Origin of the sequence: Aphanothece sacrum FPU1 (genome assembly GCF_003864295.1) — a bacterium.
Classification (GTDB): domain Bacteria; phylum Cyanobacteriota; class Cyanobacteriia; order Cyanobacteriales; family Microcystaceae; genus Aphanothece_B; species Aphanothece_B sacrum.
The window spans coordinates 690,503-747,821 of the sequence record NZ_BDQK01000001.1; the positions used below are offsets into that span (position 1 = coordinate 690,503).

The window sequence follows — 57,319 nt, forward strand, 5'->3', positions numbered from 1 at the left end:
TTATGGGGTTTAACCGTCAATGAAGGTTCCTCTGTGTTGCCTTGTAGTGTTACCCTAGAAACCCTAGAACCCACTTCTCATCCCTTAAGTCAACGTCAGACTACTCGTTTAGACTTCTTACAAGAACAACCCCCTATTGAAGGAAAGACAACAGATATTTCTGTACCAAACTCAGGGTTAATTCAAGTTTCTCGCGGCAGTCGTCTACAATATCGTTTAGAAAATAAGAGTCAGCAATCGATTTATTATTTAATTGTGGGCATTAATAGTAATGGAGAGGCGATCGCTTATGTTCCCCCAAAAACTGAATTAGAATCAGAAAATATAGGGATAATAGCATCAAGAACTACTTTTATAGTACCATATCCCGACATAGGACTCAATTGGACTGTGGCCGCTACTCCTGGTTGGGAACAGAATTTTGTGATCTTGTCTCAAGCTCCGTTTGAAAAAACATTGAAGGTTTTGCAAGAATCACCCGCTTTTCAAGCTAATAAAGGGCCAATTCTCATCTTAGATAATCCCCGACAAGTAGCTGAATCCGTGTTAAAAGACTTAAATAACGCAAGTGCCATAGGTAGTGAGATCATCGGTTCAGCCATCGATAGCTACGTCCTGGATGTGAAAGTTTGGGCGACCTTAAGCTTTGTTTATCAAGTGGTCTAGTTCGTGGCTTCAAAAATTTGTTAAAATTAAGTGGACTCGTTGAACCAAGAATCCCCGCCGTTATACGGCGAGGTTGACAACTAGCTACCATTTTGCTAACATTAACTAACAAACGCTAACAAATCAGCGAATGTTTGTTCCATTACGAAAAGCTGTTGAAATTTTGGGTTTTCATCCCAATACATTAAGAAAATATGCCGACGAAGGAAAAATCAAAAGCATTAAAAATGAAGCTGGACAACGATTGTACGATGTCCAATCCTACATTAATGGTGCAACTAGAACTTCCCTTGTTTGCTATTGCCGAGTCAGTTCAACAAAGCAACGAGACGACCTTGACCGACAAGTTAACTTCATGTACTCATTCTATCCAGAAGCAGAAATCATCAAAGATATTGGAAGTGGGCTTAACTTCAAACGAAAAGGGCTTAAAACCATACTGGACAGATTATTGCAAGGAGATAAGCTCACACTTGTTGTTGCCCATAGAGACAGATTATGTCGATTCGGATTCGAGCTTATACAATACATGGTTGAGCGAAACGGTGGACAAATCATGGTTCTCGACCAAACTGTACACAGTCCCGAATCTGAGCTTACCGCCGATTTACTCTCAATACTTCACATCTTCTCTTGTCGAATGCACGGACTTAGAAAATACTCTAAGAAAATCAAAGAAGATAAGAATTTACCTCACAACGGAGCAGAAGAAAACCATTAAACACTGGTTTGGGGTTTCTCGTTTTGTTTTCAATAAAACTGTTAAATATTTGCAGGAACCAGAAACAAAGGCTAACTGGAAAGCAATTAAAACAGGTATTATAAACGATCTTCCAGAATGGGCTAAAGAAGTTCCTTATCAAATAAAAAGTATTGCTATCAAAGATGCTTGTACTGCGGTTAAAAATGCAAAGCAAAAGTATATAAAAACAAAAGAAATTCAACGAGTTAAATTTCGTTCCCGCAAAGATAAACAACAATCTTGTTATATCCCTAAATCGGCTATTTCAGATAAAGGAATATACCATACAATATTAGGGGCAATTCGCTACACTGAAATATTGCCTGTTAAGCTTGGGGATAGTCGATTAGTAGCCAGGAATGGTGAATACTATTTAACTGTCCCCTATGAAGTGCAACGATACGAATCCGATAACCAAGGACGTATCGTTGCCTTAGATCCTGGTGTTAGAAGTTTTCTAACATTATTTTCTCCCAATAGTTTCGGTTGGATTGGTAATCGGGACATAGGAAAGATTCAACGTTTATGCTATCAATTAGATAATTTAATTTCCCGTTCTACCAAAGTTAATGCCAAAACCAGAAAACGTTATCGAAAAGCGTGTGATAGGTTAAGAACAAGAATCAGGAATTTGATTGATGAACTTCATCATAAAATTGCCCGTTTTTTGGTCGATAACTATGATGTTATTCTTTTGCCTACTTTTGAAGTATCAGAAATGGTTCTTAAAAATAGCAGAAAAATTCGCACAAAATCAGTTAGACAAATGCTTAGTTGGTCGCATTATCGATTTTCTGAATTTCTTAAGCATAAAGCTTTTGAAACAGGTAAATTGGTAATAGATTGTTGTGAAGCTTATACGTCTAAAACTGTTAGCTGGACTGGTGAATTAATACATAACTTGGGTGGTAGAAAAGTAATTAAATCTAAAATTGACGGGCAAAAAATGGACAGGGATCTAAATGGCGCACGGGGGATTTTCCTTCGTGCTTTGGTAGATACACCCTCAATCAAAGACTCTTTGATTGTGCATTGTTAACCCATTAATAGAAATGTTAGTGAATGTTAGTGAAAAAGTATCGGGAGTGTCAATTTTCTGTGCCAAAGTCTACCCCCCCCATCTACAATAATGGTATGAATAATTTGCCTCAGACAACCAGACGTCGGCTTCAGAAAATCCCTCAAATTCCTAGTGTGTGGGAAGGCGATCGCCGTTCCGTAATCGGTTTTAGAGGCACGTCACCAGACAGAACTCAAGGAGATGAGGAATGTATCATCTGGGTAGATGGTTCAGAAGGTTTTGTTCGGGCCATGGATATTACCCCTTCAGATGTGGGGCCCGAAGCAGTGGTTCGTACACTCTTACGAGCCATGGAAAATCCCCATAGTCCGGCCCAACCCGCCAGACCGCAAAAAATTGTGGTACGCAACCGAGAACTACAATTCTTTCTGCGAGGAGCTTTACAAAGTCTGGATATTACTATTGATTATGTACCGGATTTACCCCTAATTGACCAATTATTTCGCAGTTTTGAGGAAGTAGATCACAGTCGGCCCCCGGCTCTACCTCCCGCTTACGAAGCTTTACTCACACAAGCTTCCCAAGACTTTTGGAAAGCAGAACCTTGGGATTTATTAGCAGATTATGACATTATTGCCATTGAACTCAATCGTTGGGAAATTGGTACAGTTTATGGCTGTGTCATGGGAATGTCGGGTCAAGAATATGGGATTATTTTATATCGTTCCCTAGAGTCCTTAAAACAGTTCCGTCAGGCCGCTTTAAGTGATAAATCGGGTGATCAGTTAGAACAGGCCTTTTTAGGTCAAGATTGTTGGTTTCTCAACTTTGAACCCTTAGATGAGGAAGACCAAGAACTTCATCAAGAGGATGAGTTAGATTTAGAGGAGTTAGAAGCGGATCAAATTCGTCCTTTGTTTGGCAGTATTCACCCCTATGAAGGGATTCGTTCTTTTCTGGATGAAGATGAGGCTCAAGTGGTTTATTTTGCCCTTCAAGGCTTTTTAAAGTTCTTTCGGGGCAATAAACGAGCTTTATCTGAAGATCCCATCGGTAAGTTAGAGAAGTCTTATCGGTTTTCTTCGGTTGCGGAATCTAAGGAAAATCCCTGGATTTCTTTAAAAGTCTTTACTTTGCCGGAACTGGCAGCAGATTTTTTAGAAATGCTAGAAAGTTCGGAGGATGAGGATGAGGATGAGGATGAGTTTAACAGACTACAATTACCCATTCGAGATGATTTGATTCCTGAGAAGGCTTTCTTGAGTTTAGGGATGATTCCTTGGGATCTTGTGGAACAAATACAAAATAATCCTAAAACTTATCATCATTCTTTGGGGGCTGTTCCTAAAGGGGAAGGATTACCAGTTATTTTGGTACAAACTTCTCGCCCTAAAGCTAAAGAAATGATTGAAACTCTTCAAGAAGAGGAAAATTTACTAGGAATTTGTTTTAATCCTGGTGAAGATCCTTGGGAAGATATTAACTATGATTTGGGTATTTTACAAACAGGGAGTGGTGTTTTATATATTTTTGGCGAATTTATGGGCAATGATCCTGATCATATTCAAGCTCGTCGTAAATGGGATCGTCGTTGTCAGCAAACTGACGGATACTGTGGTTTAATTGTGGCTATGGGAGTGACGGGGACTTCTCGTGGTAATCCTCAGTTACCTGATATGTTGGCTTTATTTGAGGCGAAATCTTTTGATCCTGAAGCCTTAGCTATGGGAGTCTTACGTTTAATGCCTCATTTTGAAGAAGAGTAAAAGATTGTAGTGGACTGTTTCATCTAAAATGTTGCAATAGATTGTAGGTTGGGGAGCCACTCCGGTCTTGGGGTTTCCCCAAGTAGAGGAAGTGGCGTTTGAGGCACGAAACCCAACAAACCCGAATCCTAATACACTATTTTAGCTGTGTCAATATAGTAGGGTGGGTTAAACGCGGCAATGATTTTGATGAAAAACTAATCATTTTTTATCCGCGTTGTTACCCACCATTTTTAAGAAGTCAGAAGTATAATATGAAGTTTAAAATATCTAATTTAGGCTATATCAAACAAGCAGAAATTGAGTTAGGAGACTTAACAATTATCTGCGGTAAGAATAATACAGCCCACATTCCGCACTTCAAAAAAGTAGTATTAAATACTACAGTCTTTTCTAATTTGTTCTAAGTATAATTGCTTAAAGAAGATGAGGCAAAAAGATGAGATAATTGTTTGAGTTATCCACCATAAAGAAAAACGAAAAAGTGTCTTATCTAGAAGAAATAGAAGTTAAAAATATAGACCATTTAGGCATAGTAGCCGGATTAATTGATGAAATAGGAATAGTCAAAATAATCAATAATAAATTAGGAATAGATGTCAGAGAAAAAATCTCAGCAGGCACGGTAGTTAAGTCCATTCTCATCAATGGACTAGGATTTGTCTCAAGACCCCTATATTTATTTAGCCAATTTTTTGAAGATAAAGCCGTCGAAAAATTATTAGGAGAAGGAATAGAACCTAATTATATAAATGATGATAAAATTGGGAGAGTCATGGATGAATTATATAAATATGGACTAAATAATCTCTTTATAGAAGTTATCTTAGAAGTTATAAATAAATTTGAAATAGAGATTAAATATTCCCATTTAGATGCCACATCATTCCATCTAGATGGAGAATATAAAAGTGAAGAAAAATACGAGAAAGAGCAAGAAGAAAAGATTATAAAAGAAAGACCAATTTTTATTAAGAAAGGATACTCTCGTGACCATCGACCAGACTTAAAACAATGCGTTTTAGACTTAATAACAACCCAAGATGGAGACTTACCCTTATTTGTCAGAGTTGGAGATGGAAATGAGGCTGACAAAGCCGTATTTGGAAAAATCTTAGTAGAATTTAAAAAACAAATAGAGTTTGACAGTATCATGGTCTGTGATAGTGCTTTATATAGTCAAGAAAATCTCAAACTAATCCAACATTTAAAATGGATAACTAGGGTTCCAATGACCCTCAAAAAAGCGAAAGAATTAATACAAAATGTAGAAATAGAAGAAATAACAGATGACGAAAAAAAGAAAAGAAGTCACCTACATTTAGAAGGTTATACTTGGAAAGAGGAAATAGTAACTTATGGTGGAATCAAGCAAACTTGGTTAATAGTATCAAGTGAAAAAAGACAAAAAAGTGACTTAGAGAAACTAGAAAAACAACTCAAACAAGAAGAAGATAAATGCCAAAAACTTCTTAAACAATTACAATCTGAAGAATTTGAGCATCCCCAATCTGCTAGATATAAATTAAAAGCCATTAACAAAAAACTGAGATTTTTTGAAATAATAGAAGTTGAACTTATTGAAGCTTGCTCTAAGAAAAATGAAACGATTTATAAAATTGTTGGTCTGGCTCAGAAAAATAATGAAGAGATAGCTAAAAGAACTAAAGAATCAGGGAGATTTATTTTAGCGACTAACTTAGTAGAGGAAAATAAATTAGAGCCGACTGAAATTCTCATAACTTATAAAAATCAGCAATCTTCTGAAAGAGGATTTCGATTCTTGAAAGATCCTTTATTTTTTGCCGATAGTTTTTTTGTCGAGAAACCGGAAAGAATAGAGACAATGTTATTTTTGATGTCTTTCTGTTTGCTCCTGTATAACTTGGGACAAAGAGAACTAAGAAAGTGTTTAAAAAGAGCCAAGGTAGGAGTCAAAAATCAAGTTGGTAAATTAACAGAGCGTCCTACATTGAGATGGATGTTTCAATGTTTCCAAGGGATTCATTTTGTAATTTTAAACGAAGTAAAACAGATTGTTAATTTAACGGAAGAAAGACGTTTTATTTTAAGTTGTTTGCCCGCATCTTGTCAAAAATATTATCTATAATTTTAAGCAAATACAACAAAAAGAATAAATCGATAAGAGTTGAATAATATTCACAGAGGAGGGGAAATACTCCTCTGTTTGTGGTGACTTCTTCTAATTTTCAACGAGTTAAAATATTCTAAATTTGATAAGTTCACCCAAACATCTGATGGATTGAGAATTTTTCTTTATTCCATCTGAATTTTTTGCCTTTTCAAAGCTCTGTATTTTTTAATACTACATTTTGAAGTGCGGAATCTAAGATAATAGACAATAGAAAAATCCTAACCATTACTTCGACTACTATAATCAAAAAAACCTTTCCCATTAGACATCTCCAAAAACAAAGATTTCACTGCGATGCTACAAGGGTTTGAGGTTAATTTCTGGAGATGTCTATTATAGGAAAGGCTGAAGGAGATGAAAAATTAAGCTAATTTACAACTTAGTCCCACATTCAGGACAAAAATGATTCGTTGTGGCATTTTTCGCCCCACAATGGCTACAATATAATTCTGTTGTTTCCCCTGTCCCTTGACGCTCTGGTAAACCAATCATCTGAGCATTACTCTTACCAGGAGCCACCATCGGATAACAATTCTCGTCTTTGGTGACATGGACATCCATTAATACTGGGCCATCATGTGCTAACATTTCGGCAATAGCCCCTGAAAGTTCAGCCCTTTCTCGTACAATCATGCCTTTAACCCCAAATGCTTGAGCTAACAGTTCAAAATTAGGCATTCCAGGCTGCATATTCGAGGAAGAATACCTTTCCCCATAAAAGGTTTGTTGCCATTGACGCACCATCCCCTGCCAACCATTATTAATAATAATAGTCTTGACATTAATACCATATTGTGCTAGGGTCGCCAATTCCTGTAAATTCATTTGGAAACTGGCATCCCCACTAATACAGATCACTTCTTCATCAGGGAGAGCGACTTTTGCCCCTAAAGCGGCAGGCATTCCATAACCCATTGTTCCTAAGCCACCACTAGAAATCCAACGACGGGGGCCATTTTTCAAGAACTGGGCGGCCCACATTTGATGTTGTCCGACATCAGTAGTGTAATAAGCATGGGGAGATTGACGGCCTACTTCCACAATAACTTCTTGAGGTGCAATACTATCATCATAATGGGGAACAGTCAAAGGATAATCTTCGCGCCAACGGTCAATGCGTTCCAACCAAGATTGAGTTGTTTGAGAAGACACAGGTAAATCTAATTCCCTGCTTCCTTGTAGAAGTTGTTCTAATACCTGACGCACATCCCCCACAATAGGGACTTCAGGACTCCGATTTTTGCCCACTTCTGCGGGATCAATATCAATATGAATGACTTTAGCATGGTTTGCAAATTCATCTAATTTGCCCGTTACGCGATCATCAAATCTTGCCCCTACAGCAATCAATAAATCACATTCACTGACGGCAAAATTGGCGTAAGCGGTTCCGTGCATCCCCAACATTCCCACTGACAGGGGATGATGTTCGTCAAAAGCTCCAATTCCCATTAGAGTAGTAGTAACAGGAAATTGGAAACGTTCGGCCAGTTCCTTAATTTGATTATGAGCATTAGCGGCGATCGCACCTCCTCCTACATATAATAAAGGACGTTCAGCACTTGCCATCAAGTGTAAAGCTGCATTAATCTGACGGGAGTTACCTTTGAAGGTGGGCCGATAACCAGGTAACTTAACTTGTCCGGGTTCAACGGGAATATAATCACATTCTTCTAGTCCCACATCTTTAGGGATATCTATTAAAACCGGCCCTGGCCGTCCCGTACTGGCAATATGAAAAGCTTCTGCTACAATTCTAGCCATATCTTGGGCTTGACGTACCACATAAGAATGTTTAACTAGAGGTAAGGTAATGCCAAAAATATCTGTTTCCTGAAACGCATCACTACCAATAGAGGCCCGTCCCACTTGACCTGTAATGATCACCATGGGGATAGAATCCATATGAGCAGTAGCAATACCCGTGACTAGGTTTGTGGCCCCTGGTCCTGATGTAGCAAAGCAGACCCCCACTTTACCAGTAGCGCGGGCGTAACCATCAGCCGCATGAGCGGCCCCTTGTTCGTGTCTGACTAAAAAGTGTTGAAGTTCTCCCCTAGCTTCCGAGCGATATAATTCGTCATAAATAGGTAAAATGGCTCCTCCTGGATAACCAAAGATGTGTTTAACACCATGACGTACCAGACTATCCATTAACACGAAAGCACCTGTCCGGCGTTGGGGAGTTGCGACTGAAGGTGAAATTATTTTTTCGATTGAAGAAACCACAGGGCGCACCGTCTCAATTTGTCTATTGTTTATATTCTAGTTTTGTTTTTTGTTGTCTGTGATACGACACAAAAATTATCAACATGGCTAAGCTATCTGACCTTATAGCTTACGATAATTAGGTGAGAGTTGTCGAGACAAGAACTCAATTAATTAGTAGTTATTTCTATATTATGGTCAGATTAATGGGTTTGAATTCTAAATCAACGATTAAGATTCGTTAATTTCTTGTTCTAAGTTCTTGACTCGTTGCAACAACCAATCAAACCTTATTTGAGCTAAAGGAAGGTTATCTAGGAAACTGGAGGGAAAATCTTCTTTATGGACGGTTTGCGGGGCTAAATATTCTTTTTCCACCTCCCATTCTTTGAGCAATGTTCGTAAGCGAGTAGAAAGAAATAAGGCGATCGCACGATAAAAACGGGAAGAAAAGCCAATATCTTGATAAAGTCGATTAGCTAATTTTTGACGAGGAATCGACAAAACTAGGGAATCGTCAATGGTTTCTACGGTTGCGGAGGGGAGACTATTATCAATAAAGGACATTTCGCCAAATACCTCCCCACTTCCCAAGATAGCAATTTCTTGGGTGGTGTCAAACACAGAAACGGAAACTGTCATCGTCCCTTCTAATAGAAGATAAAGGTAGTCTAGCGGTTCTCCTTCTTGAATCAAAACTGTTCCCGTAGGAATTTGTTCGATTTTTCCCGTACCAATGATCCAATCGAGATCATCATCGTTTAATTCTCCAAAGAGAAATAAAATTTTCTTCATACACAAATTCTTTACTATAGCAATGGCGAAACCTAAGATAATCTTAGATTATCTTAGATATCTTAGAAAGTCAGAGCGTCAGCTTGAACGACTTCAAAAGCGAGTATCTAAGAAATTCAAGAAAGCTAAACCTTTTAAGTGTTTGAGGATTGGTCGTCACCCTCTACTTGAAAAGGATTTTCCCCGATTTGAAGTTCATTTTTACTTTTTTTGAGTTGTTTCCAGAGGGCTTTAATTTGATGATAAGCTTGATCTGGGGGGATTTTACCCCCCGTTTCTAAGTTACACAGATAGCTAACTCGTTGAGCAAACTCTTGTAAATTAGCATTGAAAACCAAGTTTTCGGGTTTGATTTCTCCATAGTAGGAACTACGGGGATAAAAAAATTGCTCGTGATTGGGATTAGTCGTCATAGTGATACTTTATTGGCCAAGGTTGACTATTTTTCTGGTTGCTTGATGATGAATAACGTAAGTTTCTATAGCGGTTCTATTTAATTTGTGAGAAAATAGCATCTCACCGACCTTCGGTCGAGGCAAATTGGGTTAATAAATGTTCACTGTTACAATTGTAAATAACTAATGGAAAAACTCTACGAAGGAAAAGCCAAAATTCTCTATCCGACCGATGATCCGGAGGTTTTGTTGACACAATTCAAAGATGATGCAACGGCATTTAACGCTTTAAAAAAGGGGACAATTGTCGGCAAAGGAGAAATTAATTGTACAATTTCTACCGCCTTATTTCAATGGCTAGAATCCGTCGGCATTTCCACCCATTTTATCGCCCAACCAGCCCCCACACAAATGTTAGTCCGTCGAGTCAAAATAATCCCCCTTGAGGTAGTGGTCAGGAATATTGCGGCTGGAAGTCTGTGCCGGCAAACCGGATTAGTCGAAGGTCAGATTTTACCTTTTCCCCTAGTAGAATTTTACCTAAAAAATGACGAATTAGGAGATCCATTATTAACAAGCGATCGCTTATTAATTTTAGACTTAAGTACCCCCGATCAAGTAGAAGAACTAAAAAGCTTAGCTTTAAAAATTAATCAGCATTTGAGCAATTTTTTCAACAGTTGTCAAATTACCCTAGTAGATTTCAAATTAGAATTTGGCTTAGATAGTCAAGGAAAACTATTATTAGCCGATGAAATTAGCCCTGATACTTGTCGGTTGTGGGATCACACAGAAAATGATCCACGAGAAAAAGTGCTAGATAAAGACCGATTTCGGCGAGATTTAGGTCAAGTTGAGGCTGCTTATCAAGAGGTTCAACAAAGGGTTTTAGAGAAAATTGCTTCCGAAAAACCCTAAAGAACTTGGAACATTCTACTGTAGTGACAGTCAGGATTCTGGGTACTTTGGCTCAGCTTTTAGGCACTCTATTGACTATGATGGAGTCAATAATAGGCAATGGATTATATTAAGAACGTTATAGCTTGATTGGGTGTGTGGAAGTGTCAAACCAGATTAAAAGGTTACGTTTATCTCCTTTGTTGGGAATTGTATTGATTACAACAACTCTGTTCCATGAGGGAAAATCCGTTAGGGCCGAAAATGCCCCTTTAACGACGGCGGCCGCCCAAAGCGACTTGGAAGCTATCCCTAAAGCTGTTACCGAGTCAGAATTGCCAAATTGGAACGAGGAGAACCCTTTAGCTGATGCTGAGTCTGAGGTTGAAGTTCCTGTTTTCTCCTTAGAAAAAGAGATCGCGGCGGAATCGAATTCTAGCCCTGCTGTTGTTCCTTCTGAGGTACCCCCAACCCCCCAACCTGAAGGAGAAGGGAGTCCCCCCCCCGCGACTGAAACACCTCCACCAGACACCTCTCAACCAAAACCCCCCTCAGGAGAAATTCCTAGTCCAGTTGAAAAACCTATATTACCGACAGGAGAAACCCCATCAGGTACAGAACCACGAGTCTTAGTGGTGGAAGTATTAGTTGATGGTGTGGACAAAGAATTAGAAAATTTAGTTTATAACACCATTCAAACCAAACCAGGACGAACGGCCACCCGTTCCCAACTGCAACAGGATGTTAATGCGATTTATGCCACCGGATATTTCGCCAATGTTAAAGTCACACCGGCCGATACACCATTAGGGGTACGCATTACTTTTGCCGTTGCTTCTAACCCTATTTTGCAAAAAGTGGTTATCGATACGGTTCCAGCGACAGAAACCCCACGAGTTTTACCAGCAGAAGAGGTTGAAAAGATTTTTGGTAAACAATACGGCAAAGTTCTCAACCTCAGAGACTTACAAAGTGGGATTAAAGCCATTACTACATGGTACTCAGAACAAGGCTATGATTTAGCGCAAGTGATTGGTTCCCCGAAAGTAGGGGAAGATGGGGTTGTAACCCTAGAGATTTCTGAAGGGGTTATTGAAAATATTCAAGTAAGATTTTTTGACGCAGAAGATGAACCAGTTAACGGTAGAACCCGTGATTTTATTGTCACCCGTGAGATGAAGTTAAAACCCAGTAATGTCTTTAACCGAAAAACGGCCCAAACAGATTTACAACGTATTTTCAGCTTAGGATTATTTGAAGATGTCAGGATTTCCTTTAGTCCAGGAGAAGACCCCAGGGAAGTTATTGTTAATATCGATGTGGTAGAAGGTAATACGGGATCACTGGCCACTGGGGCCGGGGTTAGTTCCACTAGCGGATTATTTGGGACAATTAGTTATCAAGAACAAAACCTGGGAGGAAATAATCAAACTATTGGGGGAGAAGTTCAAGTTGGGGAACGGGAATTACTATTTGATGTCAATTTTACTGATCCTTGGATTGCTGGTGATCCCTTCCGTACTGCTTATACGGTTAACGGATTTCGGCGACAAACCATTTCTCTAGTATTTGATGGGGATGACTCATCTATTAGAACCTTAAATAATTTTGATAGTCCCAGGGTTGTGCGTACTGGGGGAGGGGTTACTTTTGCTCGTCCCTTGGCCGATGACCCCTTTAGTATACCTGATTGGCGATTATCGGCTGGTATTGGTTATCAACGAGTGGTCATAGAAAATGATGATGGTGATGTTGCTCCTTTATCCGCTCCCCTTAATGGTTTTCCAGAACAACCTTTATCCTTTAGTGATTCGGGGAAAGATGACCTCTTAACCGTTAGTTTTGCTGCTTCTCAAGATTTTCGTAATAATTCTCTACGTCCTACCAGTGGTTATGTAGTACGTCTTGGTCTAGAACAAACTGTTCCGGTAGGGTCGGGTAGTATTGCTTTTACTCGTGTAAGAGGTAATTACAGTCATTATATTCCGGTAGATTTGGTTGATTTCGGGTTTATTGAGGAAAATCAGCCTAAACCTCAAACTTTAGCTTTTAATGTTCAATTAGGAACGGTACTTAATGATTTACCCCCTTATGAGGCCTTTGTCTTGGGGGGTAGTAACTCAGTTCGGGGCTATAATGAAGGGGAACTCGGAAGTGGTCGTAGTTATTTCCAAGCAACGGCAGAATATCGATTTCCCGTTATTCCCTCTGTAGGGGCAGTCTTCTTTTTTGATTATGGCAGTACGATTAAGTCTCAACGCTCGGTTAGAGGTATTCCTGGAGTAGTTCGTGGTTTACCGAGTGATGGTTATGGATATGGTATTGGATTGAGAATTCAATCCCCTGTTGGCCCCATTCGGGTAGATTATGGGTTTAGTAATGATGGGGATTCTCGTCTCAATTTTGGTATTGGAGAACGATTCTAATCAGTTAATAGTTAATAGTTATCAGGGAAGCTATGAAATCAACAATTGACAAAGAATTTACTTTATCCGGTATTGGTTTACATTCTGGGGTTAATACTCAGGTTAAAGTATTACCCGCAAATTCTGGAGAGGGGCGTTATTTTGTGCGGGTCGATTTACCGGATCAACCTATTATTCCTGCTCATGTTTCTGCTGTTAATCAAACTACTTTATCTACTCAATTAGGGGTAGGAAATGCTCAAGTTTGTACCGTAGAACATTTATTAGCTGCTTTGGTGGCCTCTGGTATAGAAAATGCTCGTATTGAAATTGATGGACCGGAAGTTCCTTTATTAGATGGATCGGCTAAAATTTGGCTAGAAGCTTTGGTTAAATCTGGCTTTATTCCCTCAAAATTAGAGTCAGCAAACCCTATATTAGAACCCATATGGGTGCGGGATGGCGACACTTTTGTAGCAGCTATTCCTGCTTCAGAAATACGTTTTAGTTATGGGATTGATTTTGCTTATGAAGCAATTGGAAATCAGTGGTATAGTTGGTGTCCTAAACAAGAATCTTTTGCTGAAATGATTGCCCCGGCCAGAACGTTTGGTTTTGCTGATCAAATTGAACAATTGAAGCAAGCAGGGTTAATTAAAGGGGGCAGTTTAGATAATGCTTTAGTCTGCGATCGCCAAGGTTGGTTAAATCCTCCCTTACGGTTTGATAATGAACCTGTACGTCATAAATTATTAGATTTAATCGGAGATTTAAGTTTATTAGGAACTATTCCTCAAGCTCATTTTTTAGCCTATAAAGCTAGTCATAAACTTCATGTTCAGTTAGCTCAAGAAATTTCAGAAAAATATCATACAATTAGTCATTAATTAATAATTTTTTAAACTTGAAGACATTTATCAAACAAAGTATTGCTAAGATTAAACAATAAAAAATTAGATAATTATGTTATAATGACAAGCAAAAAAAAACTTCAGTATTATGAGAATCATACAGATAAAAGGAATTGTTAAAGATGGTGAAGTTAAAGCAAAAGTTCCTCAAGAATTTAGTGAAGGTGAAGTAAATATAGTTATCGTCGCAGAAAATGAACCCGATGAACTAGAAAAAATGGGTCAAATAGCAAAAAATAAAGGTTATAATTCTAAAGAGAAAATATTAGAATTAATCAAAGAAGTAAAATTAGAGATGTTAGAAAAAAAAACTAACACAACGTATTTTTTAATTTTCTTGGACATTTGGGAAAATATCCTTAGTCTTTTACCATCTGAAGAAGAAGAAATAGAAGACAGTAAAGAAGAAATATTAGCTGATTTAAAACAAAGCATTTTAGATGGAAAGAGAGGAAAAACCTTTCCTATTGAAGAACTTTGGGAAGGTATAGAAAGTTAAAAATATGGTTGAGATTAAATTTACAGAACCCTTTAATTCGTCAACCCAACTTACAATACTACTTAAAATGTAATGCGACAAATACGCCAATCAGGCAATATATCTGCACCGATTTTCCGATAAAACGCGATTGCCGGATCATTCCAATCCAATACCGTCCATTCTAACCGTCCCACCCCTCGCTGGCCGGCTAACTGTGTAACATAACTTAACAGTGCTTTACCAATACCTCGACGACGATATTCAGGCAAAACAAAAATATCCTCTAGATAAAGACCCGGTTTAGTCAAAAAAGTCGAATAGTTAGGAAAAAATAAAGCAAACCCGACGGACGTTCCTTCCCAATCTGCTAAGATAGATTCGGCATAGGTTCGCTCCCCAAACAAATGATCGGTTAACGCTTGGGGACTTCCTGTAACCTGATGAGAAAGTTTCTCATACTCAGCTAATGCCGTAATCAAAGAAAATAGGGTAGAAACGTCCGAAAGTTGAACAGGACGTATCTTAAGATTTCCTTCCATGAATTAATGTAACCATCCTTTAAGACGACGGGCCACCTGGGGACGACGTAATTTTCTCATGGCCTTACTCTGAATCTGACGGACTCGTTCCCGTGACAAATTAAACATTCCTCCTACTTCTTCTAAAGTATGGGGTTGACTGGTACATAAACCATAACGCAAGGAAATGACATCTTTTTCCCGTTCTGTGAGAACATCGCTTAAAACTGCAGAGATTTCTTGCCGTAGCATCCCCTCATTCATCCGTTCTTCAGGCAGTTGTAACTCTTGATCTTCGAGTAAATCTACTAATTCTGTATCTTCTCCTTTACCTACCCGATGATTTAAAGATAAAGATTGTCGTCTTAATTGAAGTAACTGACGTAGTTGAGGGGGAGTCACTTCTAATTCGTCAGCGAGTTCTTTTTCACTGGGGTTACGCTGTAATTGTTGTTTTAAGATACGTTGCGCTTTTTTGAGTTTATTAAGCTTTTCTACAATATGAATGGGTAAACGAATCGTACGGGCATCATTGGCAATAGTACGGGTGATTGCCTGACGAATCCACCAATAAGCATAGGTAGAAAACTTATAACCTTTATTGGGATCAAATTTTTCTGCGGCCCGATTAAGTCCGATGGCCCCTTCTTGAATTAAATCTAGGAAAGGCACTCCTCGATTGAGATATCGTTTAGCAATGGAGACAACTAAGCGCAAATTTGAGCGAATCATCTTGCGTTTGGCGGTACGACCCCGATAAAGGCGAGTTTCAAATTGTCGTGCAGTCTCAAAACCCAGTGCATTAGACCATTCGTCTTTTGTGGGGGGACGGTTGAGTTCTTCTTGTAGTTCTCGGCGTTTTTCGTCAGCTTCTACCAAAAATTGAACACTACAAGCCAGTTCAATCTCTTCTTCTGCTTTCAGCAGGGGATAACGAGCCATTTCTTTGAAAAATGCTCCTACCGTATCATCAGACATGGTCTTGCGATATCCAGCCGGATATTTATTGCCCAATTCATCGGCTAATTCAGAAAATTCAACTTGAATCGATTGAAGATCATTCTCACTGTGATCGAAATCTAAGGTTTCTAATACTTCAGGAGTAAAGGAGTCAGTTAATTCAGGATTTTTTAGCATATTATTCATGTTCATCAACGGGGACAAAAAGCGACAAGAAAGTAAAACGGGCCAGGGAACAATTAGCAGCTAACAAGGTTCATAATTTCTGTAGTGCTGACTGTTACACTCCATTAACTTGTTTGAACAAACTTAAGATTCTCTTAAGTAATGATTCACCTATTTAAGACAACAAGGAATCAAAAATCTCAAACAAACAAATCCAAAACAGAAAAACTATAACAGACCTGTAGAATGTTGACTTTAGAGGGAAATGTGGTCTTTAGCCTCAAGAACCATAGGTTCGGGACAATTGCTGCTTATCAGACTAACAGAACCATTGACAGTTTTTGTTTGTCTAATTACAAAATGACAAATTTGGTGAGGCGTATCCCATAAGTTTAGGATTAATTTACAATTGGTTAACATTTTGTTGTCTGCTCAACTCTAGAATCAAAGCGGATATCAATGGGTTTGATCTCGATTCACTTATCTGATGGAGAACAAATTACTCAAAAGCTTAATATAAAGTTATGTTACAAAAAAAAAGTCAGATAAGCTAGGGGAAAATCGGAAATAAAAATAAGTATCGTATGCATTTATACTTTAACTGATTTCTTTAAGATTTGCCTAGGAAAAGATGATCTTTCTTAACACAATGGGGGTAAGCTGTCATGCATCTAAATTACTCATTGGGGGTGATGGGGTGATGAGGTGATGAGGTGATGGTTTGATGATTTGACGGTTTATTTCCGCGCTTTGCCAATATACAGTTTAAATTCGTCTTAGCTTATGTAACACAGCCATCTTACCTGTATTATTATCTGTGTTATTTGTTAATATTAAATATTAGTTAAATATTTAATAATTCCTCAAAATCCAAGATTATGTCTTATCCCCCTGGCAGTTTTAGAGTCGCTGAAACTCAATCTACCTATCAATTAAGCTCATCTTCACCCCAATGGATTGATGTTTTAATTGATTGTCCAGGCGTACAGGGGTTATATACTTACCGCCTTAGAAGCGATTTAACTATCAAACCAGGGGATATTTTAAGCGTTCCTTTTGGTACTCAAATAGTCGGCGCGATAGCCATTCGTTTCGTCAATTCTCTCCCAGACACCCTATATACTTCCAAGGTCAAAGAGGTAGAAGATGTCATTATATCGTTATGTTTTCCTGATACTTATTGGGAATTACTTCAGCAAGTCTCTCAATACTACTGTACCGAATTTATTACTGTAATTAGAGGTGCATTACCACCGGGGTTATTAGGGCGATCGCAACTTCGTATTAGACTAAAAAAAGAGAGTCTTCCTCCTGGGTACGAAATGTTTTGTAGTCCCCTTGCACTTAAAATTTTGAATTTATTGCGATCGCAAAAAGAAGGTGATTATAGTAGTCAATATTTACAGCGTCAAATTAAAGGTGCAAATCGAGGAATTCGAGAATTAATTAAACGGGGTTGGATTGAAAGTTATTTAGAGCCTCCCAAAAATGCCCAACCGAAACTACAAAAAGCCGTTACTTTAGTCATAGATAATTTTCCTTTAGACTTAACTCCAAAACAATTAGAAGTCTTACAAACATTGCGTCATGAAGGTGGAGAATTATTACTAACCCAATTATTAGAAATGTGTCAGGGAAGAAGTCAATCCATTGTTAAAGAATTAGAGAAAAAAGGGTGTGTTGTTATTGAAGATCAAGAAATATTAAGGCTAGATCAAGGTATTAAACAAAATAAAGATCAAGCTAAACAACTAAATGCTTCTCAAACTAGAGCATTAGAAATCATTAATAATGTAGAAGGTTATGCTAAAATACTATTACATGGAGTCACCGGCTCAGGAAAAACCGAAGTTTATTTACAAGCGATCGCCCCTTTATTAAAACAAGGAAAATCTGCCTTAGTCTTAGTGCCTGAAATTGGCTTAACCCCTCAATTAATAGATCGATTTCGTGCCAGATTTGGGAAAAAAGTATGTGTCTATCATAGTGAATTATCCGATGGAGAAAGATACGATACTTGGCGACAAATGTTAACCGGAGAACCTCAAGTTATTATTGGAACCCGTTCAGCAGTTTTTGCGCCTTTACCCCATCTGGGATTAATTATTTTAGACGAAGAACATGATTCTAGCTTTAAACAAACCCAAATATTACCTACTTATCATGCCAGAAATGTAGCACAATGGCGAGGAGAATTAGAAAACTGTCCGGTAGTTTTAGGTTCAGCAACTCCTTCCTTAGAAACTTGGGTTTCTATTACTAAACCTCCCCTATCTTCAGCCCATCACTCCCCACCGAAGGTGCGCGTAGCGACCACCCCATCACCCCGTCCCTCTTATTACTTATCCTTACCAGAAAGAATTCAATCTCGTCCCTTACCACCCGTAGAAATTGTCGATATGAGACAAGAATTAAAACAGGGAAATCGTTCTATTTTCAGTTATTCTTTACAAGATGCGTTAGTTAATTTAAAACAAAAACAACAACAGGGTATTTTATTTATTAATCGTCGGGGTCACAGCACCTTTGTTTCTTGTAGAAGTTGTGGTTATGTGATGGAATGCCCCAATTGTGACGTATCTTTATCCTATCATTATACCCATGAAGGTGCGACAGAATTATTGCGCTGTCATTATTGCAACCATAGTCAAATTCAACCCCCTAAATGTCCTGAATGTGAGTCACCTTATCTTAAATTTTTTGGCAGTGGAACACAAAAAGTTACTCAAGAATTAGTCAAAGAATTTCCTGAATTGCGTCCCCTAAGATTTGATAGTGATACCACTCGAAATAAAGGGGCCCATCGTCGATTATTAACCCAATTTGCTCAAGGGGAAGCGGATATATTAGTAGGGACACAAATGTTAACTAAAGGGTTAGATTTAGCTCAAGTTACCTTAGTAGGTGTTGTCTCTGCTGATGGATTATTACACTTATCTGATTATAGAGCCGCAGAAAGAGCTTTTCAAACTTTAACACAAGTAGCAGGGAGATCAGGGAGAGGGGACGAACCAGGACAAGTTATTATACAAACTTATTCTCCTGAACATCCGGTAATTCAAGCGGTTAAACAACATGATTATCATCGATTTATTGAAGAAGAATTACCCAGACGACAAGAGTTAAATTTTCCGCCGTATGGGCGATTAATTTTAATTCGATTAAGTGGATTAGATGCAGCAGAAGTACAACAATCAGCAATGATTTTAGGAGAATTTTGTCAGCAAAAAATAGGGTCAGGTTGTGAAATATTAGGGCCGGCTCCTGCTAGTATTATGAGAATTGCTAATCGTTATCGTTGGCATATTTTATTAAAATTTGACCCAAATCCTGAAGTAATTATACCTGATGTCAATGAGTTTAAAAAGTTATGTCCTCAATCAGTTAGTATTAGTTTGGATATTGATCCATTAAGAATTGATTAGAATATTTGGTTCTACCGGACTTGTTATGTTAAATTAATAATTAATGACAGACTCAAGTCTGATCCTATAAAGACTAAGTCCGCCTGCGCGGACGCTCATTATAGATTGTGTAGGCAACCTTTGTTTGTATAGCTTAACTATGAACGAGTTAAGGTCTATCATTTGTAATAATTTAGCATAACTTGTACGGTAGAAACCATTTTTGTGACCTTTTCTCTAACTCTTAATTTTCCTTTTTGTTCTATATTTTTCTGATGAATTAATCGATTATTTTTTTGTACATCAAGCCCCTTAAGAATGGAAATTCAGAAAAATGGGCAAATTTTTCGGGTAAATCAACTCTCCGATGGAGAAAAATGTCTGATTGCTATGATTAGTGATCTCGCTCGTCGTCTGGCGATCGCCAACTCAACAGAAAATCCTCTAGAGGGAAAAGGTATTATCCTGATAGATGAAATTGACCTTCATCCAAAATAGGCGTTTTAAGCCAGTATTTTTTAAAAACTAACTGGCTTGAATTGCTGTGTTTATTTTCTCAAGATGTTCCTTAATTTTTGACGAATTTTCTCCTTTTTATTACATCGAACTCAGGTAACTTGACAAATTTGTGTTAATTTATGACAAAATAACTAGATTTTTTTGCTTATTATTTAATTTTAATTGCCACTCATTTAAGTCACTTAAAGCGCGATCGCGGTATTTACCATATCTTTCCCGTTTTTGGCGTATTTTACCGGTTAATTCTGGTAAAATACCAAAATTAGGAGGCATAGGTTGAAAATGTTTAGGAGATGCACTACTAATAAACTCAAATAACGCCCCCATCATCATTGTTTCTGGGAGAGTTACTGTCTCTAACCCTAACACCAGTCGCGCTGCATTTGTCCCCGCTAACCAACCCCCTGCGGTTGCTGCAGTATAGCCTTCTGTACCAATTAATTGACCGGCCGCCAAAAGGGTCGGACGAATTTTAAACTGTAAGGTAGGATCAAGTAGTTGGGGAGAGTTAATGAAAGTATTACGGTGCATAACTCCCATCCGGACAAATTCTGCCTTTTCTAAGCCAGGAATTAGTCTAAATACTCTTTTTTGTTCACCCCATTTCAAATTAGTCTGAAATCCGACCATATTCCATAATTGGCCCTGTTTATCTTCTTGGCGTAGCTGTACCACCGCGTAGGGGCGTTTTTCTTTATTTTCTGGTTCCCGAAAGTCTCCTAAACGTCCATCAAAGAGGCCGATAGGTTTAAGGGGGCCATAACGCATGGTTTCTTCTCCCCGTTGGGCTAATTCTTCGATAGGTAGACATCCTTCAAAAAATTTGGCAGTTTCTCGTTCAAAATCCTTTAATTCGGCTTGTTCTGCCTGACATAAGGCTTCTCTAAACTGTAGATATTGGTCTTTGTTGAAGGGACAGTTCAAATAAGCGGCATCTCCTTTATCATAACGGGAGGCTAAAAAAGCGATGTCTTGATTGATGGACTCCCCTACAATAATAGGGCTTGCTGCGTCAAAAAAGCTCATATATTCCATTCCTGTGAACTTTTGCAAGTCTGCTGCTAGGGAGGGAGTGGTGAGGGGGCCAGTGGCTAAAATGACGATGTCTTCTGAGGGTATTTCGGTTATTTCTGAGCGTTTTAGTTCAATGAGGGGATGATTAGATAATGTTTCTGTTAATTGATGGCTAAAGATGCCTCTATCTACGGCTAAGGCCCCACCCGCAGGGACGGCGTGTTGATCTGCGGTTTGGATTATAATGGAACCAAGACGGCGTAATTCTTCATGGAGGAGTCCGGCAGCGCGATCGCTGGACATGGCCCCAAAGGAGTTGCTACAAACTAATTCGGCTAATTCTTGGCTATGATGGGCGGGACTGGTACGAATTGGGCGCATTTCGTGTAAGATGACGGGTATACCAGCTTGTGCAACTTGCCAAGCGGCTTCGGTTCCTGCTAAACCGCCACCAATTACTTGAACTTTTGCTGTTGAAGATATCATTAATTAAGTTCTAGTTTCTTATTGGTTGACTGAGAATATCTTTATTTTAGTATAGCTTAATCTATGGTTCGCTCTGATAATCCTGGCCTAGTTGAAAAATAATTAATTAGGAAGTTTTTAGTATTTTTTTCTAGTTCTTTATTACAAAAGAAAGTTATGAGAAGTTAAAGCGAGTTTAGGACTCAAATGATTAAAAAAATCAACCAAAGACTCCGCTTGAGATGGACTAATTTCTTGTTTTTCTGTCATGACTTCTTCTACTCCAAAAATATCAAGAAGACTCTTATCATTAACATACTTTACTTTTGATTCGTCATTAATAGGTGTGATTTGATGATTATTTGTTGTAAAATTAATTCGTACGAGTAAAATAAATTAGAAAATAATCATGATTTTCTAAATAACTGAAAGTGGTGACCAAGAACAAAAATCTTTAGTCCCCTGATCACTACATTTTAATTATTGTTCCGTTTTTAAGTTTCATCTGCTACACTGGTGAAAATACGGTTAACACCCTCTCATAAGTACCTGGATAAAAATAAACGCTACTGATTGAGTTAAGCAGAGAGAGAGTTAACAGCTAATTTACATTTCTTAAGACAGTTGACTTTATTTATGTCCGACTACTTAGCAGTCAAAGCAAATCTTAAGAATCTTCTATTCCAGCGTTCCCAACTATAATTAAACGAATCTAGGGTCATTCATCGTTCTAATTTCCCATAATGCTTATTGAATCATTGAAATTATCTTAACTTTTACCTTTATCAGTAGGTTATTTATATGTCACGTCTCAAAGTTGTTTTTCTGTCTTCTCGTATCATACAATTTCTGACTGGATTATTATTCTTTTTGATTTTAAATGAAACAGTTCTTAATTATACTTCTCTCAATGCTACTACTGTTTTTACTGAGTTATGTTTTGGAAAAGATCATCTTTCTAAGGAGACTAAATACACGATTGAAGTCTTATTAAAGATAGTAAAAGAAAAAGATTGTGTCGCCGCTTTTCATGAATTATCTGAACGAAATGAATTAGATTTATCGGGAACTAATATATCAGATATTACTCCTTTATCATCTTTTAAACGGTTATCTAAATTATATCTAGCTGATAATAATATTTCCAATATTAACCCTCTTTCATCTTTAACTAATTTAGAAAAACTAGAGTTATCCAATAATCAAGTTAGTAATATTAACGCTTTGTCAGGAATGACTAAGCTAGAAACTCTTTGGATGTGGAATAATAAAGTAAATAATATAAAACCTCTTTCCTCTCTGACAAATTTAACTCATATTTATCTTCCTTTTAATAAAATTTCAGAGATTAATGCTTTATCTTCGTTAACTAAATTAAATATTTTAATTCTTGATAATAATAAAATTACTAATATTTATGCTCTATCTTCTCTTGAGGAATTGAGAGGAATTTCTATGGCAAATAACAAAATAACTGATTTAACTTCTTTAGCCAACCTCAATCAGTTAAAAGTGCTAATTTTGACTAATAACCAAATTTATGATGCTACTCCTTTATCAGAACTATCAAATCTTACTCTATTAATTCTGGATAATAATCAAGTGGATAATATTGAACCTTTATCATCATTATCTAACTTAAAAACTCTATATTTACATAATAATAAAATTAAAGATATTAGTCCTTTAACAAACCTTAATTATTTATCTGATCTTCAACTAGGAAAAAATAAAATTGAAGAGATTAGTCTTCTTGCTTCTTTGGGTAAACTAGAAAAATTAGAACTATCTAATAATCCAATAAATAATAAAGTTTGTCCGATTCAACCTGAGTCAATTTGTCAATTTTAGATAGGTTAAATAATTTAATTATGTTGAAGAAACGTCCTCAAATTTCAACTTTTACCTTATCATTAATCTTATTATTAGTGACTGAGGGTTGTTCTTTGATAAATGATCCAAATAAAGTAAAAGAAATCTCTAATATGCAGTTAAATTCCTCTAATAAAATAGTCAGCAAGGAACTGCAAACAGATATCTTAGCTTATCTTCAAAAAAACATTAAAAAGCTTTCAATTTGTGAAGGAGAAATTGATCCAAATTTTTCTAAAGAATTGTCATCTGTTTATCCATTAGGAAAAGATAAATATTTAGTGGAATTTCTCTGTTTTATGGGGGCTTATCAAGGAAATTATCAATATTTACTTTATCAAAAACAACCGTCAGGCAATTATCTAACTCCTTTAGAATTAGAGATATTTGATGCAGAAACATTTCGCAAACCTACTAAAATAAAAGTTAGTTCAATAGCTGGATTTCCTACTTATAATACTGATAATAAAATCTTAACAGTTATTACTAAATATAGAGGATTATCCGATTGCGGTTCTTTAGCTAAATATCAATGGAAAAATACACGATTTCAACTATTAGAATATCGGGCAAAAGAAGCCTGTGATGGAACCTATATCGAACCTGAAAATTATTCTCAAATTTATCCTTAATCGGCTAACGAAACCTCAGAATTAAAGATTATCGGGATCAATATTTAATTCTCGTAATTTAGCGGCTAGTCTAGCTGCTTTTTGTTCAGCTAGTTGAGTCTTTTGTTCAGCTAGTTGGGTTTTTTGCTTAGCTATTTCCACTAATTCTAAAGCATTAAAAATCAGTTCTCCTTCTAAGGTAAACCAACGTAACCAAAGACGGTTAATATTTTCATAACTTCCTTGCCATAGTCCTAAACTTAATCCTAATTCTGGCAAAGGAAAACGTCCATTAATTAATTGTCTCCGTTCATATTGACCACCCATTAACTGAAAAATTTGTAACTCATTGGTATAACGACTAAAGACAATATAATAGGGAATTTTGAGAATTTTTTCGTAAACTTCCCATTTCGTAGGAGGCTTTCCTAATTGTCTCACGGTTCTTCCTAAATCTTCATTTTCTGTCCCAGGAGATAGTAATTCAACTGCAATAAATGGACTAACTTGTTCTTGCCAAATGACATAACTTAACCTTAAATCTTGATTTTCATACAATCTTTCAATCCCCATTACTGCAAACCAATCAGGACGCTTATACCAATTAACATGACGAACATCATAATAAAGATTGATATCGGTGCCGATAAATATTTGATTTTCTTCATAATTAGACGGTTTAAAGGTTTGGCGTAATAAAGCAGGTTGATAACAGTGGTATTCGTCTGGCAAACCCGGTTCCTCTGGATTTTCACTAGGTAAATCATACATGGTTGGTAAAGTATCTCCCTGAGATAGGGGAGGATCAGATTGAGGGGGAAAACGAGTAAATTTTGTCATTTTTACTGTAAATTTTATTTTAATTTTATTGTTTAGCTGCTATTTTTTATTATAATAAAGATACTCATAAAAGTAAAGGTTATCTAACTATTTATACTCCACCACTTGCCCGCTTAATTGAACAATTACAACGCTTACCAGGGGTTGGTCCAAAAACTGCCCAACGACTTGCTTTACATATTCTTAAACGTCCTGAAGTTGAGATTCAAGCTTTAGCGAATGCTTTAGTTGAAGCGAAAAAAAAGGTAGGATTATGTCAAGTTTGTTTTCATTTTTCGGCTGAACCTATTTGTGAAATTTGTCGTAATCAAAATCGAGATCAAGAGACAATTTGTGTGGTAGCTGATGCTCGTGATGTCATTGCTTTAGAAAAGACGAGAGAATATAGAGGAAAATATCATGTATTAGGGGGAGTTATTTCTCCGATGGATGGTATTGGACCTGAACAATTATACATTCAAGCTTTAGTTAAACGGGTAGCGCAAAATCAGATCAAAGAAGTGATTTTAGCTATTAGTCCTACTGTAGAAGGAGAAACTACTACTCTTTATATTGGACAACTATTAAAACCCTTTACCAAAGTAACAAGAATTGCTTTTGGTTTACCGATGGGAGGGGATTTAGAATATGCGGATGAAGTAACTTTAGCAAGAGCATTAGAAGGACGGCGAGAATTAGAATAAATGGATGTTGTTGTTACTGGAATTGGTTTGCGTTCTTGTTTAGGAAATTTAGCCCAAACTTGGCAATCTTTAGTAGCTGGAAAATCAGGAATAAAGTTACAACAACCTTTTGTTAAACTGTCTCCTTACCCGATGGGATTAATTGAAAATAAGCCAATTTCTCTAAGTTATTTGACTCCATTAATAGTAGCAGATGCTTTAACCGATGCTCAGCTTAAATCTCCTTTACCTGACTGTGGTGTAGTGATAGGTTCAAGTCGAGGATGTCAAGGTATTTGGGAACAATTATTAACTCCAGAAAATACCTTAGATTTGTCAAATTGGTTAGATAATTTACCTCATCAAGCTGCTCTGATAACTGCTCGTCAAATTGAAACAAATCATATTGTTGGTGCGCCAATGAATGCTTGTAATACAGGACTTTGGGCTATTAGTCAAGGGGTTGAATTAATTAAACAAAAAAAATGCGATCGCGTAATTGTGGGTGCGATAGAAACTCCGATTACTCCTTTAACCTTAACAGGTTTTCAACAAATGGGAGCGTTAGCTAAAACGGGTTGTTATCCCTTTGATAAACGTCGAGAGGGCTTAGTTTTAGCAGAAGGTGGGGCGGTCTTTGTTTTAGAATCAGCCGCATTAGCGTTACAAAGAAAAGCGTCAATTTATGGTCAAATTTTAGGATCTAGTTTTACTTGTGATGGCTATCATATGAGTGCGCCCCCAACTGATGATAAAATGGCTTTAATTGCCATTGAACAATGTTTAGAACGCAGTGAATTAAACTCTCAAGAGATAGATTATATTCACGCTCATGGAACCAGTACACAGCTAAATGATCGCCGAGAAGCTGCTTTAATTAAGTCTCTATTTTCTCCGAATATTCTTGTTAGTTCAACTAAGGGGTCAACGGGACACACATTAGGCGCATCAGGGGCAATAACAGTTGCTTTAAGTTTAATGGCTTTACGTTATCAATATATACCCCCTTGTGTGGGTTTAGAAACGTCAGATTTTGACTTAAATTTAGTGAAAGAATCCTATCAGTATCCCCTTAAAAAAGTGTTATGTTTAGGGTTTGGATTTGGGGGACAAAATGGAGTGATAGGGTTAGGGAAATTTTGATTTTAAGCTAAACTAATAATTAATAAAAGGCTAAAGCCTTATACTATAGAAACGAAGTCCGCCTTCGCGGACTAAATTTTAGGTTGGGTAGGCAATCTTTGCCTGTTTTGTAGGGGTCAACGGCCGTTGATCTCTACTCTTTATACTAATATTCTTTTTTTCCTTTTAATTGCCAATATGAAAATCCTAAATACAGTAAACTTAACCCAATTAATGAAAACCAACTTAACATTAAATTATTATTATTAGCAACATAGATATCAAAGGTATCTTTTAGATTAGGATGAACTAAACTTTGAATATCAACTAAGCTTCCATAGGCGCGAATAGACCAACGACTTAACATAGAATTCGCCAATATTTCAACCTTACCTTTTAGTTCAAATAGGACTCCAGCAAAAACAGTTTGTGCCAACAGAATTAGAGGTAAAATACTATTAGCCTCGTTCGGATTTTGCACGAAAGATGAGATAGCTAGTCCGCAGCAAACATTACCAATTAATGTTAAAAAAGTTGTGATAGATAATCCTAATAACCAATTTGTGTTACCAGGATAAACAAAACTGACTGCAATAATTAAAGTAATAATTAAGGATTGAATCAATGCTAATAAACTAAAAACTCATAACTTTGAGCCAAGATAAGGAATAATTTTCAAATTAACTAAACGTTCTCTTATATAAATACTTTTTTCATGAATAATTGATGTAACCGAGTTAGATAAACCTACCCAGGTAGTAGCACAAGTAAAAATAAACAAGACTTTTAATGCTAAAAAAGCTCTTTGTGGATCAATATTTTTTGGGTCAATATTTTGTGGTTTAAATATCTCACTTCTTACTATTTTTGAAAAAGGATCTGTTAAAACGAACCAGGTCAAAAATATACCTATAGGGGCAATACTCAGTAAAAGTATGAAGTTCTTGCGATCGCGCCAAACAAGAGTAAAATACCGTTTACTAAGAATCCATAATTGAGGTAATGCTGAACTTTTTGACCCGATTTAATTCTTTGAGATAAGGAAGAATTAGTATGATCATTGCCTTTACTTAGGGGATCACGAATATACTGATGATAATAACTAGATTGACGGAATAAATTTTCCCATTGTTCTACAGTTTGTTGAATTTTATCTGTTGAATTTCCTGTATTCAGTTTACGATAAATATCAGGAAAATAGGTTAAATCATCTGAAGGCATTTGAAAAAATGACATTGCTTGAATGGGAGGGCCAAAATAACATAAATATCCCCCTAAACCCATAAAAGCAATGCGATCGCATACAGCAATATTGGTCGTTGCATGGGTAACTAAAATAATTGTTCGACCTTGATCCGCTAAATCTCGTAACAGCAACATTAAATCTTTATCTAACCCTGGATCAAGTCCAGAAGTTGGTTCATCTAAGAAAAATAGTTTAGGATCAGCTAATAATTCTACCCCAATACTGACCCGTTTTCTTTGTCCTCCACTAAGTTCTCTATTTTGAACATTATATGTATGGCGCACCGAGAGAAGATGAGGAAGAATAAAACCAATTTTTCTAGATATATTTCATCTATAAAGAGAATTTTTGTTATAATTAATTTATGGTATTAATTACAAAACTAAAACCTAATTATGACTACCTTAAATGATCGTTCAACTTCCGATACTAATGAGTTATCAATGGAAGAACTCAATGCTAAATGGGATGCTCTTGAAAATGACCCCGAATTTCTAGCAAAACCCTTTTGGCAGCAAATTGTTGAGATTGGTAACGTTGTCCCTCAGTCAGAATGGCGAAAACACTTTCCCAGAGACTTTGCGCGTAATTTTGAACATTATATGTATGGCGCACCGAGAGAAGATGAGGAAGAATAAAACCAATTTTTCTAGATATATTTCATCTATAAAGAGAATTTTTGTTATAATTAATTTATGGTATTAATTACAAAACTAAAACCTAATTATGACTAGCTTAAATGATCGTTCAACTTCCGATACTAATGAGTTATCAATGGAAGAACTTGACGCAAAATGGGATGCTTTAGAAAATGACCCCGAATTTCTAGCGAAACCCATTTGGCAGCAAATTGTTGAGATTGGTAACGTTGTCCCTCAGTCAGAATGGCGAAAACACTTTCCCAGAGACTTTGCGCGTAATTTTGAACATTATATGTATGGCGCACCAAGAGAAGATGAGGAAGAATGAGACAAATTTTCTTGGATACATCCTATTTACAAGCTCTCACTGATTCTGGAGATAATCTTTATCCACTTGCTATCAATATGACAGCAAGACTCGGTAAATTTAGAAGTGTTACCAGTGAAATGGTTCTCACAGAATTGTTGAATGCTTTATGCAGTAGAGGGGAATATTTAAGGAAATCAGCTATTCGCTTAACCCATAGACTACGCAATGATAGCAACACCATAATTATTCCTCAAACTAGTGAACAATTTGAGCAAGCTTTTGCTTTTTATCAAAGACGTTTAGATAAAGGTTACAGTTTAACAGATTGTGCCTCAATGCAAATCATGAGACAACTAGAAATCAATGAAATATTAACCTTTGATAAGCATTTTCAGCAAGAAAGATTTAGTGCTTTACTCAGAGAATAATCAAGAAAAAGATTCATCATCAGAACTTTTAATCAAACAGGATTAATCACAAATGAATACAAAATTAGTGGTATCTCTCATACAAATTATTCAATCTCTTTCAGAAGAAGAAAGCACACTATTAGAACAAAAATTAGCTGATAAAATTTCCTATTCATCAGCTAAAGAAATAGAAAATTTAGTTCAAATAGGGGGAGCATTTGATTTCCTTTACGATGAACCAGATATTTATACTCTTGAAGATGGAGAACCTATTCAGTGGCACTAAAAAAAGGCGATATCGTTTTAGTACAATTCCCCTTTACTGAAACGATAACCCAAGGATTTCAGCACCTCTGAAAAAAGCTAACGTGCAAAAATGGGATGCTCCCTGTATTTTATCTAAAGCAGTTTGGTAATGTCCTAAAGCAACATCAAGAGGTTTTGGTGGGGATGAAGACGAATTCATAAGCTGTGACGAATTTAAGTTACACTGAAATATTGTATTATTTTATATAATTTGATAATGCAAGCATTTTTTGAGAGACGCGGGACCCAGGGATTTAACTGATAACTGTTTACTGTTCACTGTTCACTGTAAAATCTGTCTGTGTATTTTTGTTAGGTTTAAGCTTTAATGTTAAGGAGAACCAGATAAACTCAAACCTTAACTGATGTTAGTTTTGCAATCAACATTGAATAGAGGTAATATAAAGTTTATAGTGGAATTTGTTCTCAATAGAGGAGTTATCAAAGAAAAGTGTTTGTCCTCAATGGTTACGAATATTTACTGGGCTTTTTACTCGCTTGTAGTTTAGTCCCTATTTTAGCCTTAACAGCCTCAAAATTATTACGGCCTAGTGGTGGCGGCCCCGAAAGACTCACAACCTATGAATCAGGGATGGAACCCATTGGGGGAGCTTGGATTCAATTCAATATCCGCTATTATATGTTTGCCCTGGTATTTGTGGTTTTTGATGTAGAAACCGTTTTTTTGTATCCTTGGGCAGTAGCATTCAGCCGTTTAGGACTGTTAGCATTTGTGGAAGCCCTGATTTTTATTGCCATTCTTGTTATCGCTCTGGTTTACGCTTGGCGTAAAGGGGCCCTCGAATGGTCCTAATAACTAAGCCATAATGGTTGATCGAAATTATTCATTATAAGTGCATCATGAGTCCAAATCCCACGAATTTAACGAGTTTCGAGCAAGAACAAACGGAAAAGATTCTGAACCCTATTGCTCGCAGTCAGGTAACTCAAGAACTCTCAGAGAATATCATTCTCACCACCGTTGATGACCTCCATAACTGGGCCCGCTTATCAAGTTTGTGGCCCCTACTCTATGGAACCGCTTGCTGTTTTATCGAATTTGCGGCTCTACTGGGTTCGCGCTTCGATTTTGACCGTTTTGGTCTAGTACCCCGTTCTAGCCCCCGACAAGCTGATTTAATCATCACTGCGGGGACAATTACCATGAAGATGGCTCCAGCTTTGGTACGGCTTTATGAAGAAATGCCCGAACCTAAGTATGTCATTGCTATGGGTGCTTGTACTATTACTGGGGGAATGTTTAGCAGTGACTCCACTACCGCAGTGCGAGGGGTTGATAAATTAATTCCGGTGGATGTGTACATTCCTGGTTGTCCTCCCCGTCCTGAAGCGATTTTTGATGCGGTCATTAAACTTCGTAAGAAAGTGTCTAATGAGACGATTCAAGAACGGTCATCGGTGATGCAGCAAACCCATCGTTACTATAGCACCACCCATAATATGAAGGCTGTTGCCCCCATTTTGACAGGAAAATATTTAGCCACTGCTACTCGTCAAGCTCCTCCTAAAGAATTGACTGAGGCCATCGGTATGGAAGTTCCCCCCGCTTTAGTGTCCCAGAAACAGAAGGAGGGAGTATAACGTGGTTGATGAAAATACACAAGAAACAGCTATTATTCAAGCTGGCCCTGTTTCTAGTTGGTTAACGGAAAATGGCTTTGATCATGATCTGTTGGAACCGGATCATTTAGGCATAGAGTTAATTAAAGTGGCCCCGGAATTTTTGATCCCTTTGTCTACGGCCCTATATGCTTATGGGTTTAACTATCTGCAATGTCAGGGTGCTTATGATTTGGGGCCGGGTAAAGAGTTAGTTAGCTTCTATCATTTGATTAAGGTAGCAGATAATAGCGGTGCAGCCGCACTCGCAGGGCGAGACCGCCCGGAAGAAGTTCGTCTCAAAGTGTTTTTACCTAGAGATAACCCTCATATTCCGTCTGTTTACTGGATTTGGAAAGCAGCAGACTGGCAAGAACGGGAAAGCTATGATATGTATGGGATTATCTATGACGGACATCCTGATCTTAAACGGATTTTGATGCCAGAAGATTGGGTAGGTTGGCCCATGCGAAAAGATTATGTTTCCCCTGATTTTTACGAGTTACAAGATGCTTATTAATATTTGTGTCTTTTAATAATTATTCCCCTCAGATTTGTTAGTTTGAGGGGATTTTTATTTTATTTTATATCAAGATAGGTAGTTAATTCATCAAGGGAATAAGGGCAATCTTGGGGCAAATCAAGGTTATAATTTTCTAAAATCGTGCGTCTTGCCCTTTTATAAGGCTTTTCAAGGTCAATTTTGTTGATCATAGATTTAGTCAATTTATCTTCGAGATTATCAATAAAGGCATTAATTTCACACTTCCAATGATGTCTAGAATAAATTTCAGGGGAATAATCAAGTTTTAAGCGATGAATAATAATTTGCTTTAAAAGATTATTAACCGCGTGAATCTGTTCGTTACCCAAATATTCTATTTCCTCTAATAAATTAATCCAATCTAAATTGTTAATATCACGATTTTTAAGCGCGATCGCTTGTTTTTCTAGCCATAAAGGATAGTCGGTTTCATATAGTGACTTACTAATTGTAACTTGTTCAATCATTGCTTAAACTCCTAATTTTTTTTACTTTCCCCTAATTTTATTTTACTACATATTAGGGCTTAATGGTATTAAGCCCCTACCGGACTTACTATGCTAAATTAATAATTAATAACAGACCTTATGTCTGATCCTATAAAAACTAAGTCCGACGAACGCGGACAGCCATTCTAGGTTGCGTAGGCAACCTTTGTTTATATAGCTTAACTATGAACGAGTTAAAGTCTATTATTTTTGAAACATTTCCTGAATTTTATCAAGCGTGGCATTCTTGATAAATAGAGGAAAATTAGGGAATGGGTAAATGTACGATTTGGTCTTGATATTCAGCATCCAAAGAGCATTCAGCAATGAGAATTAATTCTTCAATCATCAGATATTGCAGCTTCATAAACTTGATTTTTTGCTTTTCTTTCCGCTTTAATTTTCAGTGATTTTTGTACAGCATGTGAAGGATTTTGCTTTTAGTCAGTATCATGTTAGAATCTGGTTAAGATACCCGTAATTTAGAAATTTTAATGATAGAACCAACGGAGGAGCAATATTTAATTATTCAAGCATTAGATACCCTTGAATTGCTAGGTTCTCACTTTTTTGATGGAGAAACAGGAGACTGGTATATTCAGACCCCTAGCCTCAATCTTCCCCATGCCATTATTTTACTGGATGGCTCTATTGTATCCTTAAACTGGAAGCAACTATAATGAATCAAGCTAATGAGATCCAAAAACAACAATATCAGAGATTTACGGAGATTTTCGAGCAAGGAAAACAGCGATATATTGAAGCAGTTGGCCACAGTAAAGGCTATATTCCAGGAGTAAAAGGGAAAGATTATTTATCAGATGAAGAAAGAGAAGAAGCTAAACAATTAATTCAAGAAATTTTTGAGAAAAGTAACTCACAAAAACCGAGAACTATCTCATCAAAATTAAGTCAAAACGTAAGTCTATAAAATAGGAGATCCGACCATGTTTAATTTTTCAGGAACCAGACCTACAAATTTAGGAGTTAAAGACGGTAAGTTAACCGCTTGTCCAGGTACACCTAATTGTGTTAATAGTCAAAGTTCAAATAATCAGTTCAAAATAGATCCCCTTCCTGCTGTGGCTATTTCTACCTTAAGAAAAGTCATTGAAAGTATGGAAAGAACAACCATTATTGAAGCAACAGACAATTATCTTTATGCCGAATTTAAAACCCCATTAATGGGCTATGTTGATGACGTAGAATTTTATCTAGATCCTAACGAAAATGTCCTTCATGTGCGGTCAGCATCACGTCTAGGTAAATCTGACTTAGGGCTGAATCGTAAAAGAGTAGAACAAATTCGTGCTAAACTGAAATAACAAGCCTAAATTTATCTCACTTTAAATTAATTTTGACTCAGGGAAAAGTGAGAATTGCTTATTAAGAATTAATTACTAACTTATGGCTGAACAATTTACGAAAGGCGGACAAGAAGCTTGGTATCATGATCGGGGACATTGGGCCGGATATTTTCATACTTATGACAATTTTCAGGTAGGAGATTCTTTTGATACACCTAGACGAATTCATGTTTTTGTACCGAGAAACTACGAATCAAGTCAAGAAAACTATCCTGTTATTTATATGAATGATGGGGATACCGCCTTTTTTCCTGGGGGTGCATATCAGAAAACTTGGAATATGGCAGGTCTTCTAACTAGACTATATTTAAGCAATCAAATTCGTAAAGTGATTGTAGTTGCGATCTGTCCCATTAACCGAGATTATGAATATACTCATGCCCCTGTATGGGGTGCAGAATGGGGAGGATTAGAACATTATTCTAATTATGTTGCCCAGTCAATTAAAGGGTTTATCGATGCTAATTATAGAACCATTGCTGACCCTTACAATTCAATGGTTTTAGGGGCATCTCATGGGGGTTTAGCTGCATTTTATACTGCCACTAGACACCCGGATAAATTTCGTTGTGTAGCCGCTATGTCTCCTTCATTTTGGGTAGGATTAGATTCCACTGTTGATTTTGCTTTGTTAGAATTATCAGGAGATTTTTTTGCCTCTTTAGAATATTCAGCTTTATTGCTTGAAGGATCAAATGCCTTAAAAGATCCTAATTTACAGCCTAAAATATATTTAGATTGGGGTTTAATTCGTGAAGGAGGATTTCATAACTCTTTTATCGAAGAAAGGGCAACCGCAAGAGGTCGAGAAATGCGCGATTTATTAATCCGAGATTTTGGCTATCGAGAACATGAAAACCTCTTTATTGTGGAAGATGGAATCGGACAACATAGTGAAGAATCTTGGGCAGGTCGCCTAGAAAATGTGTTAAAAATATTCTTTAGTTGGTAAATTTCATTAATCTTTAAATCATCATTGACCCGACAAAAACAATAACTTATCAATCTGAATATAGTTACTAATCTACCGACATCTGGGCAGGTAATGTATAACAAAATACAATATCTGCCAAAATGTTTTAAGCTAAGACCCATTTAAGTTGATCAAACAAGACTTATTTGACAGATATCATTTAGAATATTAAGAATTAATACAATAGTAGCCCCAATCGTCAGGGATTAGATAAAAAAACACTATGTATATCGTCCAAATTGCCTCAGAATGCGCCCCCGTCATCAAAGCGGGTGGTTTAGGTGACGTTGTTTATGGATTGAGTCGTGAACTCGACAATCGAGGTCATTGCGTTGAATTAATCCTCCCGATGTATGATTGTATGCGCTATGACCATATTTGGGGAATGCACGAAGCTTATCGGGATTTATGGGTACCTTGGTATGGTGGGGCGATTCATTGTTCTGTATTTTATGGTACAGTGCATGGAGTAAAATGTTTCTTTATTCAACCCCACTCCGGTGATAATTTCTTTAACCGAGGTCATTATTATGGGGCATTAGATGATCATTTTCGCTTTGCTTTTTTCAGTAAAGCGGCTTTAGAATTCTTACTTAAGAGTAATAAACGGCCTGATATTATCCACTGTCATGATTGGCAAACCGGACTAATTCCGGTAATGTTATACGAGATGTATAAATTTCATGGCATGGACAGACAACGAGTTTGTTATACCATTCATAACTTTAAACATCAAGGAATTACCGGAATTGATGTTTTGTGGGCAACTGGCTTAAATAATGATCTTTACTACCTGAATTATGATCGTCTACAAGATAACTTTAATGGTAGTGCCATCAACTTAATGAAAGGGGGTATTGTTTATGCTAATTATGTTAATACTGTTTCCCCTCATCATGCTTGGGAAGCCCGTTTTGAAAATGAAGGATATGGGTTAGGACATACCCTAGAAGTCCATCAACAAAAATTTGGTGGCATTCTCAATGGACTCGATTATAGTATTTGGAGTCCCGAAGTTGATCGTTATATTCCTACTCAATATGGGGTTGAAGATTTTGAGTTAAAAGTACAGAATAAAAAGGCTTTACGGGAACGGTTATTACTCCGAGATGAAGACAAACCTCTAATTGCTTATATTGGTCGTTTAGACGATCAAAAAGGGGTTCATTTAGTGCATCATGCCATGTATTATGCTATGGCCCGTAACGCCCAATTTGTGTTATTAGGATCAGCCACTGCCCCCGATATTAATAGTTGGTTCTGGCACGAAAAACAACATCTAAATCATAATCCTGATGTGCATTTAGAACTTAGTTTTAATGAAGAATTATCACACCTAATTTATGCCGGTGCAGATATGTTCGTTGTTCCCAGTAATTATGAACCTTGTGGCTTAACTCAAATGATTGCCTTAAAATATGGAACAGTTCCCATTGTTCGGGGTGTTGGCGGTTTAATTAATACCGTTTTTGATAAGGATTATGATCAATTTCATCGCCCTGAAGAACGCAATGGATATGTGTTTTTCCAAACGGATTCTAGTGCTTTAGAATCAGCTATGCACCGTGCTTTAGAGTTATGGTATACAAATCGAGAGGGATTTTATCAATTAGCTAAACAAGGCATGAGATATGATTACTCTTGGAATGATCCAGGGGATAAATATCTCGAAGTTTATGACTTTATTAAGGCTTAGTTTTAGCTTTAATAAATTACGACTGAGTAATAGACAATAATTGGTAGGGGCATAATAGATTATGCCCCTACATCATTTTTTTGCCTTAGACTAAAAAATCTGGATAGTTCACGATTCATCGAAGTCAAAATCAAATTCCTTTGAGTCTTCTTGTTCTTGAGATAAAGGTCTTTTGCGAGATTTAGGTTGTTGCCAAAGCAAAGGAAGCAATGCACCGATTATAAAACCGCCTCCCAGAGCAAAAGATAGTAAAACACCGATAGGCAGTGTAATAGACTGCCATGCCAAGAAATTGAGGGAAACCTGACTAATATTTTGAATCGAAAAAATAGCGACAACGCTAATCCAAAAGGCAATCAGAATCCCTACTATTAGATTAGTGAAAATTTTCATAAGTTAGATAAAGTTGGCTGTAGTTAAGGTTCCGGTTAAACCTGTGATCTCAATAATGGCGGTTCTACCGGACAAATTATGCTAAATTATTACAAATGATAGACCTTAACTCTTAAGAGTTAAGCTATACAAACAAAGGTTGCCTACGCAACCTAGAATGGGTGTCCGCGCAGGCGGACTTAGTCTTTATAGGATCAGACATAAGGTCTGTCATTAATTATTAATTTAGCATAGTAAGTCCGATAGAACCATAATGGCATCAGTAGAAGCATCAAATCCGGCTATTTCATTATCATCTAAGTTTACCGGATAAGGAAGATGAGACGGATAGCTTTGCTTTCTACCCAACCTATAAGCAAGTAGACAAAATTAATTACATAAAATCTGTAGGGGCGGGTTTTTTACATAAATGCATGATTCTCACCAAAAAACTAGATAAACCCGCCCCCTATTGCTCAAGTATTACGACTATATCAAAACCCGCCCTGCCTGTACAATTAATTTTTATTAAAGCATAGTAACTCCGGTAGAACCAAGACTTAAGAAGAATTTAATCTCCTAAACAAATCCCTAACCCTCTAGCAGTTTTAACCAAGGTTTCTTCAGGGTCAACCGTACGATAAGTTTTAATTGCTTCAGCAATAGGAACACTGATAATTTGTCGGTTTTGCCAAGCTACCATTTGATCAAATTTTTCTTGGGCAATTAAATCAACTGCTGCCACTCCAAATGCTGATCCTAAGAGGCGATCAACAGGTGAAGGTATCCCCCCCCGTTGAATATGTCCTAATACTGTAACACGGGTTTCTGCCCCTGTTTCTTCTGCAATTTGTTCGGCGATATATTTGCCAATACCGCCTAAACGATCCTCTCCAAATTGTTTAATTTCCTTTAGTTGATCCCCCACATCTGTGCGCACAGCTTCTGATACCATTACCAAACAAAAATGTTTACCAATTTCTTGTCGTTGACGAATTTTTTCGCAAACTTTGTCAATTTTATAGGGAATTTCCGGGAGCAAAATAATATCGGCACCTCCCGCTATTCCTGCAGCTAAAGCAATATGTCCCGCATCCCTTCCCATGACTTCTAAAATCATGACTCGGTTATGACTTGCTGCGGTAAAATGGAGACGATCTAAGGCTTCTGTGGCAATATTTGTGGCAGTATCAAACCCGATAGAAACTTCAGTTGCACCCACATCATTATCAATAGTTTTAGGAATACCAATTAGGTTAATTCCTCCTTGTTGAGCAAGACGACGTAAAATGGCTAAACTGCCATCTCCACCAATACCAATTAAGGCATCTAATCCTAAACTATTATAACCGTCAATGATCTCTTGAGAGCGATCTCGTAAGGAACCATCGAGCATGGGAAAAGCAAAAGGATCACCTTTATTTGTTGTCCCTAAAATTGTTCCTCCCATTAACAATAAGTTATCGAGTTTATCTATCTTAAATTCCATGATTTGTGGGGGACGAGTCATTAACCCGTGGGTTGCTTCTCTAATGCCAATAACTTCCCAATTATAGGTTCCTATTGCATGATGAACTACTGCACGAATTACGGCATTTAAACCCGCGCAGTCTCCACCACTGGTAAGAATTCCAATGCGTTTTTTCTCACCCATTTCTATTATCTGTTAAATCAATCCAATTTTATTTTTAGCTATAAGAGTAATAGTCGCTTTAATCTTAAGGAAAATTATAGAAATCAAAATTATTTTTTTGATTAACTCAATAGATATTCTCCAGAAAATTACATTAATAAAATACGAACGTTTATGGTAAAATCTAATTGTTATCTTTAGAGAAAGATTGATTAACCCCATAAAACCAATCTTAAAGATTAATCATTAGTTTAATATGAACCCAGTCTATCCGTGGTATTGGCGATCGCTTCCTTTGAACCAGCGTATTGGTTCAGATATTTTTCAATGTTTGTTTGCTGATCATACGATCGCTACTTTGTTAGAAAGTCCTTTTCCCACTCCAACAGACTATCCTTATTTATCGCGTTATTCTATTTGTGCGGGAGAACCTCGTATTATAGGGGGTAAAACTCAATTATGGACTCCTCAAATTGGAGAAATTTTACCTTTTTTAACTGATTTATTACAAAAGGATCAGTTTATCCCCCAACAACCAGATCATCTACCCTTTATTGGGGGTTGGTTAGGGTGGTTAGGCTATGATTTAGCCAGAGAAATTGAGCAATTACCCCAGTTTAACCAAGATCCTCTCCCTTTTCCTCTGGCTTATTGGTATGAACCTGCTTCTTTTGCTATTTTAGACCATCTTGAACAAACTTTATGGTTAGCTAGTACGACCCTCTCAGAACTCGATCATTTGCAACACCGTCTTATCTCATCACCCCATCACCCCATCACCTCATTACTCCATCACTCCATCACCTCATCACCTATCTCTTTTTATACTGCCCAAAATGAATACGAAAATGCTGTCCGTCAGGCCAAAAAATATATTCAAGCTGGGGATATTTTTCAAGCTAATTTATCCTTAAGATTTCATAGCACTACCCCTACAGATAGTTGGTCAATTTATCGTAAACTACAACAAATTAATCCTTCTCCTTTTGCTAGTTATTGGCGAACTCCTTGGGGAGATGTTATTAGTTGTTCACCGGAAAGATTAGTTAATTTACAAGGAAATATTGCTCAAACTCGTCCTATTGCTGGAACTCGTCCCCGTGGCAAAACTCCTCAACAAGAACAATCTTTATGGCAAGAATTAACCCGCGATCGCAAAGAATTGGCGGAACATATTATGTTAGTAGATTTAGAACGCAATGATTTAGGACGAGTATGTGAATGGGGAACAGTAAAAGTTGATGAACTTTTAACGGTGGAACGTTATAGTCATGTCATGCACTTAGTTAGTAATGTCAAGGGAATTTTAAGCCGCGATCACACTCCAATTGATTTAATTAGCTCATTATTTCCTGGAGGAACTATTACGGGATGTCCTAAAGTTCGCTGTATGGAAATTATAGAAGAACTCGAACCTGTTAAGCGTAATCTATTTTATGGGTCTTGTGGTTATTTAGATCGACGAGGCAATCTTGACTTAAATATTTTGATTCGGACACTTTTATATACTCCTTTATCTGCTAGTTTAAATGGGGTTTGGGGACAAGTTGGGGCCGGAATAGTTGCTGATAGTGATCCCCATAAAGAATGGATAGAATCTCTACAAAAAGCACAAGCACAGTTAGCAGCTTTGCAATAAAAATACTAGATATTATTCTTACTTCACGGTCAAAAATTCTGACTTGACAACTGAAATTAATCTGTGTTGGTTGTATTGGTTTAATTTGTAGGGGCATGGCATCATTAATCTAAGGATGAAACCTAAATAATTATATTGCCATTCATCTGCTTTTAATTAGAATTTTTTGGCTTTAAACTCTTAACTAATGCTTGAAATTGTTGTTGCAAATACTCTAAATTTTGGGTATTTTCTCCATATCGCCAACTCACATAAGCTTGAGAAATTTCTGCAATAATTTCTGCTTGTTCGCTGGGATGTTGTTGACGGGAAACTTCTACATATTCTAAGGGCGTTTGGGCCGGATGTTTTGGATATCCTTTTCCTTTTAATACTCCTAACATTTCCTGGTATAATCGCGCCATTGGTGGTAATTTTGCTAACTGACGATGATATCCTAATTTGCTGAGTTGTCCCCAACCTAACCAGCCTAAAAATGCTAAACCAATCCCTAATAATAAACCAACAAATACCCCTATTAAACTACCTGAAATAAATTCCCAGATCAATAATAATAAACTTAAGAAACCACCAATTACATAAGTCCAAATAACATTAAAAAATCCAGTAATAGGAGAAGGTAGCCAACCAGCCACCCAATTCCAAAATTGTTTAAGTACCCCAAAGGTTTGATCTTCTTCAACAGAAGGAGGGATTAAATCATGACCAGGAATGGGGTCAAAACCATACCAACCAAAATAAGGAAAATAAGCCTCGGTTAAAGCGTAAGCATCTGTATTTTTAACGATATAAAAACCCGTAAACGGATTAAATTTTCCTGCCCCAAATCCTACAGTTAATCTGGCTGGAATGCCAATTGATCGTAACATCATTGTTAGGACAGTTGAAAAGTGATCTTGATAGCCTCCTTCATACTTAAATAAAAATGCTTCTACTAAATCTTCTTGGTCATCAAAAAAAGGCAAATCAGGCTGAATTCGATATAGTTGTTTAACTTTTTGGGTTAAAAATAAAGCTGCTTCGTAAGTAGAATTAAGAGGTTTTTCTGAAGTAGAAATTAATTCTAGGGTTTTTTTACGAACTTTCTCGCTAATTTCCGAAGGAATTTGTAAATAGGTATCTTTTATTTCTTGAGAATACTTATAAGGAGATTTGTTTAAAACGGTGCGGTTTCTATAAGGAACTTCTGAGATAACTGTATAGGTAAGTCCTTCAATTAAACCTACAGGCGATCGCAAATTATTTTGAGGATCTTGAGCAATTTCTTTTGCAGGAAAATAGAGAGAAGTAGGCGAATATAAAGTCGGAATTACATTAGGTAACTCTGAAACAGCCGTATAACTTTGAATCACCTCTTTAGTCTTCATATAAGTGCCAGTAGAAGGAAGAAAAAACTTGTAAGACCAAAGATCTCTATTAATCGTTTTTAAGTCCTTATCTCCCGAAATTTCCCAACCTTGGCCTGTATAATAATCAAAAGATAAAGCACGCCAAAATCCTGGAGCTTGAGAACGTACCCGCAGGACAACTTTGGGCTTCATTTCTCCTCGTAAATTTTGATTAATTTTAGTATTAAAACCATAATAATAATTACTATTAAATTGACCAGTTCCTTCGCTTGGACTTCCTTCTCCACCATTATTCTGGTTATTTTTTTGACCATTTTGAGCATAACCTGGATTGATAATATCACGGTTTTTTTGCTCAAATTTTTGACTATCTGCATCTAAAGGACTACTAACTGGAAAGGTTTGTAGTTGATACCCAGGAAAACGAGGCATCACCAGAAAAATTCCTAATCCTAATAGTAATGTAATGCCAAGAATGACACTTAAACGACTAGGAGAAAGAGGAGAATATTGCCAAAATGAACCCTGAGAATTAGGAACAGATGAAGGACTATAAAAGAGTGATTTTAAAGATAAATTAATGCTTTTTAAGCCTAAACGAGAACGATAATCTAAGACTAAGGTAGGAATAGCAAGAATTAAAAATAGTAATAACCAAGGGGCAAAAGCTAAGGTTTGAGAAACTGTCCCGGCTACTCCTAATAAAATCAAACCAATGATCATAGAATAGCCTAAATCTTTGCGCCGAGGTAAATCAAAACTGTGGAGAACTTGTAATTGAACTAATAATCCAGCTAAAGTAAGACGACTATCGTTTAAATTCTGAGTTAAATTAATTAAGAAAAAAAACAAAACTCCTAGCATTCCTATTGCTAGGAAAAACTTGATCGTAATGTTAGGATATTTACGACGATACCAACTCCAAGTTGCCCCTAAAATACTTAAGGGAATAGCCCATAGACTCATCTGAGTTTGAGCGGCCACATCTGTAGCAATAATACCAACAATAACTAATCCTTGGACTAAAATACGCAATAGTAAGGATTCTTCTGTTTGCGGCAAAGGCATTGCTGCAATTTTTTGTCTAAATTTCTCAAAAAATGGTAATTGTTGCGAGTTAGTGTTTTCCATAGAGACTGAGGAGAGATTGACAATTATTTACTCAAGCATTATAATCATATCAAAACCTGACCTGCCCTGTGTAATTAATTTTGTTTAAGTGCTTATTAACAATTATCCATTTTTCTCTATTTTTTTAGATTAATCTCAATCTTATGATTAAACAAACCGTCAAAAATATCGTTTATCCTCTCTTTAAGTCTCGCCCAGATTTTCTAATTATTGGAGCGCAGAAATCGGGAACAACTTCATTATATAATTATTTGATTCAGCATCCTCAAATCATTAAAAATAAAAGTTGGAAAGAAGTTCGTTATTTTGATCTTCCAGAAAATTATGCTCAAGGTATGACTTGGTACTTAGGAAATTTTCCTTCTAAATTACAAAAAGGAAATCGGATGACGGTAGATTCTTCCCCTAATTATATGTATTTTCCTCATATTCCTAATTTAATTAAACAAGATTTAGGAAATATTAAAATGATTGCGGTGTTAAGAGAACCAGTGAGTCGTGCTTATTCTGCTTGGAAAATGTATCATAGTTTTTGGACTAATGCTGATGTCGCACAGAATAATAAAAAAATTGCAGACACTAGAACTTTTGCTGAAGCTATTGAACAAGAATTAAATAATAAATGTGCTGCCGATATATATACTTATGATTATTTAGCCAGAGGTAAGTACGTTGAACAGATAGAAAATTATTATCAATATTTTGACAAAAATATGCTCTTAATTCTTAACTTTAATGATCTTAAAAATGATTTAGAATCTGTCCTTAATCGAGTTTGCACATTTTTAGATATTGAACCTTTTTCTGAAGCTTCTCTCAAGCAGCTTCTAGAAAATAAATACAATGTGGGTATAAAATCCGAGAAAAGTGTAGAAGATAAGCAAGTTTTAGAACAATTGAAGACTTATTTTGAACCCTATAACCAACAATTATACACTTTATTAGGTAAGAGTTATAATTGGTAATTCAATCATGGATAATTGATAATTACCACTTCATCAATGAAGATAATTAGAATAAAGGGTTCTACCGAACTTGTCATGTAAAATTAATAAATCAATACAGCCTTTGTCCTTATTCTATAAGCACAAAGGCTGTCTACACAGCCTAATTTTAAGCCTGGGTAGCCAGGCTTAGTTCCTATAGCTTAACCTGATCGGGTTTAAGCCTGTAATTTGTAATCCTTTTACATCCTACTAAGTTCGGTAGAACCGAATAAAGTTAGCAACGAGTTCTTTTTTAACCTTAAAATGAGAGGTTTTCAATCATATTAGTTATCAATTATCCATTTTAAAAAACTCCTCAATTATATATAATGGCAATTAAACGGTCTGGTAATTCTGATAATTCTGCTTCTTCTCCAAAAAAAACAAGCCCTTCCATACCTTCTGAAACTGATCATCTGCTTTCACCTATTTCTACTCCTCAAGAACAAGGTAAATCAGAGGACTCTATCCGTCCCCATTCCTTAGCTGATTATATTGGACAACAAGATCTCAAAGATGTCTTATCTATTGCTATTGGGGCAGCAAAAACTCGTCAAGATTCTTTAGATCACTTATTATTATATGGCCCTCCTGGCTTGGGTAAAACGACAATTTCTCTCATTTTATCGACTGAAATGGGTGTTAATTGTAAAATTACGGCTGCACCTGCTTTAGAACGTCCTAGAGATATTACAGGGTTATTAGTTAATCTTAAACCTGGGGATATTTTGTTTATTGATGAAATTCATCGTCTTAATCGTTTGACGGAAGAATTACTTTATCCGGCGATGGAAGATTATCGTCTTGATATTACTATTGGTAAGGGACAATCTGCTAGAATTCGTAGTATTCCTTTGCCTAAATTTACGTTAATTGGTGCTACAACTAAGGTAGGATCTTTAACATCTCCTTTGCGCGATCGCTTTGGATTAATTCAACGTTTAAGATTTTATGAACCCCAGGAATTAGCTTTAATTATTCTACGAACTGCGAAGATTATTAATACTTCAATTACTGAAGAAGGTGCAACAGAAATTGCTTGTAGATCTAGAGGAACTCCTCGTATTGCTAATCGTTTATTGCGGCGAGTTCGAGATTATATGCAGGTCAAAAAATTAGATATAATTACAGAAGAATTAGCCAAAGATGCGTTAAATATTTATCAGGTAGATACTCAAGGATTGGATTGGACAGATAGGTTAATTTTACAAACAATGATCGATCAATTTAAGGGGGGGCCAGTAGGTTTAGAAGCTATTGGTGCTGCTACGGGTGAAGATGCTAAAACCATTGAAGAAGTTTATGAACCTTATTTATTACAAATTGGTTTTCTTCATCGTACTCCAAGGGGTAGAGTTGTTTCTGCTCCTGCTTATCAACATTTACAATTAACCTGAGTTCGGTGTTAGGAGTTCGGTGTTGGGACTAACGATAAAATAAGGGTTGCCAGACTCTTATTTTTGATAAATTGTCCACCAAAATCCTTATGTCGAACTCAGGTTAGAATGGTTTTTCAGCAAACCCTACTTGCTTTTACGCTTACGATTTAAGAGGGTTCCTGCACCAGCAAAAACAGCTAAACCAACTAAAGCATTGGGTTCAGGGATAGAAGTCAGCTGGGTTTGTCCCGAATAGCCACTTGTGAAGCCATTATTTCCTTGTGCTTGAGTAATAACAGTGTTGATAGGTGCGCTGATGCCTTGAGACAGTACAACTATTCCTGCAGCTTGAACAATTGCACCATTTTCTAACACATTCCAGAACCCTTCAAATTGAAAAGAGGCTTCACTCGACGCTCCATTGTTAGTCGGTCTGAAGGTAACATTGGTTAGTTTGGTAGCATCAAAGGTATTGGCTGTGTCTATATCACCGATTTTGTCACGACCGAAGTCTAACAGTCTGGTGATAGGTATGTTTAGGTTAGGATTAAAATTATTTTGTGTTCCTAAATAGGGTAATTTGAAATCTTTAATTAACCCCTGCTGGCCTTGGATGTCATTAAATGCAGTTGGAGGTTCACCAGAGATACTAACTAGTTGAATTAATCCCAATCCCGAATTCGAATTTATTGGTGGAGTATTAACGGTAGAAGTAGTAGAAGTAGGCGGGTTGGCAACAAAAAAGTTTGCACCAGAGATAGAGGTAATAGGAGCAGTCGCAGGGTTAAGATTGGAAGTTGGGAAGAAGTCAAAATAACCGCATTGTCCCGTATAACCAGGTGTATTAGTCGGAATATTTAAACAACTCCCACCAGCATAAATGGCGTTAGCACCGGCCGTAGTGCTATCTCCTGTTCCGCCACCAGTACCGCCAAAATTGTCACTACGAATCTTTAAATTAACACCCGCCCCTCCAGATCCCGAAAAAATAACAGGGGTGAAATTGCCTTGTCCTGACAATAACTTAATGTTACCCGCTTGAGCGGAACTAACACCGGAAAAGCCAGCGATCAAAACGCCAGAAATTAAACCAACTCGCTTCATTAAATTTTTCATGTTTACCTTTTTGCTTTTATGCCTCTAGATTTTTACTTAGTTGAACTTCCACTGCCGTGCATGGGAGTGGATTCTTTTTTCACAGGCTCTTAACTAGGATTTCTCCCCCGTCAGAACGCCTCAAAAAGCAATTTAAGTCACGGACGTACCAGCCGCAACAATATATAAATATACGGGCAAGTCTAACAAAATAATTTATGTTTGTCAATATTTCTGACGAGGTGACAACAAATGTTATCGAAAATTTGTTTTTTTGTACTAAGACTAGACAATTGTTGCGATCGCAATTAAGTAAATGGCGATCGCAACAACTGATGTAACCTTGAAAATATTATAATTATGTTAAAAACAAAAGTGTTGCCCAGTTCGCTTCCAATGTCATATTCAAGTAGTCTTACCGATCAAGAAGTGAGCGACCTTTGTTTGTATAGCGTAACTCTAAGCGAGTTAAAGTCTATTATTTGTAATAATAAAGAATAGTAAGTCCGGTAGAAGCAAAACGGAAAGCTTAAAGGATTGAAGGATGAATGTCACTGTGAGTTCTAAACTGCCGGAAACCATCGCTTATGTCCGCATTATCCAACAGTCTTGGCAACTAGGCCACCTTGAGGGAGAAGTCAGGGCCGCACAGTATCAATGGCGGTTTCAGTGGCATTTTCGGCGCGGCAGATTATCCGTACAGCCTTCTTTGGGCCGGGCTTTAATTTACGAACCATTAGGACGTTTTTTAGAACGTTGTGACTATCAATTAGAACCTGGTGGTGATTATGAGTTTACCTTACGCGCAGAACTGTAGGTATTCTCACCTTGACAACAAATCGATTAAACTTTGGGCAACTTTGGACAACTTACGCAAAATAATTAGGTGATTATGGTAATTCAAGCTTACGGAGTTCATCAAATGGGAGAAGCATTAAAACCCTTTGAATATGACCCTGGCCCATTAAGAGAGGAAGAAGTGGAAATTAATGTAGAATACTGCGGGATTTGTCACAGTGACTTAAGTATGCTCAATAATGAGTGGGGTATCTCCCAATATCCTTTAGTTCCTGGCCATGAAGTAGTAGGAAAAATCGGGGCCGTCGGAGAAAAAGTTAAAACCCTCTCTCTCGGTCAAACAGTCGGTTTAGGCTGGTTTTCTCGGTCTTGTCTGACTTGTGAATGGTGTGTCGGTGGGGATCAAAATCTCTGTTTAACGGCTGAGGGAACCATTGTGGGGCGTTATGGCGGCTTTGCCAATAAAGTCAGGGCCCATCACGGTTGGGTTGTGCCTCTGCCGTCTGGACTCAATCCTCAAACGGCTGGCCCCTTGTTTTGTGGGGGGATTACAGTGTTTAATCCGATTATTGAATGCGGAGTACAACCGACTGATCGGGTAGGGGTTATTGGTATTGGGGGTTTAGGTCACATGGCCATCCAATTTCTCCATGCTTGGGGATGTGATGTTACTGCTTTTTCCGGGAGTCAAAATAAGGAACAAGAGGCACGAAATTTAGGGGCAAATCACTTTATTAATTCTAGGGATTCTCATGCTTTAAAATCAGTAGAAAATTCGTTTGATTTTATTATCTCAACTGTTAATGCTGATTTGAATTGGAATGGTTATATCTTAGCTTTACGTCCTAAAGGTCGTTTACATTTTGTTGGGGTTACTCCTAATCCTATTTCTACTCAAGTTTTTCCTTTAATTGTAGGACAAAAATCGATTTCTGCAAGTCCTTTTGGAAGTCCTAGAAATGTCATGAAAATGTTAGAATTTGCAGCCCGTCATCATATTGAACCAATGATTGAAACTTACCCCCTAGAGAATGTAAATGAAGCTTTAGAAAAGCTTCGTCAGGGTACACCTAGATACCGTTTAGTTCTAACTGTTTAAACAATGAATAATTAACAATTAATTATTAATTATTCATTGTTATTTATTGAAATTATTTGAAAATGCTATAATTAAAAAAATTTATTTAATTGTTTTTATGATAACAAAAGTTACCCCTGCTAAATTCTCTGTCCAAGAATATCACCAAATAATTGAGACAGGAATTTTAGCTTATAGAAAAGTAGAATTAATTAATGGAATAATTATTGAAATGGCACCAGAAGGAACTGAACATAGCTATTATGGACAGAGTTTAGCTGACATTTTTCGATTATCTCTTTCGGGTCAAGTTTTGGTTAGAGAAAATAAACCGATAACTCTTTCAAATAACACTGAACCTGAACCTGATATTGCCCTTGTTCAACTACCTTCTACTCGATATTTATCTCATCATCCTTATCCTGAAGATATTTATTTATTAATAGAAATCTCTAAATCTACTCTAGCATTTGACAGTTCTGTTAAACGAAAAAATTATGCTAAAGAAGAAATTAAAGATTATTGGATTGTTGATATCATTAATAAACAGTTAAAAATTTATCGTTCTCCATCTCAAGGAGACTATCAAGAAATTACAACATTAAAAGCAAATTCTATTTTATCTCCTTTAGCTTTTCCTAATACGATAATTACGATACAAGAAATTTTTGCTAGTTAGACTCTTTTGGCTATTTTGCGATAGAATATTAAACATATTGTGTAATAATAGTAATTATGGCTAGAGATCTACGGGGATTCATTAAACAACTCGAACAAAGAGGTCAACTAAAACGCATCACGACTTTAGTTGATTCTGACTTAGAAATTGCTGAAATCTCTAACCGAATGTTACAAGCAGGGGGCCCAGCTTTACTTTTTGAGAACGTCAAAGGGTCTAAGTTTTCTGTTGCTATTAATTTAATGGGAACAGTAGAACGCATTTGTTGGTGCATGAACATGGAACAACCCCAAGAATTAGAAAAATTAGGGGAAAAGTTAGCTTTATTACAACAACCGAAACCTCCAAAAAAGATTTCTCAAGCTATTGATTTTGGTAAAGTATTATTTGACGTTCTCAAAGCAAAACCTGGTCGAGATTTTTTTCCCTCTTGTCAACAAGTTATCATCGAAAAGGAAGAATTAGATCTCAATAGTTTACCTCTTATTCGTCCCTATCCAGGAGATGCTGGAAAAATCATTACGTTGGGACTTGTTATTACAAAAGACTGCGAAACTGGAACCGCAAATGTGGGAGTTTATCGCTTACAACTTCAATCTAATAATACTATGACCGTCCATTGGTTATCGATACGGGGTGGGGCCAGACATTTACGAAAAGCTGCCGAAAATGGCAAAAAATTAGAAGTTGCGATTGCTTTAGGGGTTGATCCTTTAATTATTATGGCCGCAGCTACTCCCATTCCCGTAGACTTATCAGAATGGTTATTTGCAGGGTTATATGGAGGATCTGGGGTACAATTAGCCAAATGCAAAACCCTTGACTTAGAAGTCCCGGCCGATGCAGAATTTATCTTAGAAGGAACTATTACCCCTGGGGAAGTGTTACCAGATGGCCCTTTTGGGGATCACATGGGGTATTACGGGGGAGTAGAAGACTCTCCTCTGGTTCGCTTTCACTGCATGACTCATCGTCGAGATCCCATCTATTTAACCACCTTTAGTGGTCGTCCCCCCAAAGAAGAAGCAATGATGGCGATCGCATTGAATCGCATTTACACACCCATTTTACGGCAACAAGTCTCAGAAATTCGGGACTTTTTCTTACCGATGGAAGCTTTAAGTTATAAAGCGGCTATTATTTCTATTGACAAAGCTTATCCAGGTCAAGCTAGAAGGGCAGCTTTAGCGTTTTGGAGTGCCTTACCTCAATTTACTTATACCAAATTTGTGATCGTTGTGGATCAAGAAATTAATATTCGTGATCCTCGTCAAGTGGTTTGGGCCATAAGTTCTAAAGTTGACCCATCACGGGATGTCTTTATCTTACCAGAAACTCCTTTTGATACCTTAGATTTTGCTTGCGAAAAAATCGGTTTAGGGGGAAGAATGGGAATAGATGCAACGACAAAAATGTATCCTGAAACTGATCATGAATGGGGAAAAACATTAGAGTCTGATGCTGATATTGCAGCAATGGTTGATCGTCGTTGGGATGAGTATGGATTAGGAGATATTATATTAACTGAAGTTGATCCTAATTTATTTGGTTATGATTTTATACGTTAAGTCAAAGAGGACAAAAATATGCAAGCGACTAAAGTTAAAGGAATTATTAATCAAGAGGGTAAACTAATCATTGAAGACCCGATTAATCTTGTTCCTGGAGAAGTAGAGGTTATTGTGTTACAGTCAATTAATCTCCAAACTGAACAGTTATCCGTACCAAAAAGACAGTCACCCTCTCAGGTAAAAGCATTAAAAGAATGGTTTGAAAACACTCAACCTACATCTGCTGATTTTGATCCCGAACAAGCAAAATGGGAATACTTAAAGGAAAAACATAACCTATGAATGTTCTAATTGATACTAACGTTATTATTGATATCGCATTAGAACGTCAACCGCATTTTGTCGACAGTGATCGCGTTCTATCTTTAGCTGAACAAAATCAAATTAAAGGATATATTTCTGCTTCAACTTTTGGCGATTTATACTATATTATTAATCGGAATAAAGGCAGAATAGTTACTCTAGATTTTATCAGCAAAGTTTGTCAATGTTGTCAAGTAGCGACTGTTGATGCTATGGTAATTGATATGGCGTTGAATGCTAACTTTAATGATTTTGAAGATGGGATTCAATATAGTTGTGCAATGGTGAATCAAATTGAAATAATTGTCACTCGTAATCCTCAAGATTTCCCGGTGACAACCTCCCTAATTTTAACACCATCCCAATTAATTGAACAATATCTTTTATAATGCTAAAAAGTTCTACTGTAATCTTTTCTTCTTGTTGCTACAGGTAGATCTTCACCATCAGTTTTGTAGCATTCTTTCATTCCCTCCCAAGCTTCATAAAGTTCATTAAGCGCACTTTCAGGGGTATCACCAAATGCTGAAACATTAGGCAAGTCTAGCAAATAAGCCAGCCAATCGCCATCCTCATCACAATAGAGATTGATTGTATGGCCATCCCAATCATAATCAATAGGTCTATCCATTTTCTCTATCATAGGTCTCCAAAAATTGTTTGACTTGATAAGCTTTTGCTTTTCCATCTTTCATCGGTTGAATAGAAATGCGATATTTATTAGGAGAATACCAAAAACGGTGACTGCCACGTTGACGCTTTAATTCCCATCTGCATAGTAACAATAACGATTCAAAATCATCAAAGCTTAAGCCTTGCGGGTTTCTCCTGGCCTGTTCTAAGATTTTTTCTTTTTTTCCCATGACTGTAACTACATAGTTTCAATTTAGCACATTTTCCCCAATTCTTCCACACTAACACTGATGAATTAAATTTCGTTTAAACGTTATTTTTTTAGAATTATTTAATATTCGGCCTGATCAAACAAAAAGTGCATAATGATATTCATGGGTGTCAACTTAAGTCCAAAAGGCTTATTATCTAAAAACTGAGTCATTTATTTATGTCTATTTTTGCTTCTTTTTCTCCCATTGCTGCCATTGCTACAACTTCTCCTGCTATCTCTATTTTACAGCCCTTATGTCAAACTATTGGGGCAACTTTATATATCAAAGATTCTCTAATTCCTCTAGAAAATACTCACGCTTATCAAGGATCTTTAAAAGACCATTTAGCCACTATTTGGGAGCAAAATAATGCGTTTATTTTTTGTTTGGCGATGGGGGCTGTTGTTCGTCTAATTGCCACTTTATTGGGGCATAAATCAACTGATCCGGCGATAATTGTAGTTGATCCATCGGGTCAATTTGTAATTAGTTTATGTAGTGGTCATGAAGGTGGTGCTGATAGATTAACTCAATTAATTGCCCATCAACTGAATGCCACCCCAATTATTACAAGTGCCTCTACTAATTTAAGTATACCAGGAATTGACATTTTAGGTAAACCGTTTGGATGGGTTAAAGGGCCAGGAAATTGGACTGCGGTGAGTCATGCGATCGCTTGTGGAGAGACAGTTCAAGTAATACAAGAAAGCGGCTCAACTTTATGGCAACATAACTTACCGGAGTCTCATTCATTTTACTTTGGTTGGCCAGAAATTAGTGAAGAAATTAACCCTAAAGCGCGTATCTGGATTAGTTCAACTTTGCGGCGTTTTTCTCCTGACTCTGATCTCCCTAAAATTCAATGGTATCCTCGCGTTTTATGGGTAGGAATCGGTTGTATTCGAGGAACTTCTCAAAGTTTAATTGAAAAAGCGATCAAGCAAGTTTATCAACAGTATCATTTAGCTACTGAATCTATAGCTGGAATCGCTACTATTGATATTAAAGCAGATGAAATAGGTCTAGTAAAATACTGTGAAGTTAAAGAGTTACCCTTACTTACTTTTTCGGGTGATGTATTAAAAATGGTAGAGGTTCCTAACCCTTCAGATGTAGTTAAGCAAGAAGTGGGAACCCCTAGTGTTGCCGAAGCTGCTGCTATTTATGCTGCTACAATAAAATCCTCTGAGTCTGTATCTAGTTTACCGTCTCTGCTAGTACCAAAACAAATCATTAAATCTGAAGAAGAAATCGGAACTGTAACAGTAGCGATAGCCAAATCTAATATAGAATATACAGGAAAAATAGGGCAATTATATTTAGTGGGAATGGGGCCAGGAAGTCTTGATCAAATTACCCCTGCGGCTAAAACTGCCATTACTCAAGCGGATGCAATTATTGGCTATTCTCTTTATTTAGACTTAATCAAACCCCTAAAACGTCCTGGACAAATTATCGAAGCATTACCCATTACCCAAGAGAGAAAACGGGCCCAAAGAGCGATAGAATTAGCACAATGGGGATTAACCGTAGCCGTGATTTCATCAGGAGATTGTGGCATTTATGGCATGGGAGGATTAGTCTTAGAAGAACTACAAAATCAAGGATGGGATGGTAATATTCCTCAAATTGAAGTATTTCCAGGAATTACCGCATTACAAGCAGCAGCAGCAAGAGTAGGAACCCCTTTAATGCACGATTTTTGCGCCATTAGTTTAAGTGATTTATTAACCCCTTGGACAGTCATAGAAAAGCGACTAGAAGCAGCAGCAAAAGGAGACTTTGTTACCGCTATTTATAACCCGCGATCGCAAACTCGTACTGAACAAATTAGTCATGCACAACGTATTTTTTTAGCATATCGCAATGAAACAACTCCCATTGCCTTAGTGCGTTCTGCTTACCGAAAAGATGAAAAAATTATATTAACAAATTTAACAGAAATGCTCAATTTTACCATTGATATGTTAACCATAGTATTAATTGGGAATAGTAGCACCCGTCATTATGAACAGTGGATGATCACACCAAGAGGTTATTTAGGGTTTGACTAGATAGAGAATAAGCCATGTTTACATTAAAATGTGTAGTCAAAATGAGGAAAATAATTAGTTTAGGGATAATTACTTTTTTATTAATAGTAATTCCTCTAATTAGTTTAGGACAAATACCCACAACAAACCCTACACCTATCAACTTAAGAAATTATTCTCCTGTAATAGTAGATGGTAGAAGAATCTTTGATGTGGGTAATTTTAGGGATTATAGCGCACAACAAAGAGCAAAAATTATAAATGAAGCAATTGTAAAAGAAATCAATTCTGCCGTTCCTATTAAATTAGAAATAATTGAAGAAAATAAACAAGCTATTATTGTTAATAAAGCGACAAAACATCATTTAGTAACTCTTACTGATAGTGATATAATTTCTGCCACTTCCATGTTTGGACAAACATTTATTTGGAAAGAGGAATTAGAAAAAGCTTTAAAAAGAGCGCAATATGAAAGAACAGAGGCTTATTTTAAGAGAACTTTATGGACAGCTATTATCGTTTTTATCGGAGGCATAATATTTCATGGTTTATTAATTCTTATAAATCAATTCTTAAATCGTAATTTGTTACCCCATCTCAATAGTAAAGCATCCTTTCTTTATGGTTGGAAAGCTATTATTCAAGTCTCACTTAAACTATTTAGTTTATTGTATCCTGTTATTTTATGGTTAATTATCTTCTTTTATATTAGTGATATTTTTCCTGTTTCTAGGATTATCAGATATGAATTATTTGATATATTAGGAAGACCCATGATTAATCTCGGACAAAAGACTTATTCTATCTTAGAATTTATCTGGTTATTCTTATTAACTATAAGTTTATGGTTTAGTGTAAAAGGAGTAACCTTTCTCTTAAAGTTTTATGTGATTAAACCCACTGGTGCAAGTTTGGGTATTCAAGAAGTTATTACAGTTTTAAGTCAATACTTTTTAACCTTTTTAGGATTAATTATATTATGGAGAATTTGGGGATTTGATTTATCTGTTTTAGCTATTTTAGGAAGTGTTTTGGGAGTAGGAATTGGTTTCGGTTTACAAAATATTGCTAATAATTTTATCAGTGGATTAATTATTACAATTGAAAGACCTATTCAAGTTGGAGACTTTATTCAAATAGGAGAATTTACAGGAACAGTACAGCGAATTGGAGCAAGAAGTACAGAAATAAGAACTTTTAAACAAATGACTATTATTATTCCTAATTCTAGTTTTTTACAAAAAGAAGTGATAAACTGGAGTCACGGAAACCCTGTCTCAGCCATAACAATTCCTATCCAAATATCTAATAATTATAATATTCAAAAAGTCAAAAATACTTTACTAAAAGCTGCTCAAAGTCATCCCGATGTTCTAATTGTTCCCCGTCCTAAAGTCTTATTAACCCAAATAGATCAATCCTTTCTACTTTTTCAATTAATGGTTTGGCTAAAAGATCCTAAATTACAGTTTTTTATTCAGAGTGATCTCAACTATCGTATCCAAGAACAATTACATTCATATCAAGGAGAAAACACCTTAGAATTAGAGATTGAAGCAACAGAAATGATATCTGATATCTCAGAATCATCAATTTTTATAGAAGATCGTTTATCTCAAGAAGAACTTGACAAAATGATCGAAAAAATGCGATCATTAGAAGGAATAGAAATTAAAGATCGCCGTTATCGACTCAATGTTTATTCCCATTGTTTTATTGGTTCAGAAGCGGTAGATTGGTTAACAGAACATTTTAATTGTTTAAGACAAGAAGCAATTGAATTAGGTCAAATTTTAGTTGAAAGGAAAATCATTCATCATGTTACGGATGAACATCCTTTTGAAGATGATTATTTATTTTATCGGTTTTATCTAGATGAACTTTAAACATATTTATCTACAAGTGTTATGCTAGGAAATAATGCTCGAATTATCCCCAAATTAAAGACAATGGTACAAGAGATAATTCCCCCAACTACCACCGAGATAATTTATCCTGACAGTGACGGTCAACCGATGGCGGATAATACTAAACAATTTCGTCTTATTGTCACCATTAAAGAGAATTTAGAGCTATTATATGCGGATAATCCCGATGTTTTCATTGCCGGAGACTTGTTATGGTATCCCATTCAAGGGGATAATAAAATACGTCGCGCCCCTGATGTCATGGTAGTGTTTGGTCGTCCTAAAGGAGATCGGGGTTCTTATAAGCAATGGTTAGAAAATCAGATTTCTCCCCAGGTAGTATTTGAAATACTGTCACCAGGGAACACTTTGAAGGAAATGGGCGAAAAATTAGAGTTTTATGAGGATTATGGGGTAGAAGAATATTATTTGTATGATCCTGATACGAATAATCTAAGTGGATGGTTAAGGGAGGAAAACAGATTAAGAAGTATTAAAAATATGCAAGGATGGGTTAGTCCTCGTTTAAATATCACGTTTGCACTTAATCAGAATAATTTAGAGATATTTACCCTCACAGGGCAAAAATTCTTAACTTATACAGAATTAGGAAAATTGCAACAAGAAGCAGAACAAAGAGCAGAACTAGAATACCAACGAGCAGAACTAGAATACCAACGGGCAGAACTAGAATATCAAAGGGCCGAACAAGCTGAAGGGAGGGAACAAATGGCAGTACAATTAGCTAGACAAGAACAACAACGGGCCGAACAAGCGGAAGCTAGAATGAGAGAGTTAGAGGCAAAATTACGCGAATTGGGGCAAATAACTGATATATAGGAGTAAACACAAAACTGATGAAATTAATTCTTTATAGCAAACCTGGTTGTCATTTATGTGAAGGACTTCAAGAAAAACTAGAACAAATGCAGACCCTAAAATTGAACCTAGAAATACGAGATATCACCACCCGTGAAGACTGGTTTGAAGCTTATCAGTATGAAATTCCTGTCTTATGTCAACAGTTATCAGAAGGAGAAAAACCCTTACCTCGTTTCTCTCCCCGGACATCTGTGACAAAATTGGAGCAAATGTTACAGAAATATTTAGCCCCATAATAGTAAAAATAAACAAAACCTTAAACCAGTGAACAGTAAACAGTTATCAGTTATCAGTGTTAAATATTGAACGAAACCTTCATCATAGTTTCCCAGTCTCACTTTAAAAAACCCCTTTAACAACTCCTATGACTAAACTAAGCGACTTATTAGCCAAAATACCTAATTTAACCTATATTCCCACCCATCCCGCCTTAGAAAAAGAAATCAAAGGAATTTCTACCAATTCCCACGCCTGTCAACGAGGAGACTTATTTATCGGAATGCCAGGAACCCGTGTTGATGGGGGAGAATTTTGGCAAAGTGCCTTAGAAGATGGGGCAGTCTCCGCTATTATCACCCCACAAGCAGCCGCTAAATTCCCTGCAACCCCTGATGCTTGCATTATTCAAGCTGAAGATATGATTACCGTATCTGCTCAAATAGCGGCGGCTTTTTATAATTATCCCACCCAACAATTAAAAATGATCGGGGTAACGGGAACTAATGGCAAAACCACCACAACTCATTTAATTGAATTTTTCCTCAACCAAGGGCAATATCCCACCGCATTATTAGGAACCTTATACACTCGTTGGCAGGGGTTTCAACAGACAGCTATTCATACAACTCCCTTTGCCGCCCAATTACAAGAACAATTGTCCGAAGCTGTTAAGACCAATAATCAATATTGTGTCATGGAAGTAAGTTCTCATGCTTTAGCCCAAGGACGGGTCAAAGAATGTGCATTTCAGGTAGGAGTTTTTACTAATTTAACTCAAGACCACTTAGACTTTCATCGGTATATGGAAGACTATTTTGGGGCGAAAGCGTTATTATTTAGCCCAGATTATCTGACACAAAGGGCTATTATTAATCTTGATGATAACTATGGTAAACGGTTAATTGAGGGGTTAGAATCAGATCGAGTTTGGTCTTATAGTGTTAGTAATAATACGGCTGACTTTTATACCAGTGATCTTATTTATGAGGCCACAGGAGTTAAAGGCATTGTCCATACTCCTCAAGGCAGTGTACCGTTTAATTCGCCCTTGGTGGGACAATTTAATCTATCTAATGTGTTGGCGGCTGTGGCAACGGTGTTACACTTTGGCTTAGACTTAGAGACAGTTATCAGGCAATTACCGGAATTTTTAGGGGTTCCTGGACGGATGGAACGGGTACAA

59 protein-coding genes (2 of these 59 cut by a window edge) are annotated in these 57,319 nt (G+C 36.7%); 42 read left to right on the forward strand and 17 right to left on the reverse strand.

Translation table 11 applies throughout. The annotated features are described in order from the left end of the window. The 5 genes from AsFPU1_RS03155 to AsFPU1_RS03180 form a co-directional block, all read left to right on the forward strand. Positions 1 to 666, forward strand: the final stretch of a protein-coding gene (locus tag AsFPU1_RS03155) for a caspase family protein (RefSeq protein ID WP_124977458.1). It extends 1,560 nt beyond the left edge of the window; 666 of the gene's 2,226 nt are visible here — the last part of the coding sequence; the start codon falls outside the window, past its left edge; the stop codon is at positions 664 to 666. Between the two features lie 130 nt (positions 667 to 796). After that, positions 797 to 1,387, forward strand: coding sequence for an IS607 family transposase (locus tag AsFPU1_RS03160; protein ID WP_124977461.1), 591 nt, complete (start codon positions 797 to 799; stop codon positions 1,385 to 1,387). After that, positions 1,383 to 2,447, forward strand: a complete 1,065-nt coding sequence (locus AsFPU1_RS03165; protein ID WP_265415791.1) for an RNA-guided endonuclease InsQ/TnpB family protein — start codon at positions 1,383 to 1,385, stop codon at positions 2,445 to 2,447. The genes AsFPU1_RS03160 and AsFPU1_RS03165 overlap by 5 nt, the downstream gene beginning before the upstream one ends. 95 nt (positions 2,448 to 2,542) lie before the next feature. After that, positions 2,543 to 4,195: a DUF6930 domain-containing protein gene (locus AsFPU1_RS03170; RefSeq protein WP_124977486.1), complete on the forward strand. Its 1,653-nt coding sequence runs from the start codon at positions 2,543 to 2,545 to the stop codon at positions 4,193 to 4,195. 484 nt (positions 4,196 to 4,679) lie between these two features. Continuing rightward, a complete protein-coding gene (locus tag AsFPU1_RS03180; RefSeq protein WP_124972238.1) occupies positions 4,680 to 6,305 on the forward strand; it encodes an IS1634 family transposase in 1,626 nt (541 codons plus the stop codon). Between the two features lie 417 nt (positions 6,306 to 6,722). Here the strand turns inward: AsFPU1_RS03180 and ilvB are convergent, their stop codons facing one another. The 3 genes from ilvB to AsFPU1_RS03195 form a co-directional block, all read right to left on the reverse strand. Further along, on the reverse strand, positions 6,723 to 8,504 hold the full coding sequence (gene ilvB / locus AsFPU1_RS03185; protein WP_438357505.1) for a biosynthetic-type acetolactate synthase large subunit: 1,782 nt from the start codon (positions 8,502 to 8,504) through the stop codon (positions 6,723 to 6,725). Positions 8,505 to 8,789: 285 nt separating this feature from the next. After that, the gene (locus tag AsFPU1_RS03190) at positions 8,790 to 9,353 is read right to left on the reverse strand and encodes a cyclic nucleotide-binding domain-containing protein (RefSeq protein WP_124972675.1); all 564 of its coding nucleotides are present in this window, start codon (positions 9,351 to 9,353) and stop codon (positions 8,790 to 8,792) included. A gap of 134 nt (positions 9,354 to 9,487) precedes the next feature. Beyond that, a complete protein-coding gene (locus AsFPU1_RS03195; protein WP_124972677.1) occupies positions 9,488 to 9,766 on the reverse strand; it encodes a DUF7219 family protein in 279 nt (92 codons plus the stop codon). A 168-nt stretch (positions 9,767 to 9,934) separates the two neighbouring features. On the opposite strand from AsFPU1_RS03195, the gene purC reads away from it, so the two are divergent. From purC to AsFPU1_RS22940, 4 genes are all read left to right on the forward strand, one after another. Beyond that, positions 9,935 to 10,666 (forward strand): phosphoribosylaminoimidazolesuccinocarboxamide synthase, encoded by a 732-nt coding sequence (gene purC, locus AsFPU1_RS03200; RefSeq protein ID WP_124972679.1) that lies wholly within the window; start codon positions 9,935 to 9,937, stop codon positions 10,664 to 10,666. 137 nt (positions 10,667 to 10,803) lie between these two features. Then, positions 10,804 to 13,071 (forward strand): BamA/TamA family outer membrane protein, encoded by a 2,268-nt coding sequence (locus AsFPU1_RS03205; RefSeq protein ID WP_125061040.1) that lies wholly within the window; start codon positions 10,804 to 10,806, stop codon positions 13,069 to 13,071. 32 nt (positions 13,072 to 13,103) lie between these two features. Beyond that, entirely contained in the window at positions 13,104 to 13,937 is an 834-nt protein-coding gene (lpxC, locus tag AsFPU1_RS03210) for a UDP-3-O-acyl-N-acetylglucosamine deacetylase (RefSeq protein WP_124972681.1), read from the forward strand. 112 nt (positions 13,938 to 14,049) lie between these two features. Then, entirely contained in the window at positions 14,050 to 14,460 is a 411-nt protein-coding gene (locus AsFPU1_RS22940; protein ID WP_227873408.1) for a hypothetical protein, read from the forward strand. Between the two features lie 62 nt (positions 14,461 to 14,522). Here AsFPU1_RS22940 and AsFPU1_RS03220 read toward each other — a convergent pair whose 3' ends face one another. Beyond that, positions 14,523 to 14,981, reverse strand: coding sequence for a GNAT family N-acetyltransferase (locus AsFPU1_RS03220; protein ID WP_124972683.1), 459 nt, complete (start codon positions 14,979 to 14,981; stop codon positions 14,523 to 14,525). A gap of 3 nt (positions 14,982 to 14,984) precedes the next feature. Next, on the reverse strand, positions 14,985 to 16,112 hold the full coding sequence (locus AsFPU1_RS03225) for an RNA polymerase sigma factor, RpoD/SigA family (protein ID WP_124972685.1): 1,128 nt from the start codon (positions 16,110 to 16,112) through the stop codon (positions 14,985 to 14,987). A gap of 851 nt (positions 16,113 to 16,963) precedes the next feature. On the opposite strand from AsFPU1_RS03225, the gene priA reads away from it, so the two are divergent. Then, positions 16,964 to 19,510, forward strand: a complete 2,547-nt coding sequence (gene priA, locus AsFPU1_RS03230) for a primosomal protein N' (protein WP_172957457.1) — start codon at positions 16,964 to 16,966, stop codon at positions 19,508 to 19,510. A 297-nt stretch (positions 19,511 to 19,807) separates the two neighbouring features. Then, positions 19,808 to 19,987, forward strand: coding sequence for a hypothetical protein (locus AsFPU1_RS03235; protein ID WP_227873409.1), 180 nt, complete (start codon positions 19,808 to 19,810; stop codon positions 19,985 to 19,987). A gap of 138 nt (positions 19,988 to 20,125) precedes the next feature. Here AsFPU1_RS03235 and trmFO read toward each other — a convergent pair whose 3' ends face one another. After that, positions 20,126 to 21,508, reverse strand: coding sequence for an FADH(2)-oxidizing methylenetetrahydrofolate--tRNA-(uracil(54)-C(5))-methyltransferase TrmFO (gene trmFO, locus AsFPU1_RS03240; RefSeq protein WP_124972689.1), 1,383 nt, complete (start codon positions 21,506 to 21,508; stop codon positions 20,126 to 20,128). Between the two features lie 780 nt (positions 21,509 to 22,288). On the opposite strand from trmFO, the gene AsFPU1_RS03245 reads away from it, so the two are divergent. Together AsFPU1_RS03245 and AsFPU1_RS03250 are read left to right on the forward strand one after the other, a co-directional pair. Beyond that, positions 22,289 to 23,338, forward strand: coding sequence for a leucine-rich repeat domain-containing protein (locus AsFPU1_RS03245; protein ID WP_124972691.1), 1,050 nt, complete (start codon positions 22,289 to 22,291; stop codon positions 23,336 to 23,338). Positions 23,339 to 23,358: 20 nt separating this feature from the next. Beyond that, positions 23,359 to 23,991, forward strand: a complete 633-nt coding sequence (locus AsFPU1_RS03250) for a DUF1176 domain-containing protein (protein ID WP_125061041.1) — start codon at positions 23,359 to 23,361, stop codon at positions 23,989 to 23,991. A gap of 21 nt (positions 23,992 to 24,012) precedes the next feature. Here the strand turns inward: AsFPU1_RS03250 and AsFPU1_RS03255 are convergent, their stop codons facing one another. Continuing rightward, entirely contained in the window at positions 24,013 to 24,810 is a 798-nt protein-coding gene (locus tag AsFPU1_RS03255; RefSeq protein ID WP_125061042.1) for a Uma2 family endonuclease, read from the reverse strand. An 89-nt stretch (positions 24,811 to 24,899) separates the two neighbouring features. Here AsFPU1_RS03255 and recR point away from each other — a divergent pair, with 89 nt between their 5' ends. Then, complete coding sequence (gene recR, locus AsFPU1_RS03260; protein WP_125061043.1) at positions 24,900 to 25,493, forward strand: recombination mediator RecR; 594 nt, start codon at positions 24,900 to 24,902, stop codon at positions 25,491 to 25,493. Beyond that, a complete protein-coding gene (locus AsFPU1_RS03265; protein WP_124977743.1) occupies positions 25,494 to 26,615 on the forward strand; it encodes a beta-ketoacyl-ACP synthase in 1,122 nt (373 codons plus the stop codon). Positions 26,616 to 26,760: 145 nt separating this feature from the next. Here AsFPU1_RS03265 and AsFPU1_RS03270 read toward each other — a convergent pair whose 3' ends face one another. Both AsFPU1_RS03270 and AsFPU1_RS03275 read right to left on the reverse strand, forming a co-directional pair. Beyond that, complete coding sequence (locus AsFPU1_RS03270; protein WP_124977745.1) at positions 26,761 to 27,219, reverse strand: hypothetical protein; 459 nt, start codon at positions 27,217 to 27,219, stop codon at positions 26,761 to 26,763. 299 nt (positions 27,220 to 27,518) lie between these two features. Next, positions 27,519 to 28,124 carry an AAA family ATPase gene (locus AsFPU1_RS03275; RefSeq protein ID WP_227873641.1) on the reverse strand — a complete coding sequence of 202 codons (606 nt, stop codon included), beginning with the start codon at positions 28,122 to 28,124 and terminating at the stop codon, positions 27,519 to 27,521. 111 nt (positions 28,125 to 28,235) lie between these two features. On the opposite strand from AsFPU1_RS03275, the gene AsFPU1_RS03280 reads away from it, so the two are divergent. The 4 genes from AsFPU1_RS03280 (at position 28,236) to AsFPU1_RS03295 (ending at position 29,487) form a co-directional block, all read left to right on the forward strand. Further along, positions 28,236 to 28,478 (forward strand): hypothetical protein, encoded by a 243-nt coding sequence (locus AsFPU1_RS03280; RefSeq protein WP_124977751.1) that lies wholly within the window; start codon positions 28,236 to 28,238, stop codon positions 28,476 to 28,478. 88 nt (positions 28,479 to 28,566) lie between these two features. After that, complete coding sequence (locus AsFPU1_RS03285; RefSeq protein ID WP_124977753.1) at positions 28,567 to 28,809, forward strand: hypothetical protein; 243 nt, start codon at positions 28,567 to 28,569, stop codon at positions 28,807 to 28,809. Then, entirely contained in the window at positions 28,806 to 29,219 is a 414-nt protein-coding gene (locus tag AsFPU1_RS03290; protein ID WP_124977755.1) for a type II toxin-antitoxin system VapC family toxin, read from the forward strand. Before AsFPU1_RS03285 ends, AsFPU1_RS03290 begins: the two co-directional genes overlap by 4 nt. Before the next feature lie 52 nt (positions 29,220 to 29,271). Next, positions 29,272 to 29,487, forward strand: a complete 216-nt coding sequence (locus AsFPU1_RS03295; RefSeq protein WP_124977757.1) for a hypothetical protein — start codon at positions 29,272 to 29,274, stop codon at positions 29,485 to 29,487. 33 nt (positions 29,488 to 29,520) lie between these two features. Here the strand turns inward: AsFPU1_RS03295 and AsFPU1_RS22425 are convergent, their stop codons facing one another. Continuing rightward, positions 29,521 to 29,667, reverse strand: a complete 147-nt coding sequence (locus AsFPU1_RS22425; protein WP_172957575.1) for a hypothetical protein — start codon at positions 29,665 to 29,667, stop codon at positions 29,521 to 29,523. A 291-nt stretch (positions 29,668 to 29,958) separates the two neighbouring features. Between AsFPU1_RS22425 and ndhC the strand changes: the two genes are divergently transcribed. From ndhC to AsFPU1_RS03310, 3 genes are read left to right on the forward strand one after another with little or no spacing between them, the layout of a single operon-like run. Continuing rightward, the gene (gene ndhC / locus AsFPU1_RS03300; RefSeq protein ID WP_124977759.1) at positions 29,959 to 30,321 is read left to right on the forward strand and encodes a photosynthetic/respiratory NAD(P)H-quinone oxidoreductase subunit C; all 363 of its coding nucleotides are present in this window, start codon (positions 29,959 to 29,961) and stop codon (positions 30,319 to 30,321) included. Positions 30,322 to 30,368: 47 nt separating this feature from the next. Beyond that, the gene (gene ndhK, locus AsFPU1_RS03305; protein ID WP_124977762.1) at positions 30,369 to 31,109 is read left to right on the forward strand and encodes a photosynthetic/respiratory NAD(P)H-quinone oxidoreductase subunit K; all 741 of its coding nucleotides are present in this window, start codon (positions 30,369 to 30,371) and stop codon (positions 31,107 to 31,109) included. A gap of 1 nt (position 31,110) precedes the next feature. After that, the gene (locus AsFPU1_RS03310; protein WP_124977764.1) at positions 31,111 to 31,647 is read left to right on the forward strand and encodes an NAD(P)H-quinone oxidoreductase subunit J; all 537 of its coding nucleotides are present in this window, start codon (positions 31,111 to 31,113) and stop codon (positions 31,645 to 31,647) included. A 59-nt stretch (positions 31,648 to 31,706) separates the two neighbouring features. Here the strand turns inward: AsFPU1_RS03310 and AsFPU1_RS03315 are convergent, their stop codons facing one another. After that, positions 31,707 to 32,138: a DUF29 domain-containing protein gene (locus AsFPU1_RS03315; protein ID WP_172957576.1), complete on the reverse strand. Its 432-nt coding sequence runs from the start codon at positions 32,136 to 32,138 to the stop codon at positions 31,707 to 31,709. 515 nt (positions 32,139 to 32,653) lie between these two features. On the opposite strand from AsFPU1_RS03315, the gene AsFPU1_RS03320 reads away from it, so the two are divergent. From AsFPU1_RS03320 to glgA, 5 genes are all read left to right on the forward strand, one after another. Then, on the forward strand, positions 32,654 to 32,839 hold the full coding sequence (locus AsFPU1_RS03320; RefSeq protein WP_124977766.1) for a hypothetical protein: 186 nt from the start codon (positions 32,654 to 32,656) through the stop codon (positions 32,837 to 32,839). Next, on the forward strand, positions 32,839 to 33,090 hold the full coding sequence (locus AsFPU1_RS03325; RefSeq protein ID WP_227873642.1) for a hypothetical protein: 252 nt from the start codon (positions 32,839 to 32,841) through the stop codon (positions 33,088 to 33,090). The genes AsFPU1_RS03320 and AsFPU1_RS03325 overlap by 1 nt, the downstream gene beginning before the upstream one ends. A gap of 16 nt (positions 33,091 to 33,106) precedes the next feature. After that, positions 33,107 to 33,484 carry a DUF1499 domain-containing protein gene (locus tag AsFPU1_RS03330; protein WP_124977768.1) on the forward strand — a complete coding sequence of 126 codons (378 nt, stop codon included), beginning with the start codon at positions 33,107 to 33,109 and terminating at the stop codon, positions 33,482 to 33,484. Positions 33,485 to 33,566: 82 nt separating this feature from the next. Then, the gene (locus AsFPU1_RS03335) at positions 33,567 to 34,478 is read left to right on the forward strand and encodes an alpha/beta hydrolase (protein WP_124977770.1); all 912 of its coding nucleotides are present in this window, start codon (positions 33,567 to 33,569) and stop codon (positions 34,476 to 34,478) included. A gap of 244 nt (positions 34,479 to 34,722) precedes the next feature. Then, on the forward strand, positions 34,723 to 36,195 hold the full coding sequence (gene glgA, locus AsFPU1_RS03340) for a glycogen synthase GlgA (protein WP_124977772.1): 1,473 nt from the start codon (positions 34,723 to 34,725) through the stop codon (positions 36,193 to 36,195). A 108-nt stretch (positions 36,196 to 36,303) separates the two neighbouring features. On the opposite strand, the gene AsFPU1_RS03345 is transcribed toward glgA, so the two are convergent. Next, positions 36,304 to 36,588: a lipopolysaccharide assembly protein LapA domain-containing protein gene (locus AsFPU1_RS03345; protein WP_124977774.1), complete on the reverse strand. Its 285-nt coding sequence runs from the start codon at positions 36,586 to 36,588 to the stop codon at positions 36,304 to 36,306. A 550-nt stretch (positions 36,589 to 37,138) separates the two neighbouring features. After that, positions 37,139 to 38,221: an ATP-dependent 6-phosphofructokinase gene (locus tag AsFPU1_RS03350; RefSeq protein WP_125061044.1), complete on the reverse strand. Its 1,083-nt coding sequence runs from the start codon at positions 38,219 to 38,221 to the stop codon at positions 37,139 to 37,141. A 235-nt stretch (positions 38,222 to 38,456) separates the two neighbouring features. On the opposite strand from AsFPU1_RS03350, the gene AsFPU1_RS03355 reads away from it, so the two are divergent. Next, positions 38,457 to 39,839: an anthranilate synthase component I gene (locus AsFPU1_RS03355; RefSeq protein ID WP_124977776.1), complete on the forward strand. Its 1,383-nt coding sequence runs from the start codon at positions 38,457 to 38,459 to the stop codon at positions 39,837 to 39,839. Positions 39,840 to 39,991: 152 nt separating this feature from the next. Here the strand turns inward: AsFPU1_RS03355 and AsFPU1_RS03360 are convergent, their stop codons facing one another. Next, positions 39,992 to 42,319, reverse strand: a complete 2,328-nt coding sequence (locus tag AsFPU1_RS03360) for a transglutaminase TgpA family protein (RefSeq protein WP_124977778.1) — start codon at positions 42,317 to 42,319, stop codon at positions 39,992 to 39,994. 143 nt (positions 42,320 to 42,462) lie between these two features. Here AsFPU1_RS03360 and AsFPU1_RS03365 point away from each other — a divergent pair, with 143 nt between their 5' ends. Next, on the forward strand, positions 42,463 to 43,284 hold the full coding sequence (locus AsFPU1_RS03365; protein ID WP_124977780.1) for a sulfotransferase domain-containing protein: 822 nt from the start codon (positions 42,463 to 42,465) through the stop codon (positions 43,282 to 43,284). A gap of 350 nt (positions 43,285 to 43,634) precedes the next feature. Beyond that, entirely contained in the window at positions 43,635 to 44,702 is a 1,068-nt protein-coding gene (ruvB, locus tag AsFPU1_RS03370; protein WP_124977782.1) for a Holliday junction branch migration DNA helicase RuvB, read from the forward strand. Between the two features lie 126 nt (positions 44,703 to 44,828). Here ruvB and AsFPU1_RS03375 read toward each other — a convergent pair whose 3' ends face one another. Then, positions 44,829 to 45,800: a hypothetical protein gene (locus AsFPU1_RS03375; protein ID WP_124977784.1), complete on the reverse strand. Its 972-nt coding sequence runs from the start codon at positions 45,798 to 45,800 to the stop codon at positions 44,829 to 44,831. Positions 45,801 to 45,997: 197 nt separating this feature from the next. On the opposite strand from AsFPU1_RS03375, the gene AsFPU1_RS23275 reads away from it, so the two are divergent. The 7 genes from AsFPU1_RS23275 (at position 45,998) to AsFPU1_RS03405 (ending at position 50,597) form a co-directional block, all read left to right on the forward strand. After that, positions 45,998 to 46,120 carry a hypothetical protein gene (locus tag AsFPU1_RS23275; protein WP_265415789.1) on the forward strand — a complete coding sequence of 41 codons (123 nt, stop codon included), beginning with the start codon at positions 45,998 to 46,000 and terminating at the stop codon, positions 46,118 to 46,120. Between the two features lie 203 nt (positions 46,121 to 46,323). Continuing rightward, positions 46,324 to 46,596 (forward strand): DUF3146 family protein, encoded by a 273-nt coding sequence (locus AsFPU1_RS03380; protein ID WP_124977787.1) that lies wholly within the window; start codon positions 46,324 to 46,326, stop codon positions 46,594 to 46,596. Between the two features lie 75 nt (positions 46,597 to 46,671). After that, on the forward strand, positions 46,672 to 47,676 hold the full coding sequence (gene ahr / locus AsFPU1_RS03385; protein ID WP_125061045.1) for an NADPH-dependent aldehyde reductase Ahr: 1,005 nt from the start codon (positions 46,672 to 46,674) through the stop codon (positions 47,674 to 47,676). Positions 47,677 to 47,773: 97 nt separating this feature from the next. Beyond that, positions 47,774 to 48,334 (forward strand): Uma2 family endonuclease, encoded by a 561-nt coding sequence (locus AsFPU1_RS03390; protein ID WP_124977789.1) that lies wholly within the window; start codon positions 47,774 to 47,776, stop codon positions 48,332 to 48,334. Between the two features lie 56 nt (positions 48,335 to 48,390). Continuing rightward, positions 48,391 to 49,902: a UbiD family decarboxylase gene (locus AsFPU1_RS03395; RefSeq protein WP_124977791.1), complete on the forward strand. Its 1,512-nt coding sequence runs from the start codon at positions 48,391 to 48,393 to the stop codon at positions 49,900 to 49,902. Positions 49,903 to 49,920: 18 nt separating this feature from the next. Next, complete coding sequence (locus AsFPU1_RS03400) at positions 49,921 to 50,187, forward strand: hypothetical protein (protein ID WP_124977793.1); 267 nt, start codon at positions 49,921 to 49,923, stop codon at positions 50,185 to 50,187. Next, the gene (locus tag AsFPU1_RS03405) at positions 50,184 to 50,597 is read left to right on the forward strand and encodes a type II toxin-antitoxin system VapC family toxin (RefSeq protein ID WP_124977795.1); all 414 of its coding nucleotides are present in this window, start codon (positions 50,184 to 50,186) and stop codon (positions 50,595 to 50,597) included. The genes AsFPU1_RS03400 and AsFPU1_RS03405 overlap by 4 nt, the downstream gene beginning before the upstream one ends. A gap of 2 nt (positions 50,598 to 50,599) precedes the next feature. On the opposite strand, the gene AsFPU1_RS03410 is transcribed toward AsFPU1_RS03405, so the two are convergent. Continuing rightward, positions 50,600 to 50,851 carry a type II toxin-antitoxin system HicB family antitoxin gene (locus tag AsFPU1_RS03410; RefSeq protein WP_124977797.1) on the reverse strand — a complete coding sequence of 84 codons (252 nt, stop codon included), beginning with the start codon at positions 50,849 to 50,851 and terminating at the stop codon, positions 50,600 to 50,602. Continuing rightward, on the reverse strand, positions 50,832 to 51,071 hold the full coding sequence (locus tag AsFPU1_RS03415) for a type II toxin-antitoxin system HicA family toxin (protein WP_124977799.1): 240 nt from the start codon (positions 51,069 to 51,071) through the stop codon (positions 50,832 to 50,834). The genes AsFPU1_RS03410 and AsFPU1_RS03415 overlap by 20 nt, the downstream gene beginning before the upstream one ends. A 200-nt stretch (positions 51,072 to 51,271) precedes the next feature. Between AsFPU1_RS03415 and cobJ the strand changes: the two genes are divergently transcribed. From cobJ to AsFPU1_RS03440, 5 genes are all read left to right on the forward strand, one after another. Beyond that, positions 51,272 to 53,149, forward strand: a complete 1,878-nt coding sequence (gene cobJ / locus AsFPU1_RS03420; protein WP_124977801.1) for a precorrin-3B C(17)-methyltransferase — start codon at positions 51,272 to 51,274, stop codon at positions 53,147 to 53,149. Positions 53,150 to 53,163: 14 nt separating this feature from the next. After that, on the forward strand, positions 53,164 to 55,014 hold the full coding sequence (locus tag AsFPU1_RS03425; protein WP_124977803.1) for a mechanosensitive ion channel domain-containing protein: 1,851 nt from the start codon (positions 53,164 to 53,166) through the stop codon (positions 55,012 to 55,014). 63 nt (positions 55,015 to 55,077) lie between these two features. Continuing rightward, positions 55,078 to 55,875: a Uma2 family endonuclease gene (locus AsFPU1_RS03430; protein WP_124977895.1), complete on the forward strand. Its 798-nt coding sequence runs from the start codon at positions 55,078 to 55,080 to the stop codon at positions 55,873 to 55,875. Between the two features lie 17 nt (positions 55,876 to 55,892). Next, positions 55,893 to 56,153 (forward strand): glutaredoxin family protein, encoded by a 261-nt coding sequence (locus AsFPU1_RS03435; RefSeq protein ID WP_124977805.1) that lies wholly within the window; start codon positions 55,893 to 55,895, stop codon positions 56,151 to 56,153. A 128-nt stretch (positions 56,154 to 56,281) separates the two neighbouring features. After that, positions 56,282 to 57,319, forward strand: the 5' portion of a protein-coding gene (locus AsFPU1_RS03440) for a UDP-N-acetylmuramoyl-L-alanyl-D-glutamate--2,6-diaminopimelate ligase (RefSeq protein ID WP_124977807.1). Its footprint extends 471 nt past the window's final position; 1,038 of the gene's 1,509 nt are visible here — the first part of the coding sequence; it begins with the start codon at positions 56,282 to 56,284; the stop codon falls past the right edge of the window.

What these genes read in the sequence shown, in the direction of transcription:
- AsFPU1_RS03170 (WP_124977486.1), top strand. Translation starts at nt 2,543, where the DNA reads ATGAATAATTTGCCTCAGACAACCAGACGTCGGCTTCAGAAAATCCCT.
- AsFPU1_RS03405 (WP_124977795.1), top strand. Translation starts at nt 50,184, where the DNA reads ATGAATGTTCTAATTGATACTAACGTTATTATTGATATCGCATTAGAA.
- ilvB (WP_438357505.1), bottom strand. Translation starts at nt 8,504, where the DNA reads ATGGATAGTCTGGTACGTCATGGTGTTAAACACATCTTTGGTTATCCA.
- AsFPU1_RS03220 (WP_124972683.1), bottom strand. Translation starts at nt 14,981, where the DNA reads ATGGAAGGAAATCTTAAGATACGTCCTGTTCAACTTTCGGACGTTTCT.
- AsFPU1_RS03195 (WP_124972677.1), bottom strand. Translation starts at nt 9,766, where the DNA reads ATGACGACTAATCCCAATCACGAGCAATTTTTTTATCCCCGTAGTTCC.
- AsFPU1_RS03410 (WP_124977797.1), bottom strand. Translation starts at nt 50,851, where the DNA reads ATGATAGAGAAAATGGATAGACCTATTGATTATGATTGGGATGGCCAT.
- AsFPU1_RS03355 (WP_124977776.1), top strand. Translation starts at nt 38,457, where the DNA reads ATGAACCCAGTCTATCCGTGGTATTGGCGATCGCTTCCTTTGAACCAG.
- AsFPU1_RS03250 (WP_125061041.1), top strand. Translation starts at nt 23,359, where the DNA reads ATGTTGAAGAAACGTCCTCAAATTTCAACTTTTACCTTATCATTAATC.
- AsFPU1_RS03255 (WP_125061042.1), bottom strand. Translation starts at nt 24,810, where the DNA reads ATGACAAAATTTACTCGTTTTCCCCCTCAATCTGATCCTCCCCTATCT.
- AsFPU1_RS03265 (WP_124977743.1), top strand. Translation starts at nt 25,494, where the DNA reads ATGGATGTTGTTGTTACTGGAATTGGTTTGCGTTCTTGTTTAGGAAAT.
- AsFPU1_RS03190 (WP_124972675.1), bottom strand. Translation starts at nt 9,353, where the DNA reads ATGAAGAAAATTTTATTTCTCTTTGGAGAATTAAACGATGATGATCTC.
- AsFPU1_RS03415 (WP_124977799.1), bottom strand. Translation starts at nt 51,071, where the DNA reads ATGGGAAAAAAAGAAAAAATCTTAGAACAGGCCAGGAGAAACCCGCAA.
- AsFPU1_RS03285 (WP_124977753.1), top strand. Translation starts at nt 28,567, where the DNA reads ATGACTAGCTTAAATGATCGTTCAACTTCCGATACTAATGAGTTATCA.
- AsFPU1_RS03315 (WP_172957576.1), bottom strand. Translation starts at nt 32,138, where the DNA reads ATGATTGAACAAGTTACAATTAGTAAGTCACTATATGAAACCGACTAT.
- ahr (WP_125061045.1), top strand. Translation starts at nt 46,672, where the DNA reads ATGGTAATTCAAGCTTACGGAGTTCATCAAATGGGAGAAGCATTAAAA.
- cobJ (WP_124977801.1), top strand. Translation starts at nt 51,272, where the DNA reads ATGTCTATTTTTGCTTCTTTTTCTCCCATTGCTGCCATTGCTACAACT.
- AsFPU1_RS23275 (WP_265415789.1), top strand. Translation starts at nt 45,998, where the DNA reads ATGTTTGTCAATATTTCTGACGAGGTGACAACAAATGTTATCGAAAAT.
- ruvB (WP_124977782.1), top strand. Translation starts at nt 43,635, where the DNA reads ATGGCAATTAAACGGTCTGGTAATTCTGATAATTCTGCTTCTTCTCCA.
- AsFPU1_RS03390 (WP_124977789.1), top strand. Translation starts at nt 47,774, where the DNA reads ATGATAACAAAAGTTACCCCTGCTAAATTCTCTGTCCAAGAATATCAC.
- AsFPU1_RS03325 (WP_227873642.1), top strand. Translation starts at nt 32,839, where the DNA reads ATGAATCAAGCTAATGAGATCCAAAAACAACAATATCAGAGATTTACG.
- AsFPU1_RS03435 (WP_124977805.1), top strand. Translation starts at nt 55,893, where the DNA reads ATGAAATTAATTCTTTATAGCAAACCTGGTTGTCATTTATGTGAAGGA.
- AsFPU1_RS03335 (WP_124977770.1), top strand. Translation starts at nt 33,567, where the DNA reads ATGGCTGAACAATTTACGAAAGGCGGACAAGAAGCTTGGTATCATGAT.
- glgA (WP_124977772.1), top strand. Translation starts at nt 34,723, where the DNA reads ATGTATATCGTCCAAATTGCCTCAGAATGCGCCCCCGTCATCAAAGCG.
- AsFPU1_RS03235 (WP_227873409.1), top strand. Translation starts at nt 19,808, where the DNA reads ATGGAAATTCAGAAAAATGGGCAAATTTTTCGGGTAAATCAACTCTCC.
- AsFPU1_RS03225 (WP_124972685.1), bottom strand. Translation starts at nt 16,112, where the DNA reads ATGAACATGAATAATATGCTAAAAAATCCTGAATTAACTGACTCCTTT.
- AsFPU1_RS03395 (WP_124977791.1), top strand. Translation starts at nt 48,391, where the DNA reads ATGGCTAGAGATCTACGGGGATTCATTAAACAACTCGAACAAAGAGGT.
- AsFPU1_RS03380 (WP_124977787.1), top strand. Translation starts at nt 46,324, where the DNA reads ATGAATGTCACTGTGAGTTCTAAACTGCCGGAAACCATCGCTTATGTC.
- AsFPU1_RS03425 (WP_124977803.1), top strand. Translation starts at nt 53,164, where the DNA reads ATGTTTACATTAAAATGTGTAGTCAAAATGAGGAAAATAATTAGTTTA.
- AsFPU1_RS03330 (WP_124977768.1), top strand. Translation starts at nt 33,107, where the DNA reads ATGTTTAATTTTTCAGGAACCAGACCTACAAATTTAGGAGTTAAAGAC.
- AsFPU1_RS22940 (WP_227873408.1), top strand. Translation starts at nt 14,050, where the DNA reads ATGAGAATCATACAGATAAAAGGAATTGTTAAAGATGGTGAAGTTAAA.
- AsFPU1_RS03245 (WP_124972691.1), top strand. Translation starts at nt 22,289, where the DNA reads ATGTCACGTCTCAAAGTTGTTTTTCTGTCTTCTCGTATCATACAATTT.
- AsFPU1_RS03280 (WP_124977751.1), top strand. Translation starts at nt 28,236, where the DNA reads ATGACTACCTTAAATGATCGTTCAACTTCCGATACTAATGAGTTATCA.
- AsFPU1_RS03365 (WP_124977780.1), top strand. Translation starts at nt 42,463, where the DNA reads ATGATTAAACAAACCGTCAAAAATATCGTTTATCCTCTCTTTAAGTCT.
- ndhK (WP_124977762.1), top strand. Translation starts at nt 30,369, where the DNA reads ATGAGTCCAAATCCCACGAATTTAACGAGTTTCGAGCAAGAACAAACG.
- AsFPU1_RS03295 (WP_124977757.1), top strand. Translation starts at nt 29,272, where the DNA reads ATGAATACAAAATTAGTGGTATCTCTCATACAAATTATTCAATCTCTT.
- AsFPU1_RS03345 (WP_124977774.1), bottom strand. Translation starts at nt 36,588, where the DNA reads ATGAAAATTTTCACTAATCTAATAGTAGGGATTCTGATTGCCTTTTGG.
- priA (WP_172957457.1), top strand. Translation starts at nt 16,964, where the DNA reads ATGTCTTATCCCCCTGGCAGTTTTAGAGTCGCTGAAACTCAATCTACC.
- AsFPU1_RS03350 (WP_125061044.1), bottom strand. Translation starts at nt 38,221, where the DNA reads ATGGGTGAGAAAAAACGCATTGGAATTCTTACCAGTGGTGGAGACTGC.
- AsFPU1_RS03375 (WP_124977784.1), bottom strand. Translation starts at nt 45,800, where the DNA reads ATGAAAAATTTAATGAAGCGAGTTGGTTTAATTTCTGGCGTTTTGATC.
- AsFPU1_RS03360 (WP_124977778.1), bottom strand. Translation starts at nt 42,319, where the DNA reads ATGGAAAACACTAACTCGCAACAATTACCATTTTTTGAGAAATTTAGA.
- AsFPU1_RS22425 (WP_172957575.1), bottom strand. Translation starts at nt 29,667, where the DNA reads ATGAATTCGTCTTCATCCCCACCAAAACCTCTTGATGTTGCTTTAGGA.
- trmFO (WP_124972689.1), bottom strand. Translation starts at nt 21,508, where the DNA reads ATGATATCTTCAACAGCAAAAGTTCAAGTAATTGGTGGCGGTTTAGCA.
- AsFPU1_RS03160 (WP_124977461.1), top strand. Translation starts at nt 797, where the DNA reads ATGTTTGTTCCATTACGAAAAGCTGTTGAAATTTTGGGTTTTCATCCC.
- AsFPU1_RS03430 (WP_124977895.1), top strand. Translation starts at nt 55,078, where the DNA reads ATGGTACAAGAGATAATTCCCCCAACTACCACCGAGATAATTTATCCT.
- AsFPU1_RS03320 (WP_124977766.1), top strand. Translation starts at nt 32,654, where the DNA reads ATGATAGAACCAACGGAGGAGCAATATTTAATTATTCAAGCATTAGAT.
- lpxC (WP_124972681.1), top strand. Translation starts at nt 13,104, where the DNA reads ATGAAATCAACAATTGACAAAGAATTTACTTTATCCGGTATTGGTTTA.
- AsFPU1_RS03400 (WP_124977793.1), top strand. Translation starts at nt 49,921, where the DNA reads ATGCAAGCGACTAAAGTTAAAGGAATTATTAATCAAGAGGGTAAACTA.
- AsFPU1_RS03290 (WP_124977755.1), top strand. Translation starts at nt 28,806, where the DNA reads ATGAGACAAATTTTCTTGGATACATCCTATTTACAAGCTCTCACTGAT.
- purC (WP_124972679.1), top strand. Translation starts at nt 9,935, where the DNA reads ATGGAAAAACTCTACGAAGGAAAAGCCAAAATTCTCTATCCGACCGAT.